General features: G+C 54.1%; 52 protein-coding genes (2 of these 52 running past the window's edge). 45 read left to right on the forward strand and 7 right to left on the reverse strand.

What is annotated here, in order from left to right:
* A protein-coding gene (gene aceA / locus ACSZLD_RS11020) for an isocitrate lyase (RefSeq protein WP_377909165.1) crosses the window boundary here: on the forward strand, nt 1–340 show its 3' end. It extends 923 nt beyond the left edge of the window; only the last 340 of its 1,263 coding nucleotides appear in the window; the start codon falls outside the window, past its left edge; the stop codon is at nt 338–340.
* A 182-nt stretch (nt 341–522) separates the two neighbouring features.
* Entirely contained in the window at nt 523–1,839 is a 1,317-nt protein-coding gene (locus tag ACSZLD_RS11025; protein WP_444685196.1) for a short-chain fatty acid transporter, read from the forward strand.
* A 23-nt stretch (nt 1,840–1,862) separates the two neighbouring features.
* Here ACSZLD_RS11025 and ACSZLD_RS11030 read toward each other — a convergent pair whose 3' ends face one another.
* Nucleotides 1,863–2,687: a lipoate--protein ligase family protein gene (locus ACSZLD_RS11030; protein WP_444685197.1), complete on the reverse strand. Its 825-nt coding sequence runs from the start codon at nt 2,685–2,687 to the stop codon at nt 1,863–1,865.
* Nucleotides 2,688–2,852: 165 nt separating this feature from the next.
* On the opposite strand from ACSZLD_RS11030, the gene ACSZLD_RS11035 reads away from it, so the two are divergent.
* Nucleotides 2,853–4,157 carry an HD domain-containing protein gene (locus tag ACSZLD_RS11035; RefSeq protein ID WP_444685198.1) on the forward strand — a complete coding sequence of 435 codons (1,305 nt, stop codon included), beginning with the start codon at nt 2,853–2,855 and terminating at the stop codon, nt 4,155–4,157.
* A 2-nt stretch (nt 4,158–4,159) separates the two neighbouring features.
* Nucleotides 4,160–4,666, forward strand: a complete 507-nt coding sequence (locus tag ACSZLD_RS11040) for a YwgA family protein (RefSeq protein ID WP_377909100.1) — start codon at nt 4,160–4,162, stop codon at nt 4,664–4,666.
* Nucleotides 4,667–4,719: 53 nt separating this feature from the next.
* On the opposite strand, the gene thmT is transcribed toward ACSZLD_RS11040, so the two are convergent.
* On the reverse strand, nt 4,720–4,908 hold the full coding sequence (gene thmT / locus ACSZLD_RS11045; protein ID WP_377909101.1) for a 2-hydroxymuconate tautomerase: 189 nt from the start codon (nt 4,906–4,908) through the stop codon (nt 4,720–4,722).
* A gap of 145 nt (nt 4,909–5,053) precedes the next feature.
* On the opposite strand from thmT, the gene ACSZLD_RS11050 reads away from it, so the two are divergent.
* Nucleotides 5,054–5,587, forward strand: coding sequence for a YwhD family protein (locus ACSZLD_RS11050; protein WP_377909102.1), 534 nt, complete (start codon nt 5,054–5,056; stop codon nt 5,585–5,587).
* Nucleotides 5,588–5,913: 326 nt separating this feature from the next.
* On the opposite strand, the gene ACSZLD_RS11055 is transcribed toward ACSZLD_RS11050, so the two are convergent.
* Entirely contained in the window at nt 5,914–7,560 is a 1,647-nt protein-coding gene (locus tag ACSZLD_RS11055; protein WP_444685199.1) for an AMP-binding protein, read from the reverse strand.
* 296 nt (nt 7,561–7,856) lie between these two features.
* Here ACSZLD_RS11055 and ACSZLD_RS11060 point away from each other — a divergent pair, with 296 nt between their 5' ends.
* The 11 genes from ACSZLD_RS11060 (at nt 7,857) to ACSZLD_RS11110 (ending at nt 17,667) form a co-directional block, all read left to right on the forward strand.
* On the forward strand, nt 7,857–8,171 hold the full coding sequence (locus tag ACSZLD_RS11060; RefSeq protein ID WP_444685200.1) for a hypothetical protein: 315 nt from the start codon (nt 7,857–7,859) through the stop codon (nt 8,169–8,171).
* The gene (locus tag ACSZLD_RS11065; RefSeq protein WP_444685201.1) at nt 8,143–9,789 is read left to right on the forward strand and encodes a solute symporter family protein; all 1,647 of its coding nucleotides are present in this window, start codon (nt 8,143–8,145) and stop codon (nt 9,787–9,789) included. The genes ACSZLD_RS11060 and ACSZLD_RS11065 overlap by 29 nt, the downstream gene beginning before the upstream one ends.
* A gap of 24 nt (nt 9,790–9,813) precedes the next feature.
* Nucleotides 9,814–10,353, forward strand: a complete 540-nt coding sequence (locus ACSZLD_RS11070; RefSeq protein ID WP_377909106.1) for a hypothetical protein — start codon at nt 9,814–9,816, stop codon at nt 10,351–10,353.
* A 35-nt stretch (nt 10,354–10,388) separates the two neighbouring features.
* Complete coding sequence (gene mbcS / locus ACSZLD_RS11075) at nt 10,389–11,963, forward strand: acyl-CoA synthetase MbcS (protein WP_444685202.1); 1,575 nt, start codon at nt 10,389–10,391, stop codon at nt 11,961–11,963.
* Between the two features lie 427 nt (nt 11,964–12,390).
* On the forward strand, nt 12,391–13,224 hold the full coding sequence (gene speE / locus ACSZLD_RS11080; RefSeq protein ID WP_377909108.1) for a polyamine aminopropyltransferase: 834 nt from the start codon (nt 12,391–12,393) through the stop codon (nt 13,222–13,224).
* Nucleotides 13,225–14,106 (forward strand): agmatinase, encoded by an 882-nt coding sequence (gene speB, locus ACSZLD_RS11085; protein WP_377909109.1) that lies wholly within the window; start codon nt 13,225–13,227, stop codon nt 14,104–14,106.
* A 61-nt stretch (nt 14,107–14,167) separates the two neighbouring features.
* Entirely contained in the window at nt 14,168–14,608 is a 441-nt protein-coding gene (locus tag ACSZLD_RS11090; RefSeq protein ID WP_377909110.1) for a YwiB family protein, read from the forward strand.
* Nucleotides 14,605–16,272: an arginine--tRNA ligase gene (gene argS / locus ACSZLD_RS11095; RefSeq protein ID WP_377909111.1), complete on the forward strand. Its 1,668-nt coding sequence runs from the start codon at nt 14,605–14,607 to the stop codon at nt 16,270–16,272. Before ACSZLD_RS11090 ends, argS begins: the two co-directional genes overlap by 4 nt.
* Before the next feature lie 171 nt (nt 16,273–16,443).
* Nucleotides 16,444–16,614, forward strand: coding sequence for a XapX domain-containing protein (locus ACSZLD_RS11100; RefSeq protein ID WP_168005851.1), 171 nt, complete (start codon nt 16,444–16,446; stop codon nt 16,612–16,614).
* A gap of 145 nt (nt 16,615–16,759) precedes the next feature.
* Nucleotides 16,760–17,218, forward strand: coding sequence for a nucleoside deaminase (locus tag ACSZLD_RS11105; protein ID WP_377909112.1), 459 nt, complete (start codon nt 16,760–16,762; stop codon nt 17,216–17,218).
* The gene (locus ACSZLD_RS11110; protein ID WP_444685203.1) at nt 17,215–17,667 is read left to right on the forward strand and encodes a nucleoside deaminase; all 453 of its coding nucleotides are present in this window, start codon (nt 17,215–17,217) and stop codon (nt 17,665–17,667) included. The genes ACSZLD_RS11105 and ACSZLD_RS11110 overlap by 4 nt, the downstream gene beginning before the upstream one ends.
* 53 nt (nt 17,668–17,720) lie before the next feature.
* Here ACSZLD_RS11110 and ACSZLD_RS11115 read toward each other — a convergent pair whose 3' ends face one another.
* Nucleotides 17,721–19,604, reverse strand: coding sequence for a heavy metal translocating P-type ATPase (locus ACSZLD_RS11115; RefSeq protein WP_444685237.1), 1,884 nt, complete (start codon nt 19,602–19,604; stop codon nt 17,721–17,723).
* Between the two features lie 168 nt (nt 19,605–19,772).
* Nucleotides 19,773–20,963 carry a phospholipase D-like domain-containing protein gene (locus tag ACSZLD_RS11120; protein ID WP_377909114.1) on the reverse strand — a complete coding sequence of 397 codons (1,191 nt, stop codon included), beginning with the start codon at nt 20,961–20,963 and terminating at the stop codon, nt 19,773–19,775.
* 240 nt (nt 20,964–21,203) lie between these two features.
* Between ACSZLD_RS11120 and ACSZLD_RS11125 the strand changes: the two genes are divergently transcribed.
* The 10 genes from ACSZLD_RS11125 to pyrG all read left to right on the forward strand — a co-directional run bounded on the left by ACSZLD_RS11125 (nt 21,204) and on the right by pyrG (nt 35,711).
* Nucleotides 21,204–23,306 carry a (Fe-S)-binding protein gene (locus ACSZLD_RS11125; RefSeq protein ID WP_444685204.1) on the forward strand — a complete coding sequence of 701 codons (2,103 nt, stop codon included), beginning with the start codon at nt 21,204–21,206 and terminating at the stop codon, nt 23,304–23,306.
* Nucleotides 23,307–23,657: 351 nt separating this feature from the next.
* Nucleotides 23,658–24,848: an acetyl-CoA C-acetyltransferase gene (locus ACSZLD_RS11130; RefSeq protein WP_377909116.1), complete on the forward strand. Its 1,191-nt coding sequence runs from the start codon at nt 23,658–23,660 to the stop codon at nt 24,846–24,848.
* A gap of 4 nt (nt 24,849–24,852) precedes the next feature.
* Nucleotides 24,853–25,704, forward strand: a complete 852-nt coding sequence (locus ACSZLD_RS11135; protein ID WP_444685205.1) for a 3-hydroxybutyryl-CoA dehydrogenase — start codon at nt 24,853–24,855, stop codon at nt 25,702–25,704.
* 19 nt (nt 25,705–25,723) lie between these two features.
* Nucleotides 25,724–26,866 carry an acyl-CoA dehydrogenase gene (locus ACSZLD_RS11140; protein ID WP_377909118.1) on the forward strand — a complete coding sequence of 381 codons (1,143 nt, stop codon included), beginning with the start codon at nt 25,724–25,726 and terminating at the stop codon, nt 26,864–26,866.
* Nucleotides 26,867–26,896: 30 nt separating this feature from the next.
* Nucleotides 26,897–28,039 carry an acyl-CoA dehydrogenase gene (locus ACSZLD_RS11145; RefSeq protein WP_377909119.1) on the forward strand — a complete coding sequence of 381 codons (1,143 nt, stop codon included), beginning with the start codon at nt 26,897–26,899 and terminating at the stop codon, nt 28,037–28,039.
* Between the two features lie 20 nt (nt 28,040–28,059).
* A complete protein-coding gene (meaB, locus tag ACSZLD_RS11150) occupies nt 28,060–28,983 on the forward strand; it encodes a methylmalonyl Co-A mutase-associated GTPase MeaB (protein ID WP_444685206.1) in 924 nt (307 codons plus the stop codon).
* A gap of 4 nt (nt 28,984–28,987) precedes the next feature.
* Nucleotides 28,988–29,653, forward strand: coding sequence for a TetR/AcrR family transcriptional regulator (locus ACSZLD_RS11155; protein ID WP_377909121.1), 666 nt, complete (start codon nt 28,988–28,990; stop codon nt 29,651–29,653).
* A 3-nt stretch (nt 29,654–29,656) separates the two neighbouring features.
* Nucleotides 29,657–32,929, forward strand: coding sequence for a fused isobutyryl-CoA mutase/GTPase IcmF (gene icmF, locus ACSZLD_RS11160; protein ID WP_377909122.1), 3,273 nt, complete (start codon nt 29,657–29,659; stop codon nt 32,927–32,929).
* Between the two features lie 154 nt (nt 32,930–33,083).
* A complete protein-coding gene (rpoE, locus tag ACSZLD_RS11165) occupies nt 33,084–33,575 on the forward strand; it encodes a DNA-directed RNA polymerase subunit delta (RefSeq protein ID WP_377909123.1) in 492 nt (163 codons plus the stop codon).
* A gap of 540 nt (nt 33,576–34,115) precedes the next feature.
* Nucleotides 34,116–35,711: a CTP synthase gene (gene pyrG, locus ACSZLD_RS11170; protein WP_444685207.1), complete on the forward strand. Its 1,596-nt coding sequence runs from the start codon at nt 34,116–34,118 to the stop codon at nt 35,709–35,711.
* A gap of 130 nt (nt 35,712–35,841) precedes the next feature.
* Here pyrG and ACSZLD_RS11175 read toward each other — a convergent pair whose 3' ends face one another.
* On the reverse strand, nt 35,842–36,348 hold the full coding sequence (locus ACSZLD_RS11175) for a DUF2529 family protein (protein WP_444685208.1): 507 nt from the start codon (nt 36,346–36,348) through the stop codon (nt 35,842–35,844).
* Between the two features lie 213 nt (nt 36,349–36,561).
* Here ACSZLD_RS11175 and ACSZLD_RS11180 point away from each other — a divergent pair, with 213 nt between their 5' ends.
* The 12 genes from ACSZLD_RS11180 (at nt 36,562) to fabG (ending at nt 50,405) form a co-directional block, all read left to right on the forward strand.
* Nucleotides 36,562–36,936, forward strand: coding sequence for a response regulator (locus ACSZLD_RS11180; RefSeq protein ID WP_377909126.1), 375 nt, complete (start codon nt 36,562–36,564; stop codon nt 36,934–36,936).
* Between the two features lie 219 nt (nt 36,937–37,155).
* Nucleotides 37,156–38,022 (forward strand): class II fructose-1,6-bisphosphate aldolase, encoded by an 867-nt coding sequence (fba, locus tag ACSZLD_RS11185; RefSeq protein WP_377909127.1) that lies wholly within the window; start codon nt 37,156–37,158, stop codon nt 38,020–38,022.
* A 114-nt stretch (nt 38,023–38,136) separates the two neighbouring features.
* Nucleotides 38,137–38,784, forward strand: a complete 648-nt coding sequence (gene fsa / locus ACSZLD_RS11190; protein WP_377909128.1) for a fructose-6-phosphate aldolase — start codon at nt 38,137–38,139, stop codon at nt 38,782–38,784.
* Between the two features lie 112 nt (nt 38,785–38,896).
* Nucleotides 38,897–40,183, forward strand: coding sequence for a UDP-N-acetylglucosamine 1-carboxyvinyltransferase (gene murA, locus ACSZLD_RS11195; RefSeq protein ID WP_444685238.1), 1,287 nt, complete (start codon nt 38,897–38,899; stop codon nt 40,181–40,183).
* Nucleotides 40,184–40,586: 403 nt separating this feature from the next.
* Nucleotides 40,587–41,858: a transcription termination factor Rho gene (gene rho, locus ACSZLD_RS11200; protein WP_377909129.1), complete on the forward strand. Its 1,272-nt coding sequence runs from the start codon at nt 40,587–40,589 to the stop codon at nt 41,856–41,858.
* A gap of 134 nt (nt 41,859–41,992) precedes the next feature.
* Nucleotides 41,993–42,235 carry a type B 50S ribosomal protein L31 gene (locus ACSZLD_RS11205; RefSeq protein WP_377909130.1) on the forward strand — a complete coding sequence of 81 codons (243 nt, stop codon included), beginning with the start codon at nt 41,993–41,995 and terminating at the stop codon, nt 42,233–42,235.
* Between the two features lie 185 nt (nt 42,236–42,420).
* Nucleotides 42,421–43,050 (forward strand): thymidine kinase, encoded by a 630-nt coding sequence (locus ACSZLD_RS11210; protein ID WP_377909131.1) that lies wholly within the window; start codon nt 42,421–42,423, stop codon nt 43,048–43,050.
* Nucleotides 43,051–43,242: 192 nt separating this feature from the next.
* Nucleotides 43,243–44,433 (forward strand): acetyl-CoA C-acetyltransferase, encoded by a 1,191-nt coding sequence (locus ACSZLD_RS11215; RefSeq protein ID WP_444685209.1) that lies wholly within the window; start codon nt 43,243–43,245, stop codon nt 44,431–44,433.
* 21 nt (nt 44,434–44,454) lie between these two features.
* Nucleotides 44,455–46,458: a sigma 54-interacting transcriptional regulator gene (locus ACSZLD_RS11220; protein WP_444685210.1), complete on the forward strand. Its 2,004-nt coding sequence runs from the start codon at nt 44,455–44,457 to the stop codon at nt 46,456–46,458.
* 302 nt (nt 46,459–46,760) lie between these two features.
* Nucleotides 46,761–48,329 (forward strand): acyl CoA:acetate/3-ketoacid CoA transferase, encoded by a 1,569-nt coding sequence (locus tag ACSZLD_RS11225; RefSeq protein ID WP_444685211.1) that lies wholly within the window; start codon nt 46,761–46,763, stop codon nt 48,327–48,329.
* Between the two features lie 12 nt (nt 48,330–48,341).
* Nucleotides 48,342–49,640: a GntP family permease gene (locus ACSZLD_RS11230; RefSeq protein ID WP_444685212.1), complete on the forward strand. Its 1,299-nt coding sequence runs from the start codon at nt 48,342–48,344 to the stop codon at nt 49,638–49,640.
* 24 nt (nt 49,641–49,664) lie between these two features.
* Nucleotides 49,665–50,405 carry a 3-oxoacyl-ACP reductase FabG gene (gene fabG, locus ACSZLD_RS11235; RefSeq protein ID WP_444685213.1) on the forward strand — a complete coding sequence of 247 codons (741 nt, stop codon included), beginning with the start codon at nt 49,665–49,667 and terminating at the stop codon, nt 50,403–50,405.
* 177 nt (nt 50,406–50,582) lie between these two features.
* On the opposite strand, the gene ACSZLD_RS11240 is transcribed toward fabG, so the two are convergent.
* A complete protein-coding gene (locus ACSZLD_RS11240) occupies nt 50,583–51,911 on the reverse strand; it encodes an FAD-dependent oxidoreductase (RefSeq protein WP_444685214.1) in 1,329 nt (442 codons plus the stop codon).
* A gap of 192 nt (nt 51,912–52,103) precedes the next feature.
* Here ACSZLD_RS11240 and prfA point away from each other — a divergent pair, with 192 nt between their 5' ends.
* From prfA to ACSZLD_RS11275, 7 genes are all read left to right on the forward strand, one after another.
* A complete protein-coding gene (prfA, locus tag ACSZLD_RS11245; RefSeq protein ID WP_377909138.1) occupies nt 52,104–53,171 on the forward strand; it encodes a peptide chain release factor 1 in 1,068 nt (355 codons plus the stop codon).
* A gap of 10 nt (nt 53,172–53,181) precedes the next feature.
* Complete coding sequence (gene prmC / locus ACSZLD_RS11250; protein ID WP_444685215.1) at nt 53,182–54,036, forward strand: peptide chain release factor N(5)-glutamine methyltransferase; 855 nt, start codon at nt 53,182–53,184, stop codon at nt 54,034–54,036.
* A 142-nt stretch (nt 54,037–54,178) separates the two neighbouring features.
* Nucleotides 54,179–55,231 (forward strand): L-threonylcarbamoyladenylate synthase, encoded by a 1,053-nt coding sequence (locus ACSZLD_RS11255; RefSeq protein WP_444685216.1) that lies wholly within the window; start codon nt 54,179–54,181, stop codon nt 55,229–55,231.
* A 173-nt stretch (nt 55,232–55,404) separates the two neighbouring features.
* Nucleotides 55,405–56,070, forward strand: a complete 666-nt coding sequence (locus tag ACSZLD_RS11260; RefSeq protein WP_444685217.1) for a low molecular weight protein arginine phosphatase — start codon at nt 55,405–55,407, stop codon at nt 56,068–56,070.
* 5 nt (nt 56,071–56,075) lie between these two features.
* Nucleotides 56,076–56,516: a ribose 5-phosphate isomerase B gene (gene rpiB / locus ACSZLD_RS11265; protein ID WP_377909142.1), complete on the forward strand. Its 441-nt coding sequence runs from the start codon at nt 56,076–56,078 to the stop codon at nt 56,514–56,516.
* A gap of 13 nt (nt 56,517–56,529) precedes the next feature.
* The gene (locus ACSZLD_RS11270; RefSeq protein WP_377909143.1) at nt 56,530–57,069 is read left to right on the forward strand and encodes a TIGR01440 family protein; all 540 of its coding nucleotides are present in this window, start codon (nt 56,530–56,532) and stop codon (nt 57,067–57,069) included.
* A gap of 225 nt (nt 57,070–57,294) precedes the next feature.
* A protein-coding gene (locus ACSZLD_RS11275) for a LytTR family transcriptional regulator DNA-binding domain-containing protein (protein WP_444685218.1) crosses the window boundary here: on the forward strand, nt 57,295–57,671 show its 5' end (the start). 595 nt of this gene lie beyond the right edge of the window; 377 of the gene's 972 nt are visible here — the first part of the coding sequence; it begins with the start codon at nt 57,295–57,297; the stop codon falls past the right edge of the window.

Raw genomic sequence — 57,671 nt, forward strand, 5'->3', positions numbered from 1 at the left:
TTCCTTCAACTGGAAGAAGAAGCTCGATGACGAAACGATTGAAAAATTCCAGCGTGAGCTTGGCAAAATGGGCTACAAATTCCAGTTCGTAACGCTTGCCGGCTTCCATGCGCTGAACCACAGCATGTTTGAGCTTGCTCTTGATTACAAGGATCGCGGCATGGCAGCTTACTCCAAGCTGCAGCAGGCAGAGTTTGCTTCTGAGAAAGACGGCTACACGGCAACCCGCCACCAGCGGGAAGTAGGTACAGGCTACTTTGACGAAGTGTCTCAAGTCATTTCCGGCGGTACGTCTTCCACGCTCGCACTGGCGCAATCTACCGAAAGCTCCCAGTTCTAAAAAGCGCGATAAACGATTTTGGAAAGCGGCACCGTGTATACGGCGCCGCTTTCGTTTGCTTTGAGAAAAAAAGAGGAATACGCATTCCCGCAGCGAACTAGTCATGAAGAGGCCGCTTTTTCAGCGGTCTTTTTGCTGCGCTTTATTGTAAGCGCTATCATGATACATAGGAGGACATACAGATGAAGATGCTTACGTCTTTTTCTACCCGGCTGATGCAGCGGTATTTGCCGGATCCGTATTTGTTTGTGCTCGTGCTCACAATGGTCGTATTCGGCATGGGACTTCTGCTCACGCCCAGTACCCCGGTGGAGATGGTCGTTTACTGGGGCGAAGGCTTCTGGGATCTGCTCGAGTTCGCGATGCAGATGGTACTCGTGCTCGTCACCGGCTATGTGCTGGCGAGCAGCCGTCCGTTTAAAAAAGGATTGGATCAGCTGGCGCGTACGGCACATTCACCCGGTCAGGCCATTGTTGTCGTAACGCTCGTTGCGCTTCTGGCAAGCTGGATCAACTGGGGATTCGGCCTTGTCATCGGAGCTCTTTTTGCCAAAGCGCTGGCGCGGCGGATCGCGAAGGTGGACTATCGGCTGCTGATTGCAAGTGCATACAGCGGTTTTATCGTCTGGCACGGAGGTCTTGCCGCCTCCATTCCACTAACAGTAGCGACGCCGGGCCACTTTACCGAAGACATTGTCGGCATTATTCCAACGAGCGAAACGATTTTTGCTCCGTTTAACTTGATGATCGTTGCGGCGCTGTTTATTACAGTGCCGATATTAAACCGGTTTATGATGAATGAAAAAGAGGCCGTTCACGTCGATCCGAAGCTGATTGAGGAAAAAGAAGCGGAAAAGCCGGCTGATAAAGCCGAACAGACACCGGCGCAGCGGCTTGAAAACAGCAGGGTGCTCTCGCTGGTGATCGGTGGAATGGGACTCGTTTTCATCGGCTATTACCTGCTGACTGCCGGATTGGATTTGAACTTGAACATCGTAAACTTTATGTTTTTGTTTCTTGGTATTCTTTTTCATGGAACGCCGCACCATTATCTGGCCAGCGTGGCAGAAGCAGTGCGGAATGCAGGGGGTATCATCATCCAGTTTCCGTTTTACGCAGGCATCATGGGCATGATGGTCGCGTCGGGGCTTGCCGTGCAGTTTTCGGAATGGTTTGTGTCGATGTCGACGGAGGTCACGTATCCACTGTTTGCCTTTTTAAGCGCAGGGATCGTTAACTTCTTCGTCCCGTCCGGCGGCGGACAGTGGGCGGTGCAGGCGCCAATTATGCTCTCTGCAGGAGAATCACTCGGCGTAGATCCGGCGAGAACGGCGATGGCTGTTGCCTGGGGAGACGCCTGGACGAACATGGTCCAGCCGTTTTGGGCGCTGCCGGCACTCGCCATTGCCGGGCTCAGTGCCCGTGATATTATGGGCTTTTGCATATGGGTGCTGTTCCTGAGCGGAGCGGTGATCGGGCTGGGGCTCGTTTTTCTTTAACCAACGGCGAAAGGCTGTTCCGCTCAGCGGGACAGCCTTTCGTTCCGTTTTTTCATACGCTCCAGGTGGTAGCGGTAGCGTTCTTCTTCCTGCGCCCCCCATGAAAACAGCGGGATTCGGCCGTTGCCGAGCGTGTTGTGAATCCGGTCGGTCACCTCTTGATTCGTGAGCGGCTGCTGCATGAGCTCTTCCAGCGAGGCCATGTCTTCCGGACGAATCGACGGATAGCTGTAGCGAACCTCGCCGCCGCGGACAGCAGTATCGTAAAAGCGGCGGATAACCTCTGCCCGCTCTGAGCCGCTTCCGCTCACAGCGAGATAAATCTGTACGGCGATACCGCCGCGGATCCGTCTCTGGGAAATACCGGCGAATTTCCGGCCGTTTACGCTCAGGTCAAACCGTCCCGGACAGTAGGAAGCAGGGATTTCCCCATCAACGATGCGTTCGCCGAGCTCGGGAAACAGCTTGCGAGTCAGCGCCACCATTGTTTCGTAGCCGCGGTCAATGGTCAGGCCCCGCTCTTCAGACAGCACGAGGGAAATGTTGTAGATGCCTGCGTCCAGCACGACCGCAAGCCCCCCGGAATTGCGGACGATAACGTGATAGCCGTCGTCCATCAATTGGGCGATGCCCTTTTCAATAGAAGGAAGGCGGCTGTCCTGGATGCCGAGCACGATGGTGCGGTCGTGTACCCACGTTCGCACGAAGCCGCTGTTCACGTATTTTGCTGCAGCTTCGCAGAGCGTGTCATCCATCGCAAACGAGTGCACCGGATCGAGATCCAGGCCTGTAACAGACTCGTCTACAAGCTGCCACGGTCTGGTTAAAATCATTTCGGTATCAGTCAACGGGATTCTTCCTCTCTCATCAGTTTCCGCCGCTCATTATACCACAGTGGAGGTGAAAAACTCATTGTCGGGACAGGTGGGGAACGGTACAATAAAACATGTCTAACAAAAGGGAGTGCAGGGAATAACACAGCAAGGGGAAATTGGAGTCAGGGAGGATACAGCATGGAGTACGATGACGGTCAGCTGACGGAAGAAAAAGTATTTAAAGACCCGGTACACCGGTACATACATGTCCGCGATGATCTGATCTGGAAGCTGATCGGAACGCGCGAATTTCAGCGGCTGCGGCGAATCCGGCAGCTCGGTACGACCTACGTCACCTTTCACGGAGCCGAGCACACCCGGTTCAACCACTCGCTCGGCGTCTATGAGATTATGCGCCGCATGGTGGAAAATCTGGAAAAGAAAATGACCTGGGAGGAAGAGGAGCGCCTCGTCTGCCTGGCCGCGGCGCTTTTGCACGATGTCGGCCACGGTCCTTTCTCCCATTCCTTCGAGAAAGTGTTCGATACCGATCACGAAGAGTGGACGAGGCGGATTATTTTAGGCGATACGGAAATTAACCGCGTGCTCCTGCAAATGGGAGAAGCCTTTCCAAAAAAGGTGGCAGATGTCATCGCCAAGACCTACGACAATAAACTCGTCGTAAGCCTCATCTCAAGCCAGATTGATGCGGACCGAATGGACTATCTGCTCCGGGATGCGTTTTATACCGGCGTCAGCTACGGGCAGTTTGATATGGAGCGGCTGCTGCGCGTCATGCGTCCGGGAGAGGATCAGGCCGTGTTTAAGCACAGCGGCATGCACGCGGTGGAGGATTACATTTTGAGCCGCTACCAAATGTACTGGCAGGTCTATTTTCATCCGGTAACCCGGAGTGCGGAAGTCATTTTAAGCAAAATTTTAAACCGGGCCAAGGCGTTGCTTGCCGAAGGCTATACGTTCCGGCTCGATCCGTATCACTTTCGGTCCCTGTTTCAATCGACGATGACGCTTGAGGAATACATCCGGCTCGACGAATCGGTTATCATGTATTATTTTCAGGAATGGATCGAGGAGCAGGATGAAATTTTAAGCGATTTATGCGGGCGTTTTATGGACCGCCATCTGTTTAAGTACGTAGAGTGCGACCCGAGTGAACAGCTGAAAATCTGGCCGGAGCTGAAGCGGTTGTATAAGGAAATCGGTCTCGACCCCGACTATTATCTGGTGATTGACTCGTCGTCAGACCTTCCGTACGATTTTTACCGGCCGGGCGAAAAGGACGAGCGGATGCCGATTAACCTGCTCATGCCGGACGGCTCTCTGCGGGAACTGTCTCGGGAATCGGATATCGTAGAGGCGATATCAGGTAAAAAGCGAACGGATCACAAGCTTTACTTTCCATATGATGTATTAGCCGATCAGGGTAAATACAAAGAACAGAAGCAGCGGATTTTAGAGCTGCTGCATCAACAGGAGGGATAATTGTGCTGCTTGAACACGCCAAGCTGCTGGCTATGCTGAAAAACACAGGCAGCATTGCCGGACGTAAAAAACTTCAGAAGATGGTGTATATCGCCAAGCGGATGAAGCAGCCGTTCCGGGAAAAGTTTCAGTTCCATATGTACGGACCTTACTCCGAGGAGCTGACGCTGCAGGTGGAAGAGATGTGCAACGCATCGTTTGTGGAAGAAGTGAAAGAAAAAATCAGCGGCTATTATCAGTACCGCTACAGTCTGTCAGACAAAGGAGAATCTTTTTTGCACGCAGTGCTGGATGAAGAAGAGCCGATCGATTCTCAGCTCATGCAGGAGCTGAACGGCTGCTCCTCTAAATTTTTGGAACTCGTCTCCACCGTCCTTTATTTCGATGAACTGCCGCGGGAGCAGGTGGAGGAAAAAATATACCGTCTGAAAGCGCGCCAGAATTACCAGGAAGCAGACATTGAGGACGCCTACGCCTTTATTCAAAAGCTGAAGCAGCGGGCACGCTGACAAAAACCCGGCATCGCGGTGGTCCGCATGCCGGGTTTGCTGCTGATAAGAGCTTACACGCTGTCGCTCGCGCGCTTGCCGCCCTGGCCGTAGTTGGCCGGATTCATTTCTTCAATCACGACGGTTACCCGCTCAGCCGGAGCCTGTGTGGTACTTGTGACAGCTTCTGTCACCTTTTCAACGAGCGCTTTTTTCTGGTCATCCGTGCGGCCTTCGAGAAGTTGTACGGTTACAATCGGCATTGCAATTCCTCCTTTAAGATAGGTGCGTTCCCCTGTAAGTATACGGTAAAGCAAGCCGGAAATCACATCATCAATGTTTTCAGGAAATCAGCCGGATGTGATAAACTGAAATGAGACACACGTGGAATAAAAGGAGGCGGCCTACATGAATGAAGCAGACCGTAAGAAAAACGAGAAAATCAAAAAAATGAGCGGCAATTTTAATATTTTATCGAATGATTCGACAGATGGGCACGGAGGCTACGGCGTTGGGACGATCAATCTGAATAACATGACGCCGGTCTTTGTCGACCCGGAGGAAGGAAAAGCCTTTATCGACATGGGGGCGCTGCATGCGCGCAGTGAAGTGGAGAAGCGGATCAAGTTTTTGAAGGATAAGGCCGAAGTGCCGAACGGCAAGCTGTACTGGCTCGTCTGGGTTACCGTAGAGCATCTGGAAGGAAAGCCTGCCTATACAGGCGTCGGCGCCTGTGAAATGACCGTGGACCGCTCGATCCGCCGCGGCTATAAAAGCATGCCTGAGCACGTCAACAACATGGACAAATCCCTTAAAGGCAAAATCGCTGTGGAGCAAATGGACGACGTATCCAAGCAGGTGCTGCGCGACTTTCTGATTGAGTTCAACAGCGACTTCTGGGAAGCATCGTCCGATGAGCTGAAGAACGGCCTCAGCACGTAAAAAGAAGAAGCTGCCCGGCTGTTTACCAGCGGGCAGCTTGTTTCACGTTTCCTGCCGGAGCGTGTCAGCGCAGGGGCTGTCGGCACCAGCTCTGCAGATGGAACATCTGTTTGTGAACATACTGTGAACGGTGCCGGAATCGCTTGCGAAAAGCCGGGAATATCTAGTAAACTAGGGAACACACGCAACATACTAAGACAGGAAAGCAGACGAAGGTGGACCCACACACATCCCTTTCGTCTGTTTTTCTGTCTGCAGATAAAAAACGGATCCGCTCAGAGAGCCGGGTCCGCTTTTTTCGTTTACGAGAGGGCATTCCAGTACACTTACCGGCTCTGCTCTTCTTTCAGCGCAATGCTTTCCTGCTTGAGCTTATACTTCTGAATTTTTCCTGAAGCGGTCATCGGATACTCGTCGCAGAACGTAATGAAGCGCGGGATTTTGAAGTGGGAAATGCTGCCGCGGCAATACTCGCGGATCTCTTCCGCTTCGGCTGTTTCACCTTCCTTGAGCCGGATCCAGGCAACAATCTCCTCGCCGTATTTCTCATCCGGTACGCCGACGATTTGCACGTCGAGAATTTTTGGATGCTGGTACAAGAATTCCTCAATTTCACGAGGATAAATGTTTTCGCCGCCGCGGATGATCATATCCTTCAGCCGGCCGGTGATGCTGAAATAGCCATTTTCATCCTGCACAGCCAGGTCTCCGGTATACAGCCAGCCGTCGCTGTCGATCGCATTTTCCGTTTCCTCTGCGTTATTGTAATAGCCGCGCATGACATGGTAGCCGCGCGTCACCAGCTCGCCCTGATCGCCGTTCGGCACTTCCTCACGCGTTCCTGGACGCACAACTTTCGCTTCTACGTTAGGCAGCGTGCGTCCCACCGTGGATACGCGGACGTCGAGCGGATCGTCCGTCCGCGTCTGCGTGATGACCGGAGACGATTCCGTCTGCCCGTAGGCAATCGTAATTTCAGATGCTCCCATGTCGTTGACAACCGCCTTCATCACTTCTATCGGACAATTGGAGCCGGCCATGATGCCTGTTCGGAGCGACGACAGGTCATAGGACGCAAAGTCCGGATGATTCAGTTCGGCAATAAACATGGTCGGAACGCCGTGGAGCGCTGTACACCGCTCCTTGGAAACAGCGTCGAGCACCAGCTCCGGGTCGAACTCCTGTACTGGTACAATCGTCGCTCCGGCATTAAATGCCGCGAGTATCCCGAGCACACAGCCGAAGCAGTGGAAAAACGGCACAGGAATGCACATGCGGTCATCCTTTGTCAGCTTCATGCACTCAGCGATATTCAACCCGTTGTTCACAATGTTGGAGTGCGTGAGCATGACGCCTTTTGGAAAGCCTGTCGTCCCGGACGTGTACTGCATATTAATCACGTCGGACGGATCAAGCGAGGCGAACTGCTGATCGAGCTCCGCTTCTGAGACAGCTTCGGCAGCGTCTGCCACGTCTTCCCAAGAGTAGGTACCGGGATAGCGGTTGTCGCCCAATACGATGACGCGCTTTAAATGAGGGAGCTTTGCAGCCTGCAGGTTTCCAGGCTCAGCCTGCTCCAGCTCCGGTGCGATGGCATATAAAATATCGATATAGGACGTTCCCTTGTACGACTCCATTAAAATCAGCGTGGAGCTTTCTGACTGCTGCAGCAAATACTCCAGCTCTGCTTTCTGGTAGCTCGTGTTTACCGTGACGAGTACCGATCCCATCAGCCCGGTCGCAAATTGAGTTTCGACCCACTCCGGACGATTAGTCGCCCAGACGGCAGCATGATCGCCTTTTTTCATCCCGATGCCCATGAAACCTCGGGCAGTGCGGCGCGCACGCTCGTAAAACTGCTGATACGACCAGCGCAGACCTCGGTCCGGATAGACGACAGCCTCGTGATCCGGATAGGCCGCGGCTTTTTCTGCAAGTAAACCTCCAACTGTCACACTGCGGATCTCTGCCATATGTAACTAACCTCCATGCGGGATCTGAACGCCCGCTCAGAATGAATGCTACTCCTATTATAAGCAATTTTCTGACAAAAAGAAAACGCTTTCAGTAAAATAAGACGAATGACTTATACCAGGTCGTAAAGCGAAGAAAATTAAAATATCTAAAAATTGAAAACATATTGACACTTTTTATTGAAAGCGATTACAATTTAACACATGTACTAGAACAGAAATTGGGAAAGGAGGAAATCAGAGTTACTTCGACTGAACAGTCAGTCAGAATTTCAATCATGAATGGGGGGATCCGCTTGAGAGCGTATCGTATGGAGGTCAGGTTTACGGTCATCATGACGCTGTTAATGGTTGCTGCCGGTAATGTCGCACTCTTCTTTTCCATATTTCCGGTGCAGGGCATGCTGTTCGGCTTTCCAATTATGTACATCATCCCGATTTTATCCGGCTGGTTTGGCATCCTGTTTCTTGCTGTCCTGGCCAATCATTTCGGCAATAAGATCGACGCGGAAATAGAGAAGGCGAATGAAGAAGAGATAGAGGAGCTGGAACAGAGATCAGAAGGAATGGGGGAAATGGAAGATGGAAGAGACTGCATGGCAGTTAAGTAATCCAATACTTGGGATCGTCGCAATCATTGCGATGTTTGTATTGTTTTATGTCGTCAGCTTCATTTCGAATAAAAAGAGTCAGTCCGTCGCAGATCTTTACGTTGCAGGTTCTACGATCGGTCCGGTTACGAACGGACTGGCCATGGCTTCTACATACATGAGCCTGGCGACGTTTCTTGGCATCACTGCACTGATTCTTGAGCTTCAGGTGCCGTTTATCATGCTGTGGATTCAGCTGATCTTATCGATTCCGCTCATCACGATTATTTACGGAACGAGCCTTCGCCGCATGGGCGCATTCTCCCCGACGCACTTTATCCGGGAACGCTACGGCGTCAGTGCGTCTATTATCGCCGCGCTGTTTATGATTCTCGTTTCCTTGATGTACGCGCTTGGACAGATGATCGGGGTGGCCCTCGCCTTTGAAATGGTGCTCGGGATCCCGTACCTGCCGGGGCTTTTGATCGGGGGTCTCCTGATAGTCGGCTACGTCACGATCGGCGGGATGGCAGGAGCATCGAACAACGCTGCCATTCAGATGGTCATCATCGCGCTTATGTTTATTATTCCGCTCGGAGCGATTATGAAGGCAGTCGGCGGAAGCGGATGGTTTTTCCCGCCGCTCCTCTATGCGGATATGGTGCCGGCGATGGTCGATGCCATGCCGGGATTCTTTGACTACCAGTTCTCTCCGAAATGGTACGTCAGCCTGATCGGCCTGACGATCGGGTCACTCGGCCTGCCGCACCTGGCTATGCGGATTTACACCGCCTCCAACTTAAAGTCGGCGCGGAACGCAATGGTCTGGTTCACCTTTATTATCGGCCTCGTCTTCTCCGCAACCTATGCGATGGGCTTTGTCGGCGTATACGCCACACAGACGCAGGGAGTGTCTATTTCATCTACCGACGCGGATAAATTAACGCTCATTTTGAACCTCGTTTACAATCCGGAATGGGTGACCGCCCTTGTTATTGCAGGTGCGATCGCAGCCGGACTGTCGACGATAAGCGGAAACCTGCTGGCGATCGGCGCCCTGTTGTCTCAGGACATCATCACGACGCTCAAGCCGTCCATTCCAACGAAAATGCGCGTGAAGCTCGGCTACGCTGCCATTTTCACCGGGGGTATTGTGAGCATTCTGCTGGCGATTAACCCGCCGGCCTTCCTCGTCGTCAGTATTCTCTGGGCGTTCGGGCTTGCCGGAGTAACCAATGCACCGCTAATTATCGTCGGCGTCTGGTGGAAGGAAGCAAACAAGTACGGGGCTATGGCAGCTTCGGTCATTGGCGGGCTGATTTACATTATCGTTTCTCCGTTCGTCTTTCCTTCTGTCGTCATCACCGGACACGGAGTGACGGACGGCATGGGCTTATCCGGCGCGATGCTTGCCATTCCGATCAGCTTCGTTCTGCTCATCGTCGTGTCGTATGTCACAAACCGGATGCCGTCCCTGTCCAGGCATTTAACGCCTGATGCGGATAAGCGTTTGATTGAACGGATTCACGGATGGTCCAACGTACATCCGCAGCGGTATAACAGCCAGCTCGGTGCCGCAATTACCGTCATTCTTTTTTCTGCAGTAGCTGTATGGGCGTTGTTCCCATGGAATATGTAGAGCAGTAGTCAGGAGGCCGCTTTGATGACCGTAGCACGTATGCTGTTTATGCAGCAGGACGCCTATCAGACATTTTTAGAAAAGGAAAACAGCGCCGTGCTCGTCCGGCTGCTCATTTTGACAGTCGGTCTGCTTTACGGGACAGCGGGCATTCTAGCCAACCTGTCGTTTATTGCGGACTTTGACGCAGCCTTTTTGCAGTACGGATTAGCGCCGCTCATCTTTATCCTGTTCGGCCTGTTCACAGCATGGCTTTCACGGATCGGACTCGGGCTGCTGCTCTGGGCCGGGGCACGCGGATTCGGCGGACCGGGACGCGTGCGAGAGGTCAGCCGCATGAGTGCTGTCATACTCGTGCCGGGTCTGCTCGCGGTACCGCTCATGACCGGTCTGCTTGCCGGTCCTGCTGCGGCAGTGCTCGCAGCCGCCGGCATTACCTGGATGACAGTCGCGGGTATACACGTATTGATGACGACGCAGCAGTTTTCTAAAGGAAAAGCAGCGGCCGCAGCCGCTGCAGTTGTTATTTTCTTTTCAAGCATCTTTTATTTATTTCTCCCATAGCACCGCTGTGGGCATCATCATGAGGAGGGGCATGCATGCAAACGACTGAACTGATAGCACCAGAACAATACAATATTTCCGAAGAGGTGGACCGCCACCAGGACAGCACGACGCTGGCCGTCCGCTGGCGCGACCAGGCAGGCAACCGGCGGGATGTGACCTACCGGGAGCTGACAGAGCGGACGAACCAGTTTGCACGGGCGCTGCAGTCGCTCGGCCTGCAGAAGGGGGATAAAGTACTCGTTCTGCTGCCGCGGATTCCAGAGGCATACATGACCTATCTTGGCTGTCTGCGCGCCGGTATCGTCGCCGTTCCTTGCTCCGATATGCTGCGAAAAAAGGATTTGCAGTACCGGGTGGAGCACTCCGGCGCAAAAGCGGTTATTGCCTATCATGAAAGCACGGGCGAAGTAAACAGAATGGAGACCGAAGAGAAGTTGCACAGGCTGATCGTCGGCGGAGAAGAGATCGGCTGGGAGCGGCTCGAATCCCTCGCGGAACAGGAGCCTGCTGATGCGCTGAAGCTGGAAACGACGCGTGATGATATGGCATTTCTATCGTACACGTCGGGAACGACGGGAAATCCGAAAGGCGTGGTGCATACGCACGGCTGGGGCTATGCCCACGTACGGACTGCTGCAAGGGAATGGCTCGGCGTCCGCGAAGGCGACGTCGTCTGGGCGACGGCAGCGCCTGGCTGGCAAAAATGGATTTGGAGCCCGTTTCTCTCCACGATTACGCTCGGAGCAACCGCCTACGTTTACCACGGTCCGTTCGATGCGGAAACGTACCTGCAGATGATGGAGGACGAGAAAATCAACGTTCTCTGCTGCACGCCGACCGAATACCGGATTATGGCGAAGCTCGACAAGCTCAGCTCCTACGACCTCTCCGCGCTGAAGAGTGCCGTTTCAGCAGGAGAGCCGCTGAACCGCCCGGTGATCGACGCCTTCCGTGAAGCTTTTCAAATCGAAGTCCGCGACGGCTACGGCCAGACGGAAAACACGCTGCTCGTCTGCAACGTGCAGGGGATGGAAGTGAAGCCTGGATCGATGGGACGCCCGACGCCGGGCAACCAGGTGGACATCGTCGACGAATCTGGCAGCCCGGCACCATCCGGCGAGGTTGGAGATATTGCCGTACACAGGGACTGCCCGGCGCTGTTCCGTGAATATTACCTCGATCCGGAGCGGACGCAGGCAGCGTTCCGCGGCGACTGGTACATCACCGGTGACCAGGCGGTAAAGGATGAAGACGGCTACTTCTGGTTTAAAGGGCGCAGCGATGACATCATCATCAGCTCCGGCTATACGATCGGACCATTTGAAGTCGAGGATGCGCTATTGAAGCATCCGGCGGTACGCGAATGTGCCGTCGTCGCCTCACCGGACGAAACGCGGGGGCACGTCGTGAAGGCTTTTATCGTACTGCGGGAAAAGTCCGATAAGCCGGAAGAAGAGCTGGTCAAGGAGCTGCAGGATCACACGAAGCAGATGACGGCACCGTACAAGTATCCGCGCCGCATCGAATTCATGGAAGAACTGCCAAAAACGACTTCCGGCAAAATCCGCCGCATTGAGCTGCGGCTGCAGGAGCTTGGAGAATCATAAACCGAACCGCCCCGGAAGCACCGGGGCGGTTTTTCTTTAGCCGAATATTCATAGAAAAGATTAAAAGGCGTGTGTGGGAAACCGAAGCAAAAGCTGCACAACGCAGTTAGAAACAAACGTGACACCGTGCAAGTAGAATACAGTGCTGCATAAAAGCAAACTCATGTAACTGAACAGGCTGTTATTACAAATGAACGAACCGCGAAGGCTGCACGATTCCGTCCCGCTAGAACGATCCAGGCGGCTCGCGATCGTTTCCCGTTACCGTGTAGAGTAAAGCGATTATAGAAACGAACGAAGTGCTGCTCGCTCCAGCTGGCTGTCCTCCCCTCCAATCATATGAGAAAACACCCCAAAAACACTTGCGATTTCAGTCATTTTCCGCTACGTTAAGAAACGAACTTAAAAGAACGGAGTGACCTTACCTATGAGTATTTGGTTTACGGAAAAACAGACAGAGCATTTCGGAATTACAGCTGAAATTACGCGCACCTATGTCAGTGAAAAGACAGAATTTCAGCAGCTGGATATGGTCGAAACGAAGGAGTTTGGCAACATGCTGCTGCTTGATGGCATGGTGATGACGACAGAAAAAGACGAATTTGTTTACCACGAGATGGTCGCACACGTCCCGCTTCATACGCATCCGAACCCGGAGAACGTCCTCGTCGTCGGCGGCGGTGACGGCGGCGTGATTCGTGAAATATTGAAGCACCCGGAAGTGCAAAAAGCGACGCTCGTTGAAATTGACGGCAAAGTCATCGAGTACTCCAAGCAGTATCTGCCTTCGATTGCAGGTGCACTGGACGATGCACGCGTCGAAGTAAAAGTAGCGGATGGCTTCATGCATATCGCTGAAAGCACGAATGAATATGATGTCATCATGGTCGACTCGACAGAGCCCGTAGGACCTGCGGTGAACCTGTTTACAAAAGGTTTTTATGAGGGCATCAGCCGGGCGCTCAAAGACGACGGTATTTTCGTTGCACAGACCGATAACCCGTGGTTTCAGAAGCAGCTCGTTGCAGACGCCTTCCGTGACATTAAGGCGACTTTCCCAGTGACACGTCTTTATACGGCAAATATCCCGACGTATCCGAGCGGTCTGTGGACGTTCACACTCGGGTCTAAAGTATACGATCCGCTTGAGGTGGAAGATGACCGGTTCCACCCGTTTGAAACCAACTATTATACGAGGCAGATCCATACAGCTGCATTTGCGCTGCCTAAGTTCGTCCAGGACATCACGGAGGGTAAATAAATGAAGCTGTTCGATGCAGGCTATTCGTCCGGAAAGTTTATTATGGCAGATAAAGCATACGAAGAAGCGGACATCGTGCTGTACGGCATGCCGATGGACTATACAGTAAGCTTTCGGCCTGGCTCCCGGTTCGGTCCGCAGCGGATCCGCGAGGCGTCGATCGGCCTTGAAGAATACAGCGTCTATCTGGACCGGCACCTAGAACAAATCCGCGTGCACGATGCCGGTGACATGCTGCTGCCATTCGGAAATGCTGCAAAATCGCTGGAGCTGATGAAGCAGTATACGGCCGGTCTCTTCCGTGACGGACGATTCCCGGTCGGACTTGGCGGCGAGCATCTCGTCTCCTGGCCGGTGATTCAGTCTGCTTACGACGCGTATAACGATCTGGCTGTCATCCATATCGATGCGCATGCCGATCTGCGCGAGGAGTATGAGGGCGAGGAGCTGTCTCACTCCACGCCGATCCGCAAGACGTGCGAGCTGCTCGGACCGGAGAACGTCTACTCGTTCGGCATTCGGTCCGGAATGCGCGAGGAGTTCGAATATGCTGCTTCATCCGGTATGCACATGAGCCGCTTTCACGTGGCAGAACCGTTGAAGCAGAAGCTTCCGGAGCTTTCAGGACGAAACGTATACGTCACGATCGATATTGATGTACTTGATCCGGCATATGCACCGGGCACAGGCACGCCGGAGGCAGGCGGCATTACATCAGCAGAGCTGCTCGAAGCCGTGCGCCTGATTTCGGAGTCTGACGTTAACGTTATTGGCTGTGATCTCGTAGAAGTGCTGCCCGCCTATGACCCGGCTGAGCAGACGTCGGTTGCAGCATGCAAGCTGATCCGGGAAATGATGCTCGGGTTCCCGCCGCGCCCTTGATGAAAGCCGCTTTTTTCCGTTATAATAGTCTGGTTATCAAGAAAGGATCGGGTGAAACACTATGACACAAAACCGCATGCCGGTGGACATCAGTATCCGAACAGACATTAAGGATGGAAAGCAGCGCGAACGGCACACGATGGAGGCAACAGGGGAAGTACTCTGGCGCGGAGACATGGTCGTCCTGAAGTTCCGTGAGCCCCGTGAAGAAAACGAGGCCGGAACGGATCAGACGATGCAGTACCGCGACGGCCGTCTCTCGGTCCGCCGGGAAGGCGACATTTCCATGAACCAGCGCTTTATTGAAGGTGCAAGCACGGAAGGCACTTACAACAGTCAGGCAGGTCCCATGCACATGATGACGAAAACGAAGGAACTCAGCTGCGACTGGGATGCAGACGCAGGGACCGGCGTCATCCGGCTCGTCTATGTGTTGACGCTGCAAGGATCGGAAACGGGAACGTATACGATGAAGGTAACGTTTGAGGAGGAAACGCCATGAGCCAGGTAGAACAGATTAAAGAAACGCTGAAACAAGAGCTGCAGCAGGCTGTCACCGCAGCAGGACTGGCGTCGGCTGAAGAGATTCCCGACGTGGTCATTGAGACGCCAAAAGATAAAGAGCATGGAGATTTTGCGACGAACCTGGCGATGCAGCTCGCCCGCGTGGCCAAAAAGGCTCCGCGTGCGATCGCAGACGACATCGCAGCGAACATCAACTATGAAGCAGCGGCGATCGACAAGCTGGACATCGCCGGACCAGGCTTCATTAACTTTTTCATGAAAAAAGACTACCTGTCGGACATCGTCAAAACGGCGCTGACGATGGATGAAGCGTTTGGAACGAGCGACATTGGTGCCGGGAAAAAGGTGCAGGTAGAGTTTGTTTCAGCGAATCCGACCGGCACGCTGCATCTTGGACACGCCCGTGGAGCCGCCGTCGGTGATACGCTGTCCAACATTTTGACAAAAGCGGGCTACGACGTAGCGCGCGAGTACTACATCAACGATGCCGGCAATCAGATAGACAACCTCGTGCTCTCGCTCGAAGCGCGCTATCTTCAGGAAATCGGGGAAGATGCAGAGATGCCAGCGGACGGCTATCACGGCTCGGATATTATCGGGTTCGCTAAAGAGATTGCCGAATCCTACGGAGACCGGTTTAAGGATGCGGACGTGGATAAGCGCCGTGCCTTCTTCCGCGACTACGGACTAAAGAGGGAAACAGATAAGCTGAAGGACGATCTCGCTGACTTCCGCGTGATGTTCGACAACTGGTTTTCCGAATCCTCGCTGTACGAAGAGGAAAAGATTCAGCCTGTTCTTGATAAGCTTGCCGCCAACGGGGAAACGTATGAAAAGGACGGAGCACTCTGGTTCCGCTCCACAGCATACGGAGATGATAAAGACCGCGTCCTCATTAAACAGGACGGAACGTACACGTACCTGACACCGGATATTGCCTATCACCAGGACAAGCTGAACCGCGGCTTTGAAGAGCTGATTAACATTTGGGGCGCAGATCATCACGGCTATATTCCGCGGATGCAGGCTGCGATTCAGGCGCTCGGCTACGGCAAAGAGCAGCTGACGGTGCAGATCATTCAGATGGTAAACCTGTTTGAAAACGGAGAGAAGGTTAAAATGAGCAAGCGGACAGGCAACGCCGTAACGATGCGCGAGCTCATGGAAGAAGTCGGCATCGATGCGACGCGTTACTTCTTCGCTATGCGCGCAGCGGAGACGCACCTTGACTTCGATCTGACGCTTGCCAAATCGGAATCCAACGAAAATCCGGTTTACTATGTGCAGTATGCGCATGCCCGCATTTGCAGCATGCTTCGCCAAGCGGCTGAAAAAGGCCTGAAGCCGGATCACGAAGCAGATCTGTCTGTGCTGACGAGTGAAAAGGATCAGGATCTCATGAAGAAAATCGGCGAATATCCGGAAGCCGTTGCAGATGCCGCGAAGCGCCACGCACCGCATCGCATGACGAATTACGTCTACGATCTGGCCCAGACGCTGCACAGTTTCTATAACGCAGAAAAAGTTCTCACCGACGATGAGCAGCTCACGAAAGCACGGCTTGCACTCGTGGAAGCAGTCCGTATCACACTTCATAACGCGCTGAGCGATATCGGCGTTTCTGCACCGGAAAAAATGTAAGCACGTCCCGCACCGGCATTAGCCCCGGTGCGGTTTTTTCGTACGGCTGTCAGAACATTTTTTCTGAGTCTAATGAACTTATTTTCGGTAATTCATTAAAAGCACTAGATGTACGTACCTCTTTCTGGTAAGCTGGACAAGGTATAAAATGAACGCAAGGAGAGTGACAGCATGCAGGACGTCATACTGGCTACGCTGGCTGGACTGATTGTTGGATTTGTTTTCGCATGGATCCGTCTTCCGATTCCTGCTCCACCCGCACTGCCGGGCATTATGGGGATCTTTGGCATCTACTTCGGATATAAAATATTTCAGTGGGTTTCCACTTCTTTCTTTGGCTAGAAAGACAAACCGCCTTCTGTGTCCCCGTGACGCAGAAGGCTTTTTTTGTATGTCTCGGGATAAAAGAGCAGTTGAAACAAACTGTTTAAGGAAAGGAAAACGGTGGGATAGGGGGGATAGACGGACTCATAAGGAGCGTGAGCGTATGAATCACGATGCATGGATGCAGAAGTGTGTGGAAATGGCTGTACAGAATGTAGAGGACGGGATGCCGCCGTTCGCTGCTGTCGTAGTGAAAGACGGCGAGGAAATCGCTTCAGCCGTTAACGACGGACCGGAGCAACAGGATCCAACAGCACATGGCGAAATACGGGCACTGCAGAAGGCCGGCAAGGAGCTTGGATCGACTGATTTAAGCGGCTGCGTACTGTATACGAACTGCGAGCCTTGTCCGATGTGTCTCGGAGCTGTTTACTGGAGCGGGATAAAAGATGTCTATTACGGACTCTCTATTGAAGGCCAGGCGGAATTTGATGACCTGCCGAAGCAAATGTATGAGGAGTACCAGAAGGAAAAAGGAAAGCGGTCAGTACGGGTACGCGGGATTATCCCGCACGACGCTGATCCGCGGGCGCCTTTCGTCAAACAGGAGGAGAAAACATGAACGAGCAGGACAGTCAGTGGATTAACCGGGCTACCGCCCTTGCGCGGGAAAACGTGCTTTCCGGACGGGGACAGCCGTTTGGCGCTGTTATAGTGCAGGACGGCGTGATGCTCGCGGAAGCAGTTAACGATATAGATCAAACGCACGATCCAACCTCTCATGCCGAAGTAGAGGCGGTGCGGAGAGCGTGTCGGCGTATCGGTTCACCGGAGCTTCCAGGTGCGGTGTTGTATACGAGCTGTTATCCGTGTCCAATGTGTCTCGCGGCGGCTTACTGGGCGAAAATTGACCGGATCGTCTACGCATCGGATCCGGAGGACGCAGCCGCATACGGGCACGATGCAGCCTGGCTTTATCAAGCCCTCAGCAGCGAAAGCGGCACCATCAGCATGGAGCACGCCGGCAATCCCGAAGTGCTTCATCCCTTTTATCTGTACGAAAACAAGTAGCTGACCATACATCGGAAAGCCCTGTCAGGTAATGACAGGGCTTTCCTTATAGACTACGGCCTCAGCAGCCGCAGGCCGTTCAGGATGACGAGAATCGTGCTGCCTTCGTGTCCGATCACGCCGAGCGGAAGCGTCAGCGACTGGGCAAAATTGGCGGTTAGCAGAAACAGGATGACAGCACTGGAAAAGACGAGGTTTTGAATCACAATCCTCCGCAGTCGTGAGGAAAGGCGGACAGCAAGCATGATCTTGGAAAGGTCGCTTTTCATGAGCACCATATCTGCTGTATCAACGGCGACATCGGTCCCGGACCCCATAGCGATGCCGATATCAGCTTTTGCCATTGCCGGTGCATCGTTTACACCGTCGCCGATCATGACAACGGCACCCTTTTCCCGCCTCAGCCGTTCGATTTCAGTCACCTTCTGCTCCGGCATGCAGCGGGAAACCCAGGAACGGATGCCCGTTTCCGAAGCGATCGCCTTCGCTGTTTCTTCATTATCGCCCGTGATCATAACCGTTTCGATCCCGTATTTCGTCATTTCCTTCACAAACGCAGCTGCTTCAGGCCGGACTTCATCCTTTAACGCAATCATCAGCCGTGGTGTGTTGTTTTGGAGAGCGAAAATGACGGTATGTCCGGTGCTCATCCAGGCACGATGCTGCCGGCGTGCCTCGTCAGGCCAGCTGTCGGCCTGCGCCCACGTTTCATTGCCGATTTTCCACACCCCATCTTCAAACGCTGCTTCAATGCCCTTGCCTGTATGACTCTGTGTCGTAATCGGTGAACGGAGCGGAATGCCGGAGCGCTTGACGTATGACGTGACAGCTCGGGCCAGCGGATGAGAGGACTCTGCCTCTGTACCGGCCACGGCAGCGAGTGCTTCCTCTTCGGCACCATTCAGTGCATAAACCCCGGTAACGCGGGGGCTTCCTTTTGTGAGCGTACCTGTTTTATCAACAGCAATCACGTTCGTTTTCACGAGCTGTTCGAGCGGAATGCCGCCCTTGGTTAACAAGCCGAAACGTGCTCCGGTCGAAATGGCCGAAAGCAGCGCCGGCATAATCGATGCAACAACCGCACACGGGGAAGCAACGACGAGCATGACCATGGCCCGGTAAAAGGTTGCCTCAAACGGTGCCTGCCAAACAAGGGGAGGGAGGACGATGAGCAGAGCAGTAGCGATCAATACCGTTATGACGTAGGGTCCTTCAATGCGTTCGATGAACCGCTGCGCCTTAGGCCGGCTCGTTTTCGCTTCATCGACGAGTGCAATCATTTTCTGGAACAGCGAGTCCTTGTTCTCTCGTGTCACTTCTACCTCCAGCGTACCGCTTCCATTCATGGTGCCATTGAATACGTCGCTGCCGTCCAGCTTTTCAACCGGCACCGGTTCGCCGGTGATAGCCGATTCGTCGACAGCAGAAGCGCCGCGGCGTACGATCCCGTCAGCGGGAATCCGTTCCCCGTTGCGGACGAGCACCACATCTCCCGGCCGAAGCGAATCAACGGCGACCGTAACCGTTGTTCCGTTTGTAACAAGGACCGCTTGTTCCGGCGCCAGCTTTACCAGTTCGGAAAGGTCCTTCTCGCTCTTTTGCAGCGTGTACGTTTCCAGCGCACCGCTCATGGCGAAAATAAAAATCAGAATCGCCCCTTCGCTCCAAAAGCCGATGGAGGCAGCACCGAGAGCAGCAAGAATCATGAGAATTTCAACATTCAGCGAGCGGTCGTGAATGAGATCGGTTAATCCTTCGCGTGCCTTATAAAAGCCGCCCACTCCGTAGGAAAGAAGGTAAAAAAAGATCGCGAGCGCCGATGAACCGGCTGCAAGGCCGGCCAGGAAAAACACGCCTCCGGCAAGCGCAAACAGCAGTTCCCGGTGTTCCAGCAGCCGCGGCTGCCGAAGTGGCTGATTAAGGACAGTCGATGACATCGCCATGTGGAACCCTCCCCGGTATATGAGAAAGAGAATCATCCTCATTCATCTGCGTAAACGAGAAATTGCTGCCGTCCTGGAGGACAGCAGCAACTAATCATGTAATCGTGATGCCGATTCTTGATGTTAGTAATCAATACCCCTTTACGCCCTTTATAAACGCCTTTACATCCACGACGAAATGAGTGTAGCCGTTTTTTCACGAAGGCGGTCCGGCCACGTCCGGCTGCTGAGAAGATGGTACGTAATCGGCTCGCCGTACTCGTAAAAGTCGGAGTCGAGACCCGGCAGGATCGACTGGATCCACGTCCGGTCCCGAATCGTACAGGAAGCTTCGTGATTAATGTAGAAGCTTCTCATATCAAAGTTAGCCGTTGTAATATCAATGACGTGATCATCGATTAAAATCACCTTTGCATGATAAAACCCTTCCGCAAACTGGCGGACTTCAACGCCTGCATCGAGCAGCTCCCGGAAATACGGGAAGGCAGCGTCCTTTACGAGCGGGTGATCCGGATGCTTCGGAATGAGCACGCGGACCTTCACGCCCCGTTCTGCCAGGCGAATCACTTCACGATGCATGTCCGCACCAGGAATATAGTAAGGCGTACCGATGAAGACCGACGTTTCTGCCTCGGCAAAAAGCGCTTTTAAATGATCAGTGACGTGCGCTCCGTCAGTTGAACGGAATTCAAGAGGCGTCGGATCGCTGTCTGCTTCGACAGGATCAGGGATCGTCAGCGGCTCGAGTGTATCCGCCTGCCAGTCCCTTGCAAACTGCCGGCTCAACGCTGGAATAGCAGCGCCCGTCACATACAGGTGATAGTCCCGCCAGATTCCGATGCGCGGGTCGCTTCCCGCATATTCATTGCCGGCATTAAAGCCGCCGATGTACGCATGCTTATTGTCAATCACCGTGACTTTGCGGTGATTCCGTTCGTTAATAGAATAAAACAGAAACGGGAGCCGAGGCTTTTGCGCGTACGAAAAGCGCACACCTGACTTCTTCAGCTCGCGCCTCGTCCGCAGCGGAAGACGTGCCCCGAGCCAGTCAAGCAGCAGACGGACGTCCAGTCCCTCCGAAGCCTTTTGCATCAGCACATCGAGAAATTCCCGGCCGACCTCGTCATCGCGAAAGATATAAAAGTGCATATGAATACAGGTGTCCGCCTGCTTCATTTTTTGCAGCATATGGGTAAATAACTCATCTCCCTGATTAAAAAAAGCAGCGTTTCCGCTCGTGCGAACCGGCGGAGCAGGCTCGCCGCTGCGGCGCCTGTGCCGTTTTTTTCCGATGTATAAATCAAGCGATATCCAGGCCAGCAGTGCAGCGAGGCCCCAGCGAAGTTTTTTCATGTCAAATCCTCCTCGTTGTGACTGCTTTCGTTATCTTCCCGTTTTCAAAGGCGGTTAATCTAGCAGAACAGGTCAAAATTGGAAAAGAAAGCGCTTTCCAAGAAGGGATATTGTGCTATAATAAATGTGCAGGTTAATTTCTTGCGAAAAATTTATGAATGAATACTCATTCAGTTCCAAAATGTGCTATACTGTTTTCAGACATTATCTGATTATTTTATTTGAAAGGGGCTGCTCCATATGGATCCAATCGTCATTAACTGGATCATGTTTCTGCTTGTAACCGCTTACGCTGTCTACCTGTTTGCTTCATTGGTCAGAACGCGTACCGCCTATATTAAGATGGGGAAAAAGCCGGAATTCATCATGTCAATGAAAGAGCGGCGTGATGCGCTCATCAAGCAGGTGTTTGGTCAGAAAAAACTATTGAAAGATAAGAAGAGCGGGATTATTCACGTCATGTTTTTCTATGGATTCCTGCTCGTGCAGTTCAGCGCAATCGACGTTATCTGGAAAGGATTGAATCCGGGCAGTCATCTGCCGCTCGGACCGGTTTATCCGATTTTCACGTTCTTCCAGGAAATTGTTGTGCTTATGATTCTCGTTGCGGTCGTCTGGGCCTTCCACCGGCGTTACGTGGAAAAGCTCGTTCGTCTGAAGCGGAACTTTAAAGCCGGGCTTGTGCTCATCTTCATCGGCGGCCTGATGGTTTCGAAGCTCTTTGCCAAAGGGATGGAATTCATCTGGCTTGATAAAAACCTGACCGCAGCAGAACCGATTGCTTCCGGTATCGCGGCAGCATTTTCACCGATCGGAGCAGGCGCAGCGGGCGCCGGATTCTTCATTTTTTGGTGGGCACACCTGCTGTTTTTGCTTATATTCCTCGTGTATATTCCGCAGTCCAAGCACGCGCACCTGATTGCAGGACCAGCGAACGTCTGGCTGGGACCGACACATAAGCGCGGGCAGCTGGAAGCGATCGATTTTGAGGATGAAGAAGCAGAGAAATTTGGTAAAAACCAGATCGAGGACTTCGATCAGAAGCAGCTCATGGATCTCTACGCCTGTGTGGAATGCGGACGCTGTACGAATATGTGTCCGGCGACAGGCACCGGAAAGATGCTTTCACCAATGGATCTGATTTTAAAAATGCGGGACCATCTAACAGAAAAAGGAGCCGCAGTTACGTCGCAGTCACCGTGGATGCCTGCCTATGCGTTCGGTCACACCCGCGGCAACCAGCTCGCCGGGGCGAGTGAAGAAGAGATTAAGAGCATGGACATCAATCCGTATGACGTCAGCCTGATCGGTGATGTGATTACGGAAGAGGAGCTCTGGGGCTGTACAACGTGCCGCAACTGTGAGGATCAGTGCCCGGTAATGAACGAGCACGTCGATAAAATTATCGACATGCGCCGCTACCTCGTCTTAACCGAAGGAAAAATGGATCCGGATACCCAGCGTACGATCAAGAATATTGAAAAGCAGGGCAATCCGTGGGGCATTAACCGGAAAGAGCGCGAGAACTGGCGCGATGGACGTGAGGACATCGATGTTCCAACTGTCCGTGAAATGAAAAAGCGCGAGGAAGAATTTGAATACCTCTTCTTTGTCGGATCGATGGGATCCTACGACAACAGAAGCATGAAGGTCGCGCAGTCGTTCGCAAAAATCATGAACGAAGCCGGCATCAAGTTCGCCATCCTCGGCAACAAAGAGAAAAACTCCGGTGACACGCCGCGCCGCATCGGGAACGAATTTCTGTTCCAGGAGCTTGCGCAAGCGAACATTCAGGAGTTCGAAAAGAACGACATTAAAAAAATTGTGACGATCGATCCGCATACGTACAACACGTTCAAAAACGAGTATCCGGACTTCGGACTCGAGGCGGAAATCTTCCATCACAGCGAGCTCTTGTTCCAGTGGATTCAGGAAGGACGCATCAAACCGACCTACGAAGTGAACGAGCAGATCGTCTACCACGATTCCTGCTACCTCGGCCGTTACAATGATGTCTACGATCCGCCGCGTGAAATATTAAAGGCGATCCCTGGCGTGAAGCTTGTCGAGATGGAGCGCAACCGTGAAAACGGCATGTGCTGCGGCGCCGGCGGCGGGATGATGTGGATGGAGGAAGACACCGGAACGCGCGTGAACGTGGCCCGTACCGAGCAGGCGCTCGCCACGTCGTCTTCGATGATTGGAAGCGCATGTCCTTACTGTCTCACGATGATGAGCGACGGTACGAAGGCGAAGGAGGTCGACGAAGACGTGCAGACGCTCGACGTCGCGGAAATCCTGGAACGTTCGATTGTAAAAAAAGAAGAACCAGCAGCCGTGTAAGAGGAAGGGATGCGAGGGGGCTGTTCCGAATATGGGACAGCCCCCTCCGCTGTTCCGGTCTGCCTGTAAACTGGAACAGGCAAAGAATAACAGCGGATTGCAAGCTCTGCAGCTAGCTGTAACACCGTTTTCTTCGGCCTGCAGTGACGACTGCTGGACCGTCTACGTATATTCGTCGAGGAAAAACGGAAAGAAAATCCGGGAAACGGGAGACAGTTTCTGCAAAATGTTTTACAATAGTAGGTATGTAAGCGCTTTTATTTTCGCGGTAACCTGAGCGAGCGTTCATTCGACTGCATGTCAGCAGCAGAAGACGCCGCGTGATCTACATAAGCTGAAGGAGGATGTTGTATGAGCAGAACAGTTATTGTCAGTGGTGCACGAACGCCGGTCGGAAAATTAGGAGGGGCGCTATCCGGATTCACAGCTTCCCAGCTCGGCGGTATGGCGATTAAAGAAGCGATGAAGCGAGGCGGGACAGAGGCTTCCGCAGTCGATCACGTCATTATGGGATCGGTGCTTCAGGGAGGCCAGGGACAGCTGCCTTCCAGACAGGCGCTGCACGAGGCTGGTCTTCCGTGGGAGACAGAAACAGAGACAATTAATAAAGTGTGTGCTTCCGGCATGAGAAGCATCACGCTTGCTGATATTCTGCTTCGCGCCGGTGAACACGAAACAATCGTTGCCGGCGGGATGGAATCGATGAGCCAGGCGCCGTTTTTCGTAAAAGGAGCGCGTTTCGGCTTGAAGATGGGCGAGCAGAAATTCCATGACATGATGATCCACGACGGGCTGACGTGTTCGTTTACCGGAGCACATATGGGTACGTACGGCAATAAAACAGCGTCTGAGCACGAGCTGACGCGGGAGCAGCAGGACGAGTGGGCGTTCCGCAGCCACCAGAAGGCAGCGGCAGCAAGAGATGCCGGTAAAAATGACGAAATCGTTCCGGTCGAAGTACCTCAGCGAAAAGGCGATCCGCTCGTCGTCGAACACGATGAAGCCCCGCGCAGCGATACGACGGCAGACCGGCTTGCGAAGCTGAAGCCGGTGTTCGGAAGTGACGGCACGATTACAGCCGGAAATGCCCCGGGAGTCAATGACGGAGCAGCGGCTGTTGTTCTCACGACAGAAGCGAACGCAGAGAAGCAGGGTCTGACGCCGCTTGCGGTTATTACAGCACATACACAGCTTGCTGTTGAGCCGGAGAACTTTCCGAAAACGCCGGGACTTGTCATTAACAAGCTGCTGGAGAAAACAGGCATGAGCGTGGACGACATTGACCTGTTTGAAGTGAATGAAGCCTTTGCGGCCGTCTCGCTTGCGAGCGGGCAGATTGCCGGATTGGATCCGGAGAAGCTGAACGTAAACGGCGGGGCTGTCGCCATCGGACATCCGATCGGCGCAAGCGGAACGAGAATCATTTTGACGCTTGCGTATGAACTGAAGCGTCGCGGCGGCGGACGCGGCATCGCTGCGATCTGCAGCGGGGGCGGCCAGGGAGATGCCGTCATGATTGAAGTCAGCGGAACGGAGGCATAATCGCATGAACATACAAAAAGTGATGGTCGTCGGTGCCGGACAGATGGGCGCAGGCATCGCACAGGTTTGTGCAGCAGGCGGTTACGACGTCTATATGCACGATGTCAGTGAAGAAGCGGCCGAAAAGGGTCTGAAGGGTATCGAAAAGCGGCTCGCACGCGACGTGGAGAAAGAGCGGATGTCGGATGCCGACAAAGAACGGATTCTGCGCCGCATTCAGCTCTCGACCGATCTCGCGAACGCAGAAGACGTCGATATGGTCATTGAAGCAGCGGTAGAAAACATGGAGATCAAAAAGAATATTTTCCGCCAGCTCGATTCCCGGGCGCCGGAGCACGCTATATTGGCAACGAACACGTCGTCGCTTCCAATTACGGAAATCGCGGCCGAAACAAAGCGCCCGGATCAGGTGATCGGCATGCATTTTATGAACCCGGTGCCGGTGATGAAGCTCGTGGAGGTCATTCGCGGCCTGCAGACGTCCGACGAGGTTTACGACGCGGTGGCGGAAATGACGGGCAAGCTGAAAAAAACAGCAGTCGAAGTAAACGATTTTCCGGGGTTTGTGTCAAACCGGATTTTAATGCCTATGCTGAACGAAGCTATTTTCACCGTGTATGAAGGGGTGGCCGGTCCTGAGGAAATCGACAGGGTGATGAAGCTTGGCATGAATCACCCGATGGGGCCGCTCACACTCGCCGATTTTATCGGCCTTGATACGTGTCTTTATATCATGGAAACGCTCCACGAAGGCTTCGGCGACGATAAATACAGGCCGTGCCCGCTGCTGCGCAAGTACGTGAAAGCAGGCTGGCTCGGCAAGAAAACTGGACGCGGTTTCTACGTGTACGATTGAGCGGAAGGATGACGACAGCATGAATTTAACCTTTACAGAAGAACAGGAAATGACAAGACGGATGGTGCGCCAGTTTGCCCAGGAAAAAGTGGCGCCCGCTATCGAAAAAATGGAGCGGGAAGACCGCTTCCCGGAAGAAATCGTCCGCCAGATGGGCGAGCTTGGCCTCATGGGCATGCCGATTCCGGAGCAGTACGGCGGGATGGAAATGGACTACACGTCCTATATTCTTGCGATCCATGAGCTTTCCCGCGTCAGTGCGACCGTCGGCGTTATTCTCTCGGTGCATACATCAGTCGGGACAAACCCGATTCTTTACTTCGGAACAGAAGAGCAAAAGCAGCGCTGGGTGCCGAAGCTCGCCTCAGGCGAATACCTCGGAGCGTTCGCTGTTTCAGAAGCAGGAGCAGGAAGCGATGTTTCCGGGATGAAGACAACCGCGATTGCCGATGGCGACGACTATGTGTTAAACGGATCAAAAATGTGGATCACAAACGGCGGCTACGCCGATACGTATATCGTGTTCGCCCGCACCTCCAAGGATCCGGGCAGCAAAAGCATCAGCGCGTTCGTCGTGGAAAAAGGCACTCCGGGCTTTACCGTCCAGCCAAAGGAAAAGAAGATGGGCCTGAAAGGATCGAGCACGTGCCCGATCACATTTGAAGACTGCCGCATTCCAAAAGCGAACCGTCTCGGTGAAGAAGGAGACGGCTTCAAGATTGCCATGGCCAACCTGGATGCGGGGCGCATTGGTATCGCAGCGCAGGCGCTCGGCATTGCAGAAGCAGCGCTTGAAGCAGCAACGGCTTATGCAAAGGAACGCAAGCAGTTCGGCAAGCCGATCGGACAGATGCAGGGCATCGGCTTTAAGCTTGCCGATATGGCAACGAGCGTGGAAGCAGCCAAGCTGCTCACCTACCGGGCGGCATCCCTGCGAAACGCAGGCAATCCGGCTGGAAAAGAAGCCTCGATGGCGAAAATGTTTGCTTCAGATACAGCGATGAAAACAGCGATTGAAGCGGTGCAGATTCACGGAGGCTACGGTTTTACAGAAGACTATCCGGTTGAGCGCTATTTCCGGGATGCGAAAGTGACCCAGATTTATGAAGGTACGAACGAAATTCAAAAAATCGTCGTCAGCAACCACCTGTTAAAAGGGTAATGCGGGCAAACGATAAAAGGAGCGGGAGACATGCAGTTTCAATTAACAGACGAGCAGGAAATGATCAGAAAAATGGTACGTGATTTTGCCGTAAACGAAGTAGAGCCGACAGCAGCAGAGCGGGATGAGGAAGAGCGGTTTGACCGCGGCCTGTTCGATCAGATGGCAGAGCTTGGCTTGACGGGCATTCCATGGCCGGAGGAATACGGCGGCATCGGCGCCGATTATTTAAGCTACGTGATTGCGGTAGAGGAGCTGTCGCGTATTTGTGCATCGACCGGCGTCACACTGTCAGCGCACGTGTCACTCGCCGGCTGGCCGGTGTACACGTTTGGCACAGAAGAGCAGAAGCAGCGCTACTTAAAGCCGATGGCAGAAGGCAAGCTGCTCGGCGCGTACTGCCTGTCAGAGCCGGGATCTGGAAGTGATGCGGCCGCCATGAAAACGACAGCGAAGCGTGACGGCGACGACTACTTGTTAAACGGCTCGAAGGTCTGGATTACAAACGGCGGTGCAGCAGACGTGTACCTCGTGTTTGCGCTGACGGACCCGGAAAAGAAGCATAAGGGCTGTACCGCGTTCATACTCGAAAAAGGCATGGAAGGCTTCACGATGGGCAAGAAGGAAAAGAAGCTCGGCATCCGTTCCTCCCCGACGCTTGAAGTGATCATGGACAACGTCCGCGTTCCAGCTGCCAACCGGCTCGGTGAAGAAGGCGAAGGTTTTAAAATTGCGATGATGACACTCGACGGCGGACGCAACGGAATCGCTGCACAGGCAGTCGGGATCGCGCAGGGAGCTCTCGATCACGCCACTGCCTACGCGAAGGAGCGAAAGCAGTTTGGCAAGCCGATCGGGCAGATGCAGGGCATCAGCTTTAAGCTTGCCGATATGGCAACGAAAATTGAAGCGTCCCGCCTGCTCACGTATCAGGCAGCTTGGAGAGAGTCAGAAGGCGTATCTTACGGCCTGCAGTCGGCCATGTCGAAGCTGATGGCTGGTGACACGGCGATGGAAGTAACGGTGGAAGCGGTCCAGGTACACGGCGGCTACGGCTTTACGAAGGATTATCCGGTGGAACGCTACATGCGTGATGCAAAAATCACGCAGATCTATGAAGGTACAAACGAAGTGCAGCGGCTCGTCATTTCGAAGATGCTGCTCGCAGACTAACGCAGTCAGGAGGGAAGCCGGTGAATGTAAATCTGGAGGCGCTGCTGGACGGCCGGGAACGGCAAGTCGGCCGCGCCATCTCCATTGTAGAAGACCGGCATCCGGACCAGCGGGAGCTGATGCAGAGAATTCATCCGCATACCGGCCGGGCACAGGTCGTCGGCATCACCGGATCACCCGGTGCCGGCAAAAGCTCACTCGTGAATCAGCTGCTGAAGCATTGGCGTCAAAAGGGCGAGAAGGTAGCGGTTGTGGCTGTCGATCCGACGAGTCCGTTTTCAGGAGGAGCACTGCTCGGCGACCGGATCCGCATGCATGATCACGACGCCGACAGCGGCGTGTTTATCCGCAGCATGGGCACACGCGGCAGCCTCGGCGGGCTCTCGGAAGCGTGTCAGGATACGGTGCGGCTGCTCGATGCCGCAGGCTATGACCGGGTCGTGGTGGAAACAGTCGGGGTTGGACAGTCGGAGCTCGATATTATGAAAACGGCGGATACGGTTGCGCTTGTGTTGTATCCGTCAGGCGGCGACATCATTCAGGCCTTTAAAGCAGGCATTATGGAAATTGCCGACCTGTTCATCATTAACAAAGCCGATTTGCCGGGTGTAAACCAGCTGAAAGCAGAGCTTGAAGACCTCTTGCATATATCGGGAGCGCCTTCGTATAAATCAATCAGCGAAACGGTTTCAACGACTGGAGAAGGAACCGAGGCCGTGATTGAAGCACTGGAGAAGCACCACGAGTGGCTGAAGCAGTCGGGAGAAAAGCAGGACAGGCGCGTACGTCAGCTGGAAACGGACGTCCGCCGCCGCGTGCTGGAACGTCTCGGTAAAGAAGTCGAGCCGGTGCTCGCAGAAGTGATGCAGCAAGGCGGGACACACGATCCATATGAATTGGCAGACCGCATTTACAAACGGCTTCAGGATAGGAAAGGGGAGTGATCCGATGGGGAAAAAGCAGGTGCCGTCTCTCGTAAAGGATGAACGGCTTATTTCACGCCGCAGGGCGCAGATCGTCAAAGCCGCTGTCGGTTTATTTAACGAAAAAGGCTACCATAAAGCAACGACGAGAGAGGTCGCCAATGCATCCGGATTCAGCATCGGCACGCTCTATGAATACATCGGGTCGAAAGAAGACATCCTCTTTCTCGTTTGTGATTCGGTTTACGATGAGGTCGTCAGAAAGTGGGAAAAACTGCTCGACAGCAATCTGCGCGGGCTGGAGCGGCTCCGGCAGGTGATCGAATCGTATTTCCGCGTCGTCGATGACCTGCAGGATGAAGTGCTCGTCATGTATCAGGAGACGAAGTCGCTCTCCGGGGAAGCGCTCCGCTACGTATTGGAAAAAGAAATCCGGATCAAGGACGTGTTTGAAAAAGAGCTCATCAACGCGCGGGAGGAAGGTGTATTAACGATGGATGACAGGCAGCTGTCGCTCGCTGCCCACCACATTCTCGTCGTCGGCCAGATGTGGACCTTCCGCCGCTGGGCCGTTCAAAAAGAATACAGCGTGGATGAATACATCGACTATCAGCTCCGTCAGCTCATTTACGGATTTGGAGTCAACGAACAGGCGCCGGATAAGCAGCCGGTGCCGCAAAAGGAGGAATAGCGTATGGAAAAGACGTCTCAACAGCCGGTTCAGCAGCAGGAAAAGTATGTCCCAAAGCACCCGGTCCGCTTCGTAACAGCATCCGCTCTGTTTGATGGACACGACGCGTCCATCAACATTATGCGCCGCATGCTGCAGGCGTCCGGCGCAGAGGTGATTCACCTCGGGCACAACCGGTCCGTCGGTGAAGTCGCACAGGCAGCCGTACAGGAAGATGTGCAGGGAATTGCAATTTCGTCCTATCAGGGCGGTCACGTGGAGTATTTCAAGTACTTGCACGATGAGCTGGAACGTCTCGGCGCCGGTCATATTAAGCTGTTCGGCGGAGGCGGCGGGGTGATTATTCCTGCTGAAATCCGCGAACTGCACGACTACGGCATCACACGCATCTTCTCACCGGAGGACGGACGCCGCTTCGGCCTGCAGGGCATGATCGATCAAATGATGGAAGCATGTGACTTTGAAACACCGGCTGCAGGACTTGGGTTGGAGCACATCATCGACGCGGATCGGCGGGCACTCGCTAAATTTATTACGAGTGCTGAGAAAAAGGCGTTCGGCGAGGAGCTCCGTGACGAAGAGAGCGGGGTGCTGGAAGCGATTCGCGAAAAGGCGGGTACGACAGCGCCGGTGCTCGGCATCACCGGTACGGGCGGTGCTGGAAAAAGCTCCCTGACCGATGAACTGATCCGCCGCTTTCTGCGGGCGTTTCCGGATAAACGGGCTGCCGTGCTGTCGGTCGACCCGACGAAAAAGAAAACCGGAGGTGCGCTGCTTGGCGACCGGATCCGCATGAATGCGATTCACCATGACCGCGTCTACATGCGATCGCTTGCTACGCGGGACAGCCGGCAGGAGCTTTCGAAGGCTGTTGAGGAAGCCATCCCGGTTGTACGGCTGGCCGGTTTTGACCTGATTATCGTTGAAACGAGCGGGATCGGCCAGGGTGACGCTGCGGTGACAGACGTGTCTGACGTTTCCATGTACGTGATGACGAGCGAATTCGGAGCACCATCGCAGCTGGAGAAAATTGACATGATCGACTTCGCAGACATCATTGCGATTAATAAATTCGACCGGAAAGGATCGGAAGACGCACGCCGGGAAGTACGCAAGCAGTATCAGCGCAGCCATCTCCGCTTTGATGAAGAGCCGGAAACGATGCCGGTTTACGGTACAGTAGCGAGCCAGTTTAACGATCCGGGTACGAACCGTCTCTTTTTCGAGCTCGTTCAGGTGATCAACAACAGCTGCGGCATGGAATGGGAGACGGATCTTGGGGAGCATGACGAAATTCAGCTTCGCAGCGCCGTCATTCCGGCCGAGCAGGTGCATTATTTACGGGAGATTGCACAGACCGTAAAAGGCTACCACCAGGAAACAGAGGAGCAGGCGGGCTATGCGCGCAGTTTGTTCCAGCTGGAAGGCACGCTGCAGCTGCTGGAAGAAACCGGCGCATCGGTGGAAGACGTCGCCAGGCTGAAGCAGGAAACAGAGCAAAAGCTGCTTCCGGACGTCAAAAAGACGCTCGACACGTGGGAAAAAACGAAGCAGGCATATGCGCAGGATACGTTTACGACGAAAATCCGCGACAAGGAGATCGTGACGGAGCTGAAAACCCGCTCGCTTTCCGGACTTGATATCCCGAAGGTTGCCCTCCCGAAATATGAAAACTACGGAGATATCATCCGCTGGGTCCGCAGCGAAAACGTGCCAGGTGTCTTTCCTTATACGGCAGGTGTCTTTCCATTTAAGCGAAAAGGGGAAGATCCAAAACGGCAGTTTGCCGGAGAAGGCAGTCCGGCGAGAACGAACCGCCGCTTCCACTACTTGTCGGAGGGCGATGAGGCGAAGCGTCTCAGCACGGCGTTTGACTCCGTTACGCTTTACGGGGAAGATCCGGACTACCGTCCTGATATCTACGGGAAGGTCGGCGAATCCGGCGTCAGCATCTGTACGCTGGACGACATGAAGCAGCTGTACGAAGGCTTTGATTTGACCGCACCGTCCACGTCCGTGTCGATGACGATCAACGGACCGGCTCCGATCATCCTTGCGATGTTCATGAATACAGCCGTTGACCAGCAGGTCGAGCTCTTCACAGAGCGTGAAGGCCGCAACCCGACAGAAGACGAGCGCGCCCGTATTCAGGAACAGACGCTGCAAGTCGTTCGCGGTACTGTTCAGGCCGACATCTTAAAAGAAGACCAGGGCCAGAACACGTGTATTTTCTCAACGGAATTTGCGCTGCGTATGATGGGGGATATTCAGCAGTACTTCATCGACCAACGCGTGCGAAACTACTATTCCGTGTCAATCAGCGGCTATCACATCGCAGAAGCCGGAGCGAATCCGATCAGTCAGCTGGCGTTTACGCTGTCCAACGGCTTCACGTACGTCGAGTACTACTTAAGCCGGGGCATGAACGTCAACGACTTTGCGCCAAATCTGTCCTTCTTCTTCAGTAACGGCCTCGACCCGGAATATGCGGTTATCGGTCGCGTTGCCCGCCGTATTTGGGCGACGGCAATGAAGAAAAAATACGGCGCGAACGAGCGCAGCCAGAAGCTGAAGTATCACATTCAGACGTCCGGCCGTTCGCTGCACGCGCAGGAAGTCGATTTTAATGACATCCGTACGACGCTGCAGGCCCTGATGGCGATTTACGACAACTGTAACTCCCTCCATACCAATGCGTATGACGAGGCGGTGACCACGCCGACAGAAGAGAGCGTAAGGCGCGCGATGGCGATCCAGCTCATCATCACGAAGGAGATGGGACTCGCCAAAAACGAAAACTCGCTGCAGGGCTCGTATATCATTGAAGAGCTGACCGACCTCGTCGAGGAAGCGGTTCTGCTCGAAATGGAGCGGATGAGCGACCGCGGCGGCGTGCTCGGCGCGATGGAAACACAGTACCAGCGCGGAAAAATTCAGGAAGAGTCCCTGCTGTATGAGACGAAAAAGCACAACGGCGACCTGCCGATCATCGGCGTGAACACGTACCTGAATCCGAACCCGCCGTCCGAAGAGGACTTCGATATGGAGCTTGCGCGTGCCTCCCGTGAGGAAAAAGAAGGTCAGATCTCCAGGCTGAAAGACTTCCAGGAGCGCCATGCACTAGAGGCGGAAGAAGCGCTGGAGCGGCTGAAGCAGACGGCGCTGTCCGGCGGCAACATCTTCGCAGAGCTCATGACAACCGTACGCTCAGCGAGTCTTGGTCAGATCACCTCTGCCCTTTACGAAGTCGGCGGACAGTACCGGCGCAACCTGTAGAAAATAATTTTACGCATCCGCTGGAAAAACAGGCGGCAGTATGTTTATAATGGAAGGTATGAATTTATGCGTATAACGGGAGCCGTCCGCCCGAAGCAAGGCGGGCTGCTTCTGATTATGGATACAGGATGAAGGGAAAGGGTGTGCCTCACTTATGGCGTTGAAGGATTACACAGAAGAACAGCTGAAGGAAATTTCGATGATTGAAGTGACGTTTGAGCTGCTGACGGAAAAGAACAGCCCCGAGGACTACGGTGTACTGATCAACCGCGTAGCTGAAATTCAAGGTCTGACAGAAGAGCGTAAGCAGGAGCGCATCGCGCATCTCTATACACAAATGTCTCTGGACGGCCGTTTCGTGAACCTCGGTGACAACCGCTGGGCACTTCGTTCCTGGTATCCGTTTGAGCAGACGGAAGAAGAGCTGTCTCAAATGATGCCGAAAAAGCGTAAAGCAGATGCAGAAGAGGCGCTTGAGGACGAGCTTGAAGAATACGACGAGTTCGAGGACATCGAGGACGAGCTGGACGAGCTTGCGAACGAAGAAGATGCAGACGTGGATGAATCAGACGAATTCGATACCGAAGAAGAGCCTGTCGTTGGCGAAGACGACGAGGATGAAGAAGAGGAAGAAGAAACGAATTAACAGACAACGAGAAGCCGTCCCGTGCAGCCAGCGCGGGGCGGCTTTCGTTTAGTCTGACAAAAGCGTGTGCGAGCGGACTGGCGTGCTGCGAAAGTGGTTCACATTTCCTGCAAAAGCGTGAACCTCTCTCCCGAAGCGTTTACCTTCAGCTGGAAAACGGTAACCTCGGCCGGCAAGTGTTCACGGGCATCAACCTGGGACTGATCTCCCGAAGAAAGCTTCATTTGCAACGGCAAAGCATTCAGCTTTGTTCCCTTTTTTGGCGCTCGCAGAGAGGCGCTTCTGGTTCACGCATCCGTTTCCATCCGGTCTGCACAACGAGGGCTTTAGCCTGATTTTGCGAGAGCATGAAAGTCCGCCTTGACTTTTGATCATGCCCCGGATAGAATCATGTTTGGGCTCCCTAAAACGGAGTAGCGGAACAGACATGTACGCGCCCCCTCTTTCTGAGAGGGGGCGCTTTTCTTTTTTGCACACAAAGCCCGGACGTAAAGCAGCGCCGGAAGGCATTCGGCATGCACGATAAAGGAGATGAGCAGAATGACAAAGTATATTTTCGTAACAGGCGGTGTCGTTTCCTCCCTTGGAAAAGGCATCACAGCCGCATCATTGGGAAGGCTCTTGAAAAACCGCGGAATGAAAGTGACCATCCAGAAGTTTGATCCGTACATCAACGTCGATCCGGGAACGATGAGCCCGTATCAGCACGGGGAAGTCTTCGTAACAGATGACGGGGCGGAAACGGACCTCGACCTCGGTCACTATGAGCGCTTCATCGACATCAACCTCGGTAAATACAGCAACGTCACGACAGGAAAGGTCTATTCCTCCGTCCTGAAAAAAGAGCGCCGCGGCGACTACCTCGGCGGGACCGTGCAGGTTATTCCGCACATCACAAATGAGATTAAAGGACGCATCAAGCAGGCGGCTTCAGAAGGAAATCCGGATATCGTGATTACGGAAATCGGCGGCACAGTCGGAGATATTGAGAGTCTGCCGTTCCTCGAAGCGATTCGCCAGGTGAAGAGCGACCTCGGGGCTGAAAATGTCCTTTACATTCACTGCACGCTCATCCCTTATTTGGCTGCAGCAGGTGAAATGAAGTCGAAGCCGACACAGCACAGCGTGAAGGAGCTGCGCAGTCTCGGCATTCAGCCAAACGTGATCGTCGTGCGTACCGAGCGTCCGGTGCCGACAGAAATGAAGGATAAAATTGCGTTATTCTGCGACATTGATAAGCGGGCGGTAATTGAAGCGCGCGATGCGGATACTCTGTACGAAGTGCCGCTTCATCTGCAGGAGCAGAAGCTTGATCAATTCGTTTGCGACCACCTCAGCCTGAACTGCAAAGAAGCAGATATGACCGAGTGGAACGCGCTCGTCGACCGTGTTAAAAATCTCTCCCGCAGCATTACAATTGCCCTGGTCGGCAAATACGTCGAGCTTCCGGATGCATATTTGTCTGTGGCAGAGGCACTTAAGCATGCAGGCTTCCAGTTCGATGCTGACGTATCGATCAAATGGGTCAACTCGGAAGAAGTTTCACGTGAAACAATCGCCGAACAGGTTGCCGGTGCAGACGGTATTCTTGTGCCGGGCGGATTCGGCGACCGCGGTGTTGAAGGGAAGATCGCGGCGATTGAACACGCACGTGTTAACGGCGTTCCGTTTCTCGGCATCTGCCTCGGCATGCAGTTAGCCACGGTCGAATTTGCACGCAACGTACTCGGCTATGAGCAGGCGCATTCGGCTGAGCTCGATCCGGCGACTCCAGATCCGGTAATCGACCTGCTTCCTGAGCAGAAGGACGTGGAAGATCTTGGCGGCACGCTCCGCCTCGGCCTCTATCCGTGCAAGCTGACGCCGGACACGAAGGCGTTCGAAGCTTACGGAGAGCCGGTCGTATACGAGCGGCACCGTCACCGCTATGAGTTTAACAACAAATACCGCGAAGAAATGATTGAAAAAGGCTTTGCTTTCTCCGGCACTAGCCCGGACGGCCGCCTCGTGGAAGTAATTGAGCTGACGGATCATCCGTTCTTTGTGGCGTCCCAGTTCCATCCGGAATTCGTGTCCCGTCCAACAAGACCGCAGCCGCTCTTCCGGGAGTTCATCCGCGCTGCTTCCGACAACTGATCGTATAGAAAATAAGAAAAGGACCGGCGGCTGCCGGTCCTTTCCTGTTTTAAGATGAAGTCATCCTGCTCTTAGAAGGTATTCCCTTTGATGAAGAGATTCTTTTCGGTCAGTGGTTCTGCACGAAGCCTTAGTCTTCGTGCTCTTCGATGATTTCCTGCAGCTGAAAAAAGAGCATGTAGTACAGGTGAAGAGTGACGAGCAGGTGCGGCTCGCCGATCCGTGTGCCCGACTCGGTCGGGAGCAGCGGGCGCGTCACACCGGTCGGCAGGGAGAACGAGCGGATGCTGTCTGCTTCCTCCGAAGCTTCGGGTGAGGCGACGACGAGTACGGCCCCGGCATCGGCAGCACGTGTTTCGGCTGCGGCAGTCTCTTCACGGCTGGACGTGAACACCCAGACCGTATCCAAATCCGTCAGCACTGTGTCGTCCTCCAGCCGTTCGGCATCCTGAACGGCATCCGCCCCGTGCACGGCCTGGGATACAATTCCGCCGAGATCGGCGCTTGAAGCGACATAAAGATGACCATCGCCGATCAGGCTTTGCGCTGTCATCCGGGCAGCATCTTCGACGGACTCCTCAAGGACCTCCAGCTTCTGAAGAAGCCCGCTCACTTGTGTATCAAACATTTTTTTCATGACTATCCATCCTTTCCTTTCCATCTAAGCCTATCATGAGCATAGCGGTTCCATCTAACTGTTGCCTGCAACACGCCGTTTGAAACCAAAAGAACCAGCGGGAACGGCCGATCCGAAAAACAATGATTGATCTTTTCGATCAGATTCACTATTATGGTAACAAAAGGTAATTGAAGGAAGAATATAGGGGATTATGAAGGAAGGGGAATACGTATGGGCCAAAAACTGCTGGTTGTGGATGATCAAATCGGCATCCGCCTCCTGCTGAAGGAAGTACTGGAAAAAGACGGCTATGAAACGTTCGAGGCGTCCAATGGGCAGGCCGCACTCGACATGATTCAGTCTGAAGAGCCGGACCTTGTCCTGCTGGATATGAAAATACCGGGCATGGACGGTATCGAAATATTGCGGGAGATGCGTGCCAGAAGCATGGCAACAGAAGTATTTATGATGACGGCATACGGAGAAATGGAGCTGATGCGGGAAGCGGCGGATCTTGGAGCATCCCAGCAGTTTTCCAAACCATTCGATATTGATATCGTTCGGCAGAGCGTGCGGCGGTTTTTTGAGGAAAAGGCGAAACTGTAAGCGCTATCCTTGAAAATAATCGATTCAAACCCGTGAAACGGGAGCGGAATGTGCTATAATGAGGGCGTGAGTTTTTCTGGGCAGCAGCTGGTAAAACGTCCGAATCATACAAATAACAGCCGCGATCAAGCACGATCGCCTTTATTTGTATGCTTTACCCTGCAGTCATCAGAAAAGCTGAAAGAAGCACGTGACCATTCAGAAGGAGGACTTTAGCACATGCCTTTAGTATCGATGAAAGAGATGCTGGAAACAGCAAAAGCCAATTCTTACGGGGTAGGTCAGTTCAACCTGAACAACCTTGAGTTCACGCAGGCGATCCTGCAGGCGGCAGAAGAAGAAAAGTCACCGGTTATTCTCGGTGTATCCGAAGGTGCAGCCCGCTACATGGGCGGATTCAAATCTGTCGTAGCAATGGTTGAAGGGCTGATGGAAAGCTACGGAACAACGGTTCCGGTTGCGATTCACCTGGACCACGGCTCCAGCTTTGAAAAGTGCGTGGAAGCAATGTATGCGGGCTTCACATCTGTGATGATCGACGGCTCCCACCACCCGCTTGAGGAAAACATTGCTCTGACAAAGAAGGTTGTCGAAGTGGCTCACCTGCTCGGCGTTTCTGTTGAAGCAGAGCTTGGCCGTATCGGCGGACAGGAAGATGATCTGATTGTAGACGACGCAGAAGCGGCGTATGCGATCCCTTCCGAGTGTGACCAGCTGATCCGTGAAACGAACGTAGACTGCTTCGCACCAGCTCTTGGTTCTGTACACGGTCCATATAAAGGCGAGCCGAACCTCGGCTTTGACCGCATGGAGGAAATCTCCACGATGACGGAAGTGCCGCTCGTTCTGCACGGCGGAACCGGTATTCCGACAAAAGACATCAAAAAGGCGATTTCTTTTGGCACAGCTAAAATCAACGTGAACACGGAAAACCAGATTTCTTCTGCAAAGGCAGTCCGCGAGACGCTTGATGCGAATCCGGACATGATCGACCCGCGTAAATACCTCGGGCCGGCCCGCGAAGCAATCAAGGAAACCGTGATTGGTAAAATGCGTGAGTTCGGTTCTTCCGGCCAGGCGCAGTAAGCGAAAGGAGAAGGAGGTCAGCAGTGCGCTGACTCCTTCTTTTCCATCATGGGAGAAAGCGTTATCATTTGCCGGGGGAACCCGGACGATTTGCAGCAGAGGAGGAATTCAGCAGTGAAATTTTTTATTGATTCAGCCAATACAGACGAGATCCGCCAGGCGCAGGAGCTTGGCATTCTGGCAGGCGTGACGACCAACCCGTCTCTCGTCGCCAAAGAGGGGGCGGACTTTCATGAAAGGCTCCGGGAAATTACGAGCTTCGTTGAGGAATCTGTCAGTGCGGAAGTAATCGCGACAGACGCGGACGGTATGATCCGGGAAGGCAAGGAACTCGCGGAAATCGCACCGAACATTACGGTGAAGGTGCCGATGACCCTGGAAGGCCTGAAAGCTGTTCGGACGTTCAGCAGCCTCGGAATCAAAACGAATGTGACGCTTGTATTCTCAGCGAATCAGGCGCTGCTTGCTGCACGAGCCGGTGCAAGTTATGTTTCTCCGTTTCTTGGCAGACTGGATGACATCGGACACGACGGCCTCGAGTTGATCGGCACGATTTCCGACATGTTTGACCTGCACGGCATTGAAACAGAAATTATTGCCGCTTCGATCCGCCACCCGCAGCACGTAACAGAGTCGGCCCTGCGCGGCGCTCATATTGCGACGCTGCCGTGGAAGGTCATCGAGCAGCTGACAAAGCACCCGCTTACGGATATCGGTATTGAAAAATTCCTCAGCGACTGGCAGAAAAGCCAGAATGCCTGATAAAGCAAACTGACAGAGGCGGGCGACTCGTCCGCCTGCTTTCTCCGCACGAAGACAGCCCCGGGTACGCAGCAACAATCATCTCATTTTCGTTCAAGGAAGGAACCACGTGATGGATAAAATTTTAATTGAAGGCGGTCATCTGCTGGAAGGCAGTGTCTCGGTCAGCGGCGCTAAAAACAGTGCTGTTGCGCTGATCCCGGCAGCCATGCTGGCAGATTCAACCGTCATCATCGACAACCTGCCTGCTATTTCAGATGTAGGCATACTCGCAGATCTGCTTCAGGAAGCAGGAGCGGAAACAGAGTTTATCAACGGAGCACTTTCCATCAATCCGGAGCGGATGATCGCCATGCCGCTGCCGAACGGCCGTGTGAAGAAGCTGCGCGCCTCCTACTATATGATGGGAGCGATGCTCGGCCGCTTCGGCAAGGCCGTCATTGGACTGCCGGGCGGCTGCAATCTGGGCCCGCGCCCGATCGACCAGCATATTAAAGGGTTCGAAGCCCTAGGTGCGAAGGTGACAAATGAGCAGGGAGCGATTTATCTGCAGGCGGAGAAGCTGACCGGTGCCCGGATATATCTCGACGTCGTAAGCGTCGGCGCTACGATCAATATTATGCTTGCAGCGGTCAGAGCGGAAGGGCGCACCGTGATTGAAAACGCGGCGAAGGAGCCGGAAATCATTGATGTTGCTACGCTGTTAACAAACATGGGGGCAGAAATAAAAGGAGCAGGAACGAACGTCATCCGTATCGAAGGAGTAAAGGAGCTTCACGGATGCCGTCATTCGATTATTCCTGACCGGATTGAAGCTGGAACGTATATGATTTTCGCAGCAGCGATGGGACGCAGCGTAACAGTCGACAACATTATTCCGCTTCATTTGGAATCACTGATGTCGAAGCTTCGCGAAATGGGCGTGAAGATTACGGAAGATGAGGATGCGGTTCATATTGAACGGGCGGATCACCTGCGGCCGGTGGACATTAAAACACTTGTCTACCCGGGATTTGCAACCGATCTGCAGCAGCCCGTCACCGCGCTCTTAACGCAGGCTGACGGCTCCAGCATGGTCACCGATACGATTTACAGCGCCCGCTTTAAGCATACGGACGAGCTCCGCCGCATGGGAGCAGATATTAAAGTGGAAGGCCGCGCAGCACTGGTGAACGGGACGTCCAGGCTGCAGGGAGCCCGCGTGCGCGCGACCGACCTGCGTGCAGGTGCAGCCCTCGTCGCCGCCGGTCTGATCGCAGACGGAGTGACAGAAATCACAGACGTGCATCATATTGACCGCGGTTATGCCAACCTCGAAGAGAAGCTGAATGCGCTTGGAGCGAACGTATGGCGTGAAAAGCTTTCCGTCGAAGAGGAAGAAGAAATTAAAAATTCATAGCGGGAATGCATTGGGCCGCGTCCTTTAGGTGGAGGATCTCGTATCCGGAGAAGACGCGATCTCCGCTGCAACCGGCGTGACGGACGGCGAATGGGGTCCGCTGCTAAGCTCAGACCGGTTTCCCTTACACGTTATGCGTAAACAGCCGCCGTTTTCCAAGCAACGTTTTCAGATTAGGCAGCCAGCGCCGGCTGCCGCAGGCGCTTTGCCTCTTTTTCAAAGCGCCCTGCCTGTTTTCCTCGTACTTCTGCAGACCGTCCTCTCTTGTCAGTCCAGCTCGATTATGATTAGATAAATAAGTCTTGCTTCGCACCGACAGTACAAATACGCTGCCGGATGCTTCCTGCTGGATTTTTGGAAGCAGCGGACAGCTTGAAAACGAAGAAAAGGTTTGGTGACACAAATGGGTGTAACATTAAAAGAAATGGAGCACATGAAGCTGAAAGAGCTTTACGCGCTCGCAAAGGAACATAAAGTTTCCTACTACAGCCAGCTTACGAAAAAAGAGCTGATTTTTGCTATTTTTAAAAAGCAGGCGGAAAACGAAGACCTGATGTTCATGGAAGGGATTTTGGAAATTATCCAAACGGAAGGCTTCGGCTTTCTGCGGTCTAATACATACAAGCCGAGCCCGCAGGATATTTACATTTCCGCTTCGCAAATCCGCCGCTTCCGGCTCCGTAACGGTGATAAAGTATCCGGGAAGGTGAGAAAACCGAAGGAAAACGAACGCTATTACGGACTGCTGCAAGTAGCTGCTGTAAACGGTGAAGATCCTGATAAAGCCTCGGAGCGTCCTCATTTTCCACAGCTGACACCGCTTTATCCGGATCGGAAAATGAAGCTGGAGCACGAACCGAAAATGGTCGCCTCCCGCGTACTCGATATGATTTCTCCGGTCGGCTACGGCCAGCGCGGGCTGATCGTAGCACCGCCTAAAGCAGGTAAAACCCTGCTGCTGAAGGAGGTCGCCAACAGCATCGCCGTCAATCATCCTGAAATGGAGATCATCGTGCTGCTGATCGACGAGCGCCCGGAAGAAGTGACGGATATGGAACGGTCCGTCAAAGGGGAAGTCGTCAGCTCCACGTTTGATGAAGTGCCGGAAAACCATATCAAGGTAGCTGAACTCGTACTTGACCGTGCGATGCGGCTCGTCGAAGCGAAGAAGGACGTCGTTATTTTGATGGACAGCATCACGAGACTTGCACGTGCCTATAATCTCGTTGTACCGCCGAGCGGACGTACGCTTTCCGGCGGGATCGATCCGGCGAGCTTTCACCGTCCGAAGCGCTTTTTCGGAGCTGCCCGAAACATTGAGGAAGGCGGCAGCCTGACGATTCTCGCTACAGCGCTTGTCGAAACCGGCTCCCGCATGGACGATGTCATTTATGAGGAATTTAAAGGCACCGGCAACATGGAGCTGCATCTCGACCGCAAGCTTGCCGAACGACGTATCTATCCGGCGATCGACATTCGCCGCTCCAGCACGCGCCGAGAAGAGCTGCTGCTGCCGCAGGAGCAGATTGAGAACCTGTGGGCGATCCGCCGTACACTCAACGATCAGCCTGACTTCATGGAAAAGTTCCTGAAGAAGGTGAAAGAAACGAAAACAAACGAAGAGCTGTTTGCTTCATTTAAGCGAGCCTCCAAGCCAAAGTCTTCTGATAAATAATCCGGTTCCGCATCCGGGTGAAATAGGACTTGCATTCCGCCTGGCCGCTTGTTATACTCCATCTATGTGTGAAGAAGTTAGTGCACAGACTTACTCTGTTTCGAGAGATTCAGGGCGGAAGGAGTTGAAAAGACATGAAACAAGGAATTCACCCAGAATACCGTAAAGTAGTATTCAAAGATTCCAGTACTGGCTTCATGTTCTTGAGTGGATCTACAGCGAGCACGGATCAGGAAATCGAGTGGGAAGACGGGAACACATACCCGCTTTACACAGTCGAAGTTTCTTCTGATTCTCACCCGTTCTACACTGGCAAGCAGAAGTTTGCTGATGCAGGTGGACGCGTAGACAAGTTCAAGAAGAAGTACGGAATGTAAGCAGACTCCATTCAGAGAAGCGGCCGGATCATTCCGGCCCGTCTCTGTCAGAACACGTGCGGAACCGACGCTGGATTACCCCGTTGGAGCTGAGGCTCTTAGCGGAAGCGTCGCGGATGCCGTGTTTTTTTTATGACTATTTGACCGCTGTACATACAAAAAACCATGAACAGGGAGCGTCGCCTATGCATCTGACGAGTAAAGAAGGCTGGATTGAAGTGGTCTGCGGCAGCATGTTTTCCGGCAAGTCGGAGGAGCTGATCCGCCGAGTCCGCCGCGCAAGCTTCGGCCGCCAGAAAATACAGGTTTTCAAGCCGCAGCTTGACGACCGCTACAGTGAAACTGAAGTCGTCTCGCACAACGGGTCAAAAGTGTACGCGTATCCGGTGACAGATTCTGAGGATATTTACACCCTGCTTGAAAAAGATACACAGGTTGTCGCAATTGATGAAATTCAGTTCTTCGACCCGGCGATCGTCGACGTGGTGCAGACGCTTGCTGATGACAACAAGCGCGTGATCTGCGCTGGCCTGGATCAGGATTTCCGTGGAGAACCGTTCGGCTGCATGCCGCTGCTGCTGTCGCTTGCCGAATCGGTCACGAAACTGCAGGCGATCTGCCTTTCCTGCGGCTCCCCTGCCAGCCGCACCCAGCGTCTTATTAACAATAAACCGGCCTCCTACGATGATCCGATCATCCTCGTAGGTGCTTCCGAGCAGTACGAGCCGCGCTGCCGCCACTGCCACGACGTGCCCGGCAGACCGAAAACGACCCACGTGCCAGCCATCAACCTCGCCCGTAATACCGACCAGTAACCGAAAAACCAGCTGAAGCCGTTGTGCTCAGCTGGTTTTTTTAATGGGAGCGCAAAGGCTGATTGGACTGCGCTGAGGGCCATTTGTCCTTGCTTTGATGAGGTGTACGGAAAAATGAACACTTTACGAGAGTGGCACGCTTATTGCATGATAAAGAAAGCGCATACGTAAAATTCAAAGGAGGACTTACACATGCGAAATGTAGTTATTGCAAGCGCAGCACGTACACCAGTCGGCAATTTTGGAGGCGCCCTTTCAGGAGTATCAGCCGTGGAGCTGGGGGCGCACGCTGCTAAGGAAGCGATTCAGCGGGCTGGACTTCAGCCGGATCAAATTGAAGATGTCTATATTGGTAATGTTCTTTCCGCCGGACTCGGGCAGAACGTTGCTAGGCAGACGGCGATAAAGGCCGGAATTCCGGATACGGTTCCGGCGACAACGATCAATAAACTCTGCGGATCCGGACTTCGTTCGGTGAGCATGGCGGCCCAGTTTATTATGCTCGGCGACGCCGACATTATCGTAGCGGGCGGCACAGAAAGCATGAGCAACGCACCATACGTTATGCCTGGCGCGAGATGGGGCCAGCGCATGGGCGACGGCAAGCTTGTCGATACGATGCTGAAAGACGGCCTGATGGACGCGTTTAAACCGGTGCACATGGGCATCACCGCTGAAAACATTGCAGAGCGGTGGAACATTTCCCGTGAACGCCAGGATACCTTTGCACTGGAAAGCCAGCAGCGTGCGGGCCGTGCCGTGGAAGAAGGCCGCTTTCAGGATGAGATTGTGCCAGTCGATGTACCGGGCCGCCGAGGTGAAGTGACGACCGTGTCCGAAGATGAATTTCCAAAGCCGAACGTGACGATGGAGAAGCTCGCGAAGCTGAAGCCGGCCTTCAAAAAAGACGGAGGCACAGTGACAGCAGGAAACGCTTCAGGCATCAACGACGGGGCAGCGATGCTCGTCGTCATGTCAGAAGAAAAGGCAAACGAGCTCGGCGTAAAGCCGCTCGCTGTCTTAAAAGCTTACGGCAATGCCGCACTTGATCCGGACATCATGGGCTACGGGCCGGTACCGGCTGCGAAACAGGCATTGGAGCGTGCCGGCTGGGGCATTGATGATCTGGACGTCGTGGAAGCAAATGAAGCATTTGCCGCACAGTCACTCGCTGTCGTCGATGATTTAAAGCTCGATCCGGCAAAGGTTAACGTAAACGGCGGCGCGATCGCACTCGGGCACCCGATCGGTGCCTCCGGCGCGCGCGTGCTGACCACCTTGCTGTATGAATTAAAGCGAAGCGGTCAGAGCCGAGGGATGGCGGCACTCTGCATCGGCGGGGGCCAGGGAACGGCGCTGCTCGTCGAACGGCCGCAGCAGTAAACGAAGTGGAGGAGAGCCGATATGCTGAGCCGGATTCACGTTCATCACATTTTAAAGCAGCCAAACCTCGTGCTGTGCACGACGGATACCATTCAGGAGGCAGCCGCGGGCTTATACCGTCTTAAGGATGAGGCAGTACCGGTCGTCGATGCTGACGGAAAAGCGGCGGGCTGGATTTCGGCCGATACGCTCATGAGCTCGATGATGAACGGGCTCGGACCGGATACGCACGTTGAGGCTGTCATGGAAAAGCCGGACGTGATGCTGCGGGAGCACGATGTCCCTGCCGGCTGGCGCTGGCTTCCGCCGGTCCTGCCTGTTGCAGATGAGGCAGGCGGACTTGCCGGTGTCATTCACGCAGACGACTGGCTGAAGGAAGCGGACAGGCTGGCAGCGGCAGAACGAAAAGAGCTGCTGCGCGTTCTCTGTCCGCAAGGAGGGATGCTCTGTCTCCTTTCCGGCAGCGGAGAGATTCTCGCGTCAGCCGGAACGGAGGCCGCAGAGCTGCAAGAGATTCCGGGAGGCGGCGAGCTCCTCTCTTACCTGCATGGGAAAGCGGAGGCGGTGCCGACGACGGTCGAGAAAGAAGGTCGTACGTATCACCTGCTCGCAGAGCCTGCAGGCGGCTCGTTCCTGCTGCAGGTACGCTCGGACGAAGCGCCGGCAGATGAAGCCTGGAAAGACAAGGCGGAACAGATGGAAATGGTGATTGAGCTCTCCTCCGACGGGATTATCATGGTCGACCGCAGCGGCATCATTACAATGGTTAATAATGAGTACGCCCAGTTTATCGGGATGAAGGAAGAAGATATGGTTGGCCGCCACGTCGCCGACATCATCGAAAATACGCGTATGCACATTGTCGCCGAAACCGGTAAGCCAGAAATTGCCGATATCCAGAAAATCAACGGCGACTATATGGTCGCTAACCGGCTGCCGCTTTACAAGGACGGCGAGCTCGACGGAGCGGTCGGCAAAGTGCTTTTCAAAAATTTAGGCGGCTTCAAGGCGCTGAAGCGGCGAATTGAAAAGCTGGAACGGGAGCTCGATTCTTATAAGGGTGAATGGCGCGAGACTAACCGGGCCAGCTACCAGTTCCACCAGCTGCTAGGGAAAAGCGCCGCATGGAACCGGACGAAGGAAATGGCCCGGCAGGCTGCTGCCACAGACAGCAGCGTGCTGCTTCAGGGAGAGAGCGGGACAGGAAAAGAGTTGTTTGCCCACGCGATTCATCTGGCAGGTCCGCGTGCACCTGGTCCGTTCGTGAAGGTTAACTGTGCGGCGATTCCCGGCGATCTGATCGAATCCGAGCTGTTCGGCTACGTAGAAGGATCGTTTACCGGCGCTAAACGCGGCGGTAAAAAAGGCAAATTTGAAGCAGCGGACGGCGGTACGATTTTTCTCGATGAAATCGGCGAACTGCCGCTGCATCTTCAGGTAAAGCTCCTTCGCGTCCTGCAGGAGCGGGAGGTGGAGCCGGTGGGTGCCACGGCGTCACGAAGCGTGGATATCCGGGTTATCGCGGCGACCAACCGGGACCTTGAAAGCATGATTGAAGACGAACAGTTCCGGCTCGACCTTTACTACCGGCTGAACGTTTTTTCCATCCTGATTCCGCCGCTGCGTGAACGGACAGACGATTTGGAGGAGCTTGTGCCGCATTTTCTCGCGCGAGCCTCGGAGCGAACCGGCACGTCGGTCGCCGGCGTCGATGAGGATGTCTGGCGGCTGCTTCGCACGTACAGCTGGCCCGGCAACACGCGGGAGCTCGAAAACGTATTGGAACGGTCGGTTACGATCGCGCGCGGCAGCAGCTCGCTGAAGCCGGAGCACCTTCCGCCGTCGATTCGCGGCGATACGATGGAAAAGCCAGCTGCCTTGCAGCAAGTGCTGCAGGAGGCGGAACAGCGGGCGGTGGAGCAGGCGATTCGCTATGCAGATGGAAATAAATCGCTCGCTGCCAGCCTGCTCGGCATCAGCCGGACGTCTCTGTATGAAAAACTGAAGCGGTATGAAAAGGTATAGTGCCAGCGCCGGGACAAGCTTCCCGGCGTATTCTTTTTTTTACCGGCATCCAGCGGTTCGGGCAATACAATTGAAAGTGTCCGCTTTATCTGACACATGTTCACTTCTTCTGAAAAACATGTATGAATACGCTTACATATTGATTAGAGTCATTCGATTATCTGTTTAGAAATACGTACAACTTTATCCGTTAGGTTGAAAGCGCTTTCTATAAAACCCTGTCATACCGCAAGTTTTGTCGGTGAGAAGTTGGCACGGAACTTGCAATGTAACGTGGCAGAACGTTTTTAGGAGGGACTCGCATGTCAAAAGTAAGGAGCGCCCGTGAAGCAGCGGGCATGATTGAGAACGGATCGACAGTAGCTACAGGAGGATTTGTCGGCACGGGGGTGCCGGAAGGGCTCGCGATCGCCATTGAAGAACGCTTTTTAGAGGAGCAAGCACCGGCCGGACTGACGCTGATGTACGCAGCAGGCCAAGGGGACGGAAAAGCAAAAGGGCTGAATCATTTCGGACATCCCGGATTTTTAAAGCGCGTCGTCGGCGGCCACTGGGGGCTTGCGCCCAAAATGGCGGAGCTTGCGATTGCCAACAAAGTAGAGGCTTACAATCTGCCGCAGGGCATCATCACCCACATGTTCCGGGATACAGCTGCCGGCAAGCCAGGAACGATTTCCCACGTCGGCCTGCGCACTTTTGTTGACCCGCGCAAGGGCGGAGGACGAATCAACAACGTCACGAGGGAAGAACTCGTCGAGCTGATGGAAATCGGCGGCCGGGAGTATCTGTTTTACAAGACGTTTCCGATTCACGTCGGACTCATTCGCGCGACATATGCAGATGAAGAGGGAAATGCCGTCATGACGAAGGAAGCCGGAAGCCTGGAAGCACTTTCGATTGCGCAGGCAGCTAAAAACAGCGGCGGCATCGTGCTGCTGCAGGTGGAAAAGGTGGTCGAGCGCGGCACGCTTGATCCGAAGCTCGTCAAAATTCCCGGCATCCTCGTCGATGCAGTCGTAGAAGCAGCGCCGGAGCATCACATGCAGACATTTGCCGAGCAGTACAACCCGTCTTATTCCGGCGAGATCAAACGATCGCTTGATTCACTCGAGCCGCTGCCGCTCAATGAACGTAAAATAATCGCGCGCCGTGCGGCGATGGAGCTCATACCGGCAGCGATCACGAACCTTGGCATTGGCGTGCCGGAAGGAGTGGCAGCTGTAGCAAGTGAAGAAGGCGTACTCAGCGACATGCGTCTGACGGTGGAATCCGGACCGATCGGCGGCATGCCGGCAGGCGGACTCAGCTTTGGCGCTGCGAATAACCCGGATGCCATCATTGATCAACCGTATCAGTTTGATTTTTACGACGGGGGCGGACTCGACATCGCCTTTCTCGGACTCGCGCAGCTGGATCAGGAAGGAAACGTGAATGTCAGCAAGTTCGGCTCAAAGGTCACGGGAGCAGGCGGCTTCATTAATATTTCGCAAAACGCGCAAAAGGTGGTTTTCTGCGGGACGTTTACTGCAGGCGGCCTGAAAGTGGATGTCGAAGATGGCGAGCTCCGTATTTTACAGGAGGGAAAGGTGCAGAAATTCGTCGAGCAGGTCGAGCAGACGACGTTCAGCGGCACATACGCCGCCGAGCTGGAGCGGCCGATCATGTACGTGACCGAGCGGGCTGTATTCGAACTGACAAAAGACGGGCTCATGCTGACCGAGATTGCACCGGGTGTCGATCTCGAAGCCGACATTCTCGCACAGATGAACTTCCGGCCGGTTATTTCGCCGGAGTTGAAAACGATGGATAAAATGATTTTCAACCGGGAACGCATGGGGCTTCAGGAGGCTATGCAGCCGGCAGTTAACTAAGGGGGGACAATCATGTTAGGCATATTTCTAGGGCTATTACTTATTATGGGGCTTGCATACGCCGGGTGGTCGATCATCTGGGTAGCCCCGATCGCAGCAGGGGTCGTCGCATTAACAGGCGGATTGGATCTGCTTGACGCCTACACGAATACGTACATGGACGGCTTCGTCGGTTTTGCACGTGACTGGTTTCCTGTCTTTATGCTCGGCGCGATCTTCGGGAAGCTGATGGAGGATACCGGGATGGCCCGGTCTGTTGCAGAAGCGCTCACGAAGGTGATCGGCACGAAGCGGGCTATTTTAGGGGTTATCGTATCAGCAGCTGTACTGACGTACGGCGGGGTCAGCCTGTTCGTCGTTGTATTTGCGGTGTACCCGCTTGCGCTTGCCATGTTCCGGGACGCCAATATTCCGCGCCGGCTCATTCCGCCGACGGTTGCGCTCGGTGCTTTTACGTTTACGATGACGGCGATTCCCGGCACGCCGCAGATTCAAAACCTGATTCCGCGCGACTACTACCAGACCGATGCGATGGCCGCACCGATTATGGGGATTTCCGCGGCGATCGTCATGGCTGTCGGCGGCTACTTATATTTACGCTGGCGGGAAGGGAAGCTGCGTGCTGCCGGGGAAGTATATACAGAGCCGAAGGACAAAAAGGTGTTCAACCAGGAAGAGGAGGAGAAAATACCGCCGAAGCTGTTTACGGTGCTGTCGCTCGTACCGCTCGCTGCGGTCGTGCTTTCTCTGAACTTGTTCGGACTCGACATTGTCGTGGCGCTCTTGATCGGTATTTTTCTGATCATGGCATTTAATATTCACAAATTCCGCGGCTTTTCCGCCGCTGTCAACGCCGGGGCAGGCGGCTCCGTGATTGCGATCGTCAACACGAGTGCCGCTGTCGGCTTCGGGGCAGTCGTGCAGGCGGTACCGGGCTTTGACCGGCTGACCCAGCTCGTACTGAGCGTGCCGGGAAACCCGCTCTTTTCACAGGCAGTTGCCATCAACGTGCTCGCCGGTGCGACCGGGTCTGCCTCAGGCGGGATGACGATCGCGCTCAATGCGCTCGGGGACCGCTATTATGAAATTGCGATTGCGACGAATATGGAGCCGGAAGCGTTCCACCGCATCGCTTCGATTGCCTCCGGCGGACTGGACGTGCTGCCGCATAACGGTGCCGTGCTCACGCTGCTGGCGATCACGGGGATGACGCACAAAGATTCCTACAAGGATATCTTCGTCGTCGGTGCGCTTATACCAGTTTTATCATCAGTCGTTGCCATTTTAGTGTACGCAATCGGACTGCTGTAAACCACTATTGAAGGAGAGATATACATGCGATTAAAAGATAAAGCAGCTGTCATCACAGGAGCAGGACGAGGAATCGGAGCGGCAACCGCCGTCCGGTTTGCAGAAGAAGGAGCCTCTGTTGTGGTGGCAGACAGGAACGAAGACGATGTGAAGCAGACGGTGGAGGCGATTGAACAGGCGGGCGGCCGTGCTTCTGCCTGCACGGTCAACGTCACAGACCGCGACTCTGTGAAGGCGATGCTCGAGCAGTGCAAGCAGGAATTCGGCTCTGTCGATATCGTTGTCAGCAACGCCGGCATCACCGCAGACGCTCAGCTGTTGAAAATGGAGGAGGATCAGTGGGACCGCGTCATCGACGTGAACTTAAAAGGTGTCTTCAACACCGGACAGGCAGCTGCTGCCATTATGAAGGAGCAGGGGAGCGGGGTCATTTTAAATGCGTCCTCCGTTGTCGGAAGCTACGGTAACTTCGGCCAGACAAATTACGCAGCCGCGAAATGGGGCGTGAACGGCATGACGAAAACGTGGGCCAAGGAGCTCGGCCGCTTTAATGTGCGCGTCAATGCAGTTGCTCCCGGATTCGTAAAAACGCCGATGACCGAAAAGATGCCGGACAAGGTGCTTGCCTTTATGGAAGAGAAGTCCGTAATGAACCGGCTTGCGGAAAGCCGTGACATCGCAAACGCGTATTTATTCCTCGCCTCCGACGAAGCCTCGTTTATCACCGGCGAGATTCTCGCCGTAGACGGCGGCGTTGTCATTTAATAGCTTACGAGAGGATCAGAACGATGCGAAGGTCCGGCGGACGGAAGAAGGGAAAGCCGAGCCCGTTCTCTCCGGAAAGCGAGGGTCCGCAAATACAGGCAGCCGCCATCTTATTCACCTAAAATGACTTTATCCACAGTCTGAAAAGCCCGCACCTCGACGTGCGGGCTTTTGTCGTTATTTAAAGGCTCTTACCCCTTTTTGTACGGGATCCCATGTTGAGTTGTACGGCGGGGCGTAGCTTAAATCCAAATGTTGAATGTCGGTCGTTGTCATGTTGTTGTAAATCATGACCGAAGCCGCGTCAATCCGCTTGTCAACACCGGTCGTGCCGACGGCCTGGATGCCGAGGAGCCGCCCGCTGGCATCATCTTTTACGAGCTGCAGCTTCATTTTATTGGCCCCCGGGAAGTAATCGGCATACGGATGCGTCTCGATCACTTTCACGCTGCAGGCGTAGCCGGTTTCCTTTGCTTCACTCACGCCGATGCCGGTACGGCCCGCAGTGAGATCAAAAAAGCGCATGATGGCAGTACCGACAATGCCCTGGAACGTCTTCCGCTCACCGGAAATGTTGGCGCCGGCAACCCGGCCCTGCTTGTTGGCGTGCGTGCCGAGCGGAACGTAGTCATGCTGCTCTTTTATCCGGTGATACTGGGTGGCGCAGTCGCCGGCGGCATAAATGTTGGCCACGTTCGTGCGCATGTATGGATCGACAATCGCGGCTCCGGAGTAATGCAGGTGCACGCCAGTTCCTTCTAAATAGGAGGTGTTTGGCGAAATGCCGACCGCAACGATGACGCCTTCTGCTTCATACGATCCTTTTGTCGTCACAATGCGGGACACGCGGCCGTCTTCGCCTTCAAAGCGCGTGACGTCTTCATGCAGATGCAGCTCAATGCCGTGCTTTTCTGCTTCTTCGCGCAGGGCCTCGCTCACGGTTTCATCAAAGTTGCTGCCGAGTTTATCGGAGCGGTTAATGAGTCGCACCTTTTTCCCCTGCTCGACGTAATTTTCCGCTACCTCCAGTCCAATGTAGCCGGCGCCGACGATCGTAATCTGGTCGGTCTGCTCGAGGTCGTCTTTAATCGCTTTCGCATCCGGGATCGTCTTCAGCGTATGAATGCCTTCCAAATCAGCACCGTCTACCGGCAGGCGTAACGGACTGCCGCCGCTTGCACAGAGTAGCACGTCATAGCTGAAGGAAACGTCGCTGCTGCTTTCGTGATCGAACGCGTGGACGAGCTGTTTATCAGATTCGACCTTTGTCACTTCGTGGTACGTTTTCGCATCGATTCCTTTGTCGCGGAAAAAGGAAACGGGACGGGCAATCAGGTCTTCCGCCTCATCAACGGTTCCGCCCAGATAATAAGGAAGCCCGCACTGGCCGTATGAATAAATACCGCCGCGCTCGAGCACCGTAATCGAAGCGTCCTCCCGTTTATGTACAATCTGCATGGCGGCACTCATGCCGGCAGCGTCTCCGCCGATAATCACTACTTTCATGCTATCCCTCCTTGCATACTGCTTCTCCTATACCCCCCGGCCCACTTTTCGTAAACACATCTGCGCCCCTGTCAAATCCGGCTCTGCCCGTTGATTTTCACAGGGTTTACGCCTATACTGTGAAAAGGATAGAAAGTGCCTTCGTCTGCCCGATGGACGAGGTGACGCGAATTTAAGGTGAGGTGAAGCGACGTGTTTGATCGTCTGCAAGCAGTAGAGGACCGGTACAATCAGCTGACAGAGCTCTTGATGGATCCGGACGTCATCAGTGATAACAAAAAACTGCGCGATTATTCCAAGGAACAGTCCGACATGCAGGAAACGGTAGAAACGTACCGCCGCTATAAGGACATTAAGCAGCAGTACGACGAAGCAAAAGAAATGCTGCAGGACAGTCTCGATGATGAGATGCGCGAAATGGTAAAGATGGAAATGGATGAGCTCGGCGACGAGATCCCGGAGCTCGAGGAAAAGATGCGTGTGCTCCTGCTTCCAAAGGATCCAAACGATGACAAAAACGTCATCGTGGAAGTCCGCGGTGCAGCCGGAGGCGATGAAGCAGCTCTCTTTGCCGGAGACTTGTACCGCATGTATTCCCGCTACGCGGATCAGCAGGGCTGGAAAACGGAAGTGATTGAAGCGAACGGCACCGGCATCGGCGGCTATAAGGAAATTATCTTTATGGTAAACGGAAAGGGAGCCTTCTCCCGTCTGAAGTACGAGAACGGCGCTCACCGCGTTCAGCGCGTGCCGACGACAGAATCCGGCGGCCGGATTCATACGTCGACGGCGACGGTTGCGGTTCTGCCGGAAGCTGAAGAAGTAGAAGTCGACATTAACGAAAAAGATATCCGCGTCGATACGTTCGCATCGAGCGGACCGGGCGGCCAGTCGGTAAACACGACGATGTCTGCCGTGCGGCTTACGCACATGCCGACCGGCGTCGTCGTCTCCTGTCAGGATGAAAAATCACAGATCAAGAATAAAGAAAAAGCGATGAAGGTACTGCGTGCCCGCATCTATGACAAGTTTCAAAAGGAAGCTCAGGCAGAATACGACGAGCATCGCAAATCAGCTGTTGGCTCCGGCGACCGCTCCGAGCGGATCCGCACGTACAATTTCCCGCAGAGCCGCGTGACGGACCACCGTATTGGCCTGACGCTGCAGAAGCTGGATCAGATTTTAGAAGGCGGACTGGATGAAGTGATCGATCCGCTTATCATTGAAGAGCAGTCCCGTATGATGGAGAACGCAAACTAAGGAGATGTCCATGACGATGATGTTTGAAGCCCTCTCCCGGGCTTCTTCTTTTTTGGAAGAAGCCGGAGAAGAAAAAGAAATTGCCTCCATTCTCCTGCAGCACCATATCGGATACAGCCGGGCTCAGCTGCTGGCAGAAATGCGCAGTCCGATCGAGGAGTCACTTTTGGAACGGTACATGGAGGATGTGCGCACGGCCGCTTCCGGCGTGCCCGTGCAGCATATCACCGGCAGCGAACAATTTTACGGGCGTCGTTTTCACGTCAACCCGGACGTGCTGATTCCGCGTCCGGAAACAGAAGAGCTCGTGCAGCATGTGCTCAAGCAGTGCCGGAAGCAGGACGCATCTATAGTCGATATCGGTACGGGAAGCGGAATCATTGCCATTACACTGGCACTGGAGCTGCCGGAGTCTTCTGTCACGGCAGTTGATATATCTGAACGGGCGCTTCAAACAGCCGAGCAAAACGCAGCTTCGCTTCAGGCAGACGTCACGTTTCTGCTCGGTGACCTCGTCAGTCCGGTAGCCGGACGAACGTTTGATGTACTCGTATCCAACCCGCCGTATATACCAGAGGGAGACCGGTCGTTTATGAAACGAAACGTCACCGAGCACGAGCCGGAAGGTGCCCTGTTTGCAGGGGAGGACGGACTCGTCATCTACTGTAGGCTCGCGGCGGCACTGCCTGGCATGTTAAACGAAGACGGCCTGGCAGCGTTTGAGATCGGGGACGGTCAGGGAGAAGCCGTAGCGGCGCTCCTGAAAGAGGCGCTTCCGGATGCGGAAGTGAACGTACGACGCGACATCAACGGACGGGAGCGAATCGTTTCGGCAATCCGTCAGCCTGTTCGTATCCGTGGATAACTTTTTCGGTATTCCACAAAGTTATCCACGGAATATGCGGAAGTTATACCCAGTTCCTGTGGATAAACCGTTTTTATCCACAGGATGTGTAGAGTTGTCCGACGAACATCAGATTAAATAATTCGAGGGGAGTGGATAACTGATGGATTATCAACAAACTATCCACTGGTCTGTGGATAATGTTGGGGAAAAGACGTTTCAAGCTGCGGTCGCTGAAGCTGGGGCGCTTTTGCGTGAGGGAAAGCTGGTTGCATTTCCGACTGAAACCGTCTACGGACTCGGCGCAGATGCCCGCTCTGATGCAGCCGTCGCTTCTGTGTTTCAAGCGAAGGGCCGTCCGTCCGATAACCCGCTGATCGTGCATGTCGCCGATAAACAGGATGCTGCGCTTGCTGCGGCAGCGATCACGGAAACAGCTGAAAAACTGATGGACGCCTTTTGGCCGGGGGCATTAACGATCATTCTCCCTCATAACGGCACGTTATCCACAAAGGTAACGGCAGGTTTATCCACTGTCGGCATCCGCCTGCCGGACCATCCTGCAGCACGAGCGGTGATTCGTGCTTCCGGTTGCCCCATCGCTGCTCCGAGCGCAAATCGGTCGGGAAGGCCGAGTCCAACGCGTGCGATGCACGTGGCCGAGGATTTAGATGGACGGATTGCGGGAATTTTGGACGGCGGTCCCACCGGAGTCGGATTGGAGTCTACGGTGATTGACTGTACGGTGGAGCCTCCGCTTATTTTACGGCCGGGAGGCGTGACGTCAGCCGAAATCGAAGCCGTCATCGGCACCGTCGACGTGGATCCGGCGCTGTCAGAAGAAGAACAGCCGCGATCGCCTGGTATGAAATACCGCCACTATGCTCCGGAAGCACCGCTCACGCTGCTGGATGGCACCACTGCTTTCATGCATGAACAAATTCGCGCCAGCCGAGAGCGCGGGGAGCGGGTCGGCGTTATTTTAACGAAAGATCTTGCCGGAGAGAGCGGCGCCGATCGCGAATACGTGCTGCCAGCCGGCGATACCGAAACAGTCGCGCGCGAGCTTTATCATGCCCTGCGCACCTTTAAAGAAACAGAGGTCGATCAGATTTTCATGCAGGTGATTAAAGGAGAAGACCTTGGCTTTGCAGTGATGAATCGGCTCGTGAAAGCAGCTGGAGGACGCGTGCTCACGGAAAACCGTACGTTCTAGCAAACAGGCAGAATCCCGACGCAGCGGGGTCCTGCTTTTTTTATGCGTGAAGCGGTTATCCACATGTGAATAACGGCCGAAAATCGGATAATATGGTAAAATAGAAGAGAGATTCACGACGGACGGCGTCGGGTATGAGAAGGATATAAAGACAGAACAAAGGAAGTGACAGGATGGAGAGAGTGTTATTTGTCTGCACCGGAAATACGTGCAGAAGCCCGATGGCAGAAGCCGTATTTATGGAAAAGAGAGAGCACGAGGACATGGAGGCGAAATCAGCCGGCGTGCATGCAATGGACGGCATGCCGATTTCTGAAGGTGCCAGGCAGGCGCTGGCCCGTCATAATCTAATGGAAAGTCATCAGTCACAGTCTCTGACGGAGGACCTGCTCGGCTGGGCCGATCTCGTCCTGACGATGACAGAATCGCATAAGCAGCTCGTGATTGAGCAATTTCCGGAGCGGGCGGATCACGTGTACACACTGAAGGAATATGTGCTGGACGATCAGGAATCGCTTGATAAAATCGATGAGCTTCGCGATCATCTCGCCCAGATCGAAATGAAGCGTGCGGCTTTTGTTGCGGACAATCAGTCGGCTGTGGATAAATACAACGATGAAAGACCGATGCAGTCTGATAAGCAGAAAAAAATGGAAGAGGAGCTGCTTCAGGCGCTCGAACCGCATCAGCGCGCCATCGATCGGCTGGAATGGGATCTGCCGGCGATGGATGTCCGTGATCCATTCGGCGGAGACGAAGCCATTTACAACGCAACGTATGAAGAAATCGAAGAAGCAGTTGAGAAACTTGTAAAGAAACTAGCACAAAAGGAGATGTGACGGAAGTGAAAATTGTAGTTGGATCAGACCATGCAGGATACGCATTGAAAGAGCAGCTCGTACCCGTTATAGAAGAGCTTGGCCATGAAGTAAAGGACGTTGGCAACCACTCCGCCGATTCCGTTGATTACGCAGACTACGGCATTCCAGCTGCAGAAATGGTCGCTTCCGGAGAAGCAGACCGCGGTATTATCATCTGTGGAACCGGCATCGGCATGTCGATTTCGGCAAATAAGGTGAAAGGCATCCGCTGTGCGCTCGTGCATGACTTGTTTTCGGCAAAGGCAACGCGCGAGCATAACGACACGAACGTGCTGGCCATGGGAGAACGCGTCGTCGGCCCCGGCATCGCACAGGAAATTGTAAAGGTATGGCTCTCCACTGAATTTGAAGGCGGCCGCCACGAGCGGCGCGTCGACAAAATGATGAAATACGAAAATCGCTAGGAGGGGATCTGCCGTGGAAGAAAAGCTGAAGCACGATGTCACGCTGGCGCTGGAAGAGCTGCAGGAGCAGGCCGCACTCAAGCCCGGTCAGCTGCTCGTTATTGGCACAAGTACGAGTGAAGTGCGCGGTCATAAAATCGGAAAAGCCGGCACGACAGACGTAGCGCGTGAGCTGTGGGATGCTTTTTCAGCGTTTCAGACGAAGTACGGGGTGCATCTCGTTTTCCAGGGCTGCGAACACATCAACCGCGCCTTAACGCTCGAAGCAGAGGCAGCCGAGCGGTATCACCTCGACCCGGTAACGGTCGTGCCTGTGCCGGAAGCAGGCGGTTCGATGGCAGCTCTTGCTTACGAACGAATGAATGATCCGGTCGTTGTGGAGCGTGTTCACGCTCACGCCGGGATCGACATCGGCGATACGTTTATCGGCATGCATTTAAAGGAAGTGGCCGTGCCGGTGCGCACCTCGATCAAGTCGATTGGAGAAGCACACGTCACGTTTGCGCGCACCCGGCCGAAGCTGATCGGCGGCGCACGCGCCTCCTATAAGTAGAAGACATTCCTCAGGCAGAAGCGCCTGAGGTTTTTTCGTGCAGCAGGTGATAAGTCTGCAGCATGTTTGAGGGACGAAAGTCAGGGACTGCACCCTGCATTAAGAACATATGTTCTTAATGGTTTCCTGCTGATAAACCGACGGTGTACATTTTTCAAGCATGCGGTAGAATTAGGAAATAGACGACTATTTCCCGGGAAATGATCCTGGTGAAAGGAGCACGTGATGACCAAACTGCACTTTATCCCGCGAGCTGGAGCCGGACGACGCCTGCCGGAGCTGACGATCCCGCTTCCAAACGAAACGATCACCGCCTGTTATACAGCGAGTGAACATCAGCTGGAGCTGATTGAGGCAATCATCGCTAAAGAAGCGGTATTCAAAGCGGAGGATGCGATGATGCCAGATGAGCAGATGTCGCTCATGCTGCGTGAAGAAGGTCTGTATCCAAAGCTTACCGTCAAAGATCAGCTCACCTTTTACAGACGCCTGTACCAGTCCAGCCTTTCAGTTAAAGCAGCAGCCGAAGAACTGCAGCTGCTTGACTGCTATCGGGACCGGATTGACCGGCTCTCCTATTCCATCCAGCGACGGATCTGCGC

Source organism: Alkalicoccus luteus (assembly GCF_052061695.1).
Taxonomy (GTDB): domain Bacteria; phylum Bacillota; class Bacilli; order Bacillales; family Salisediminibacteriaceae; genus Alkalicoccus; species Alkalicoccus luteus.

Bases quoted from the DNA above. Each gene is read 5' to 3' on its own strand.
- ACSZLD_RS11210 (WP_377909131.1), top strand. From the start codon at position 42,421: ATGCATCTGACGAGTAAAGAAGGCTGGATTGAAGTGGTCTGCGGCAGC.
- argS (WP_377909111.1), top strand. From the start codon at position 14,605: ATGAGCCAGGTAGAACAGATTAAAGAAACGCTGAAACAAGAGCTGCAG.
- ACSZLD_RS11225 (WP_444685211.1), top strand. From the start codon at position 46,761: ATGTCAAAAGTAAGGAGCGCCCGTGAAGCAGCGGGCATGATTGAGAAC.
- ACSZLD_RS11100 (WP_168005851.1), top strand. From the start codon at position 16,444: ATGCAGGACGTCATACTGGCTACGCTGGCTGGACTGATTGTTGGATTT.
- prmC (WP_444685215.1), top strand. From the start codon at position 53,182: ATGACGATGATGTTTGAAGCCCTCTCCCGGGCTTCTTCTTTTTTGGAA.
- ACSZLD_RS11065 (WP_444685201.1), top strand. From the start codon at position 8,143: ATGGAAGAGACTGCATGGCAGTTAAGTAATCCAATACTTGGGATCGTC.
- fba (WP_377909127.1), top strand. From the start codon at position 37,156: ATGCCTTTAGTATCGATGAAAGAGATGCTGGAAACAGCAAAAGCCAAT.
- ACSZLD_RS11115 (WP_444685237.1), bottom strand. From the start codon at position 19,604: ATGTCATCGACTGTCCTTAATCAGCCACTTCGGCAGCCGCGGCTGCTG.
- ACSZLD_RS11090 (WP_377909110.1), top strand. From the start codon at position 14,168: ATGACACAAAACCGCATGCCGGTGGACATCAGTATCCGAACAGACATT.
- ACSZLD_RS11180 (WP_377909126.1), top strand. From the start codon at position 36,562: ATGGGCCAAAAACTGCTGGTTGTGGATGATCAAATCGGCATCCGCCTC.
- ACSZLD_RS11175 (WP_444685208.1), bottom strand. From the start codon at position 36,348: ATGAAAAAAATGTTTGATACACAAGTGAGCGGGCTTCTTCAGAAGCTG.
- rho (WP_377909129.1), top strand. From the start codon at position 40,587: ATGGGTGTAACATTAAAAGAAATGGAGCACATGAAGCTGAAAGAGCTT.
- ACSZLD_RS11230 (WP_444685212.1), top strand. From the start codon at position 48,342: ATGTTAGGCATATTTCTAGGGCTATTACTTATTATGGGGCTTGCATAC.
- ACSZLD_RS11240 (WP_444685214.1), bottom strand. From the start codon at position 51,911: ATGAAAGTAGTGATTATCGGCGGAGACGCTGCCGGCATGAGTGCCGCC.
- ACSZLD_RS11220 (WP_444685210.1), top strand. From the start codon at position 44,455: ATGCTGAGCCGGATTCACGTTCATCACATTTTAAAGCAGCCAAACCTC.
- pyrG (WP_444685207.1), top strand. From the start codon at position 34,116: ATGACAAAGTATATTTTCGTAACAGGCGGTGTCGTTTCCTCCCTTGGA.
- ACSZLD_RS11145 (WP_377909119.1), top strand. From the start codon at position 26,897: ATGCAGTTTCAATTAACAGACGAGCAGGAAATGATCAGAAAAATGGTA.
- ACSZLD_RS11070 (WP_377909106.1), top strand. From the start codon at position 9,814: ATGACCGTAGCACGTATGCTGTTTATGCAGCAGGACGCCTATCAGACA.
- ACSZLD_RS11035 (WP_444685198.1), top strand. From the start codon at position 2,853: ATGGAGTACGATGACGGTCAGCTGACGGAAGAAAAAGTATTTAAAGAC.
- icmF (WP_377909122.1), top strand. From the start codon at position 29,657: ATGGAAAAGACGTCTCAACAGCCGGTTCAGCAGCAGGAAAAGTATGTC.
- murA (WP_444685238.1), top strand. From the start codon at position 38,897: ATGGATAAAATTTTAATTGAAGGCGGTCATCTGCTGGAAGGCAGTGTC.
- ACSZLD_RS11120 (WP_377909114.1), bottom strand. From the start codon at position 20,963: ATGAAAAAACTTCGCTGGGGCCTCGCTGCACTGCTGGCCTGGATATCG.
- speE (WP_377909108.1), top strand. From the start codon at position 12,391: ATGAGTATTTGGTTTACGGAAAAACAGACAGAGCATTTCGGAATTACA.
- ACSZLD_RS11205 (WP_377909130.1), top strand. From the start codon at position 41,993: ATGAAACAAGGAATTCACCCAGAATACCGTAAAGTAGTATTCAAAGAT.
- ACSZLD_RS11140 (WP_377909118.1), top strand. From the start codon at position 25,724: ATGAATTTAACCTTTACAGAAGAACAGGAAATGACAAGACGGATGGTG.
- ACSZLD_RS11110 (WP_444685203.1), top strand. From the start codon at position 17,215: ATGAACGAGCAGGACAGTCAGTGGATTAACCGGGCTACCGCCCTTGCG.
- ACSZLD_RS11130 (WP_377909116.1), top strand. From the start codon at position 23,658: ATGAGCAGAACAGTTATTGTCAGTGGTGCACGAACGCCGGTCGGAAAA.
- speB (WP_377909109.1), top strand. From the start codon at position 13,225: ATGAAGCTGTTCGATGCAGGCTATTCGTCCGGAAAGTTTATTATGGCA.
- mbcS (WP_444685202.1), top strand. From the start codon at position 10,389: ATGCAAACGACTGAACTGATAGCACCAGAACAATACAATATTTCCGAA.
- ACSZLD_RS11125 (WP_444685204.1), top strand. From the start codon at position 21,204: ATGGATCCAATCGTCATTAACTGGATCATGTTTCTGCTTGTAACCGCT.
- ACSZLD_RS11255 (WP_444685216.1), top strand. From the start codon at position 54,179: ATGGATTATCAACAAACTATCCACTGGTCTGTGGATAATGTTGGGGAA.
- ACSZLD_RS11055 (WP_444685199.1), bottom strand. From the start codon at position 7,560: ATGGCAGAGATCCGCAGTGTGACAGTTGGAGGTTTACTTGCAGAAAAA.
- thmT (WP_377909101.1), bottom strand. From the start codon at position 4,908: ATGCCGATTGTAACCGTACAACTTCTCGAAGGCCGCACGGATGACCAG.
- ACSZLD_RS11155 (WP_377909121.1), top strand. From the start codon at position 28,988: ATGGGGAAAAAGCAGGTGCCGTCTCTCGTAAAGGATGAACGGCTTATT.
- ACSZLD_RS11025 (WP_444685196.1), top strand. From the start codon at position 523: ATGAAGATGCTTACGTCTTTTTCTACCCGGCTGATGCAGCGGTATTTG.
- ACSZLD_RS11260 (WP_444685217.1), top strand. From the start codon at position 55,405: ATGGAGAGAGTGTTATTTGTCTGCACCGGAAATACGTGCAGAAGCCCG.
- fabG (WP_444685213.1), top strand. From the start codon at position 49,665: ATGCGATTAAAAGATAAAGCAGCTGTCATCACAGGAGCAGGACGAGGA.
- ACSZLD_RS11215 (WP_444685209.1), top strand. From the start codon at position 43,243: ATGCGAAATGTAGTTATTGCAAGCGCAGCACGTACACCAGTCGGCAAT.
- rpoE (WP_377909123.1), top strand. From the start codon at position 33,084: ATGGCGTTGAAGGATTACACAGAAGAACAGCTGAAGGAAATTTCGATG.
- ACSZLD_RS11135 (WP_444685205.1), top strand. From the start codon at position 24,853: ATGAACATACAAAAAGTGATGGTCGTCGGTGCCGGACAGATGGGCGCA.
- ACSZLD_RS11050 (WP_377909102.1), top strand. From the start codon at position 5,054: ATGAATGAAGCAGACCGTAAGAAAAACGAGAAAATCAAAAAAATGAGC.
- ACSZLD_RS11105 (WP_377909112.1), top strand. From the start codon at position 16,760: ATGAATCACGATGCATGGATGCAGAAGTGTGTGGAAATGGCTGTACAG.